Origin of the sequence: Hippea jasoniae (assembly GCF_000744435.1) — a bacterium.
In the GTDB taxonomy this organism is placed as follows: Bacteria; Campylobacterota_A; Desulfurellia; order Desulfurellales; family Hippeaceae; genus Hippea; species Hippea jasoniae.
On sequence record NZ_JQLX01000011.1, the window covers coordinates 57,672 to 115,342 of the forward strand.

Annotated in this window: 58 protein-coding genes (2 of these 58 cut by a window edge); 22 read left to right on the forward strand and 36 right to left on the reverse strand. The window is 36.3% G+C overall.

The annotated features are described in order from the left end of the window. From EK17_RS02485 to pseB, 19 genes are all read right to left on the reverse strand, one after another. Nucleotides 1–241 carry the 5' portion of a glycosyltransferase family protein gene (locus EK17_RS02485; RefSeq protein ID WP_035587189.1) on the reverse strand. It extends 1,241 nt beyond the left edge of the window, so the window shows 241 of its 1,482 coding nt (coding positions 1–241); its start codon is at nt 239–241; its stop codon lies off the left edge, out of view. Between the two features lie 101 nt (nt 242–342). After that, a complete protein-coding gene (locus EK17_RS02490; RefSeq protein WP_035587190.1) occupies nt 343–759 on the reverse strand; it encodes an HI0074 family nucleotidyltransferase substrate-binding subunit in 417 nt (138 codons plus the stop codon). Then, complete coding sequence (locus EK17_RS02495) at nt 740–1,066, reverse strand: nucleotidyltransferase family protein (protein WP_035587191.1); 327 nt, start codon at nt 1,064–1,066, stop codon at nt 740–742. The genes EK17_RS02490 and EK17_RS02495 overlap by 20 nt, the downstream gene beginning before the upstream one ends. 6 nt (nt 1,067–1,072) lie before the next feature. Next, nucleotides 1,073–1,357 (reverse strand): nucleotidyltransferase family protein, encoded by a 285-nt coding sequence (locus EK17_RS02500; protein ID WP_198018134.1) that lies wholly within the window; start codon nt 1,355–1,357, stop codon nt 1,073–1,075. Further along, nucleotides 1,326–1,787: a hypothetical protein gene (locus EK17_RS02505; RefSeq protein WP_035587192.1), complete on the reverse strand. Its 462-nt coding sequence runs from the start codon at nt 1,785–1,787 to the stop codon at nt 1,326–1,328. The genes EK17_RS02500 and EK17_RS02505 overlap by 32 nt, the downstream gene beginning before the upstream one ends. A gap of 82 nt (nt 1,788–1,869) precedes the next feature. Beyond that, on the reverse strand, nt 1,870–3,783 hold the full coding sequence (locus tag EK17_RS02510; protein ID WP_051904373.1) for a hypothetical protein: 1,914 nt from the start codon (nt 3,781–3,783) through the stop codon (nt 1,870–1,872). Next, nucleotides 3,784–5,004 carry an ATP-grasp domain-containing protein gene (locus EK17_RS02515; protein WP_035587193.1) on the reverse strand — a complete coding sequence of 407 codons (1,221 nt, stop codon included), beginning with the start codon at nt 5,002–5,004 and terminating at the stop codon, nt 3,784–3,786. It abuts the gene before it with no gap. Continuing rightward, the gene (locus EK17_RS02520) at nt 5,001–5,876 is read right to left on the reverse strand and encodes an N-acetylneuraminate synthase family protein (protein ID WP_035587194.1); all 876 of its coding nucleotides are present in this window, start codon (nt 5,874–5,876) and stop codon (nt 5,001–5,003) included. Before EK17_RS02520 ends, EK17_RS02515 begins: the two co-directional genes overlap by 4 nt. Nucleotides 5,877–5,956: 80 nt before the next feature. Continuing rightward, nucleotides 5,957–6,922: a sialidase family protein gene (locus EK17_RS02525; protein WP_156957506.1), complete on the reverse strand. Its 966-nt coding sequence runs from the start codon at nt 6,920–6,922 to the stop codon at nt 5,957–5,959. Nucleotides 6,923–6,946: 24 nt separating this feature from the next. Continuing rightward, nucleotides 6,947–8,170: a Gfo/Idh/MocA family protein gene (locus EK17_RS02530; protein ID WP_035587196.1), complete on the reverse strand. Its 1,224-nt coding sequence runs from the start codon at nt 8,168–8,170 to the stop codon at nt 6,947–6,949. Next, entirely contained in the window at nt 8,160–9,389 is a 1,230-nt protein-coding gene (locus EK17_RS02535) for an ATP-grasp domain-containing protein (RefSeq protein ID WP_035587197.1), read from the reverse strand. Before EK17_RS02535 ends, EK17_RS02530 begins: the two co-directional genes overlap by 11 nt. Nucleotides 9,390–9,392: 3 nt before the next feature. After that, nucleotides 9,393–9,956: a hypothetical protein gene (locus tag EK17_RS02540; RefSeq protein ID WP_156957507.1), complete on the reverse strand. Its 564-nt coding sequence runs from the start codon at nt 9,954–9,956 to the stop codon at nt 9,393–9,395. A gap of 61 nt (nt 9,957–10,017) precedes the next feature. Further along, nucleotides 10,018–10,227, reverse strand: a complete 210-nt coding sequence (locus EK17_RS02545; RefSeq protein WP_035587200.1) for a hypothetical protein — start codon at nt 10,225–10,227, stop codon at nt 10,018–10,020. Beyond that, nucleotides 10,227–10,907 carry a class I SAM-dependent methyltransferase gene (locus tag EK17_RS02550; protein WP_035587202.1) on the reverse strand — a complete coding sequence of 227 codons (681 nt, stop codon included), beginning with the start codon at nt 10,905–10,907 and terminating at the stop codon, nt 10,227–10,229. Before EK17_RS02550 ends, EK17_RS02545 begins: the two co-directional genes overlap by 1 nt. 147 nt (nt 10,908–11,054) lie before the next feature. Next, a complete protein-coding gene (locus EK17_RS02555) occupies nt 11,055–12,215 on the reverse strand; it encodes an ATP-grasp domain-containing protein (protein ID WP_035587203.1) in 1,161 nt (386 codons plus the stop codon). 63 nt (nt 12,216–12,278) lie between these two features. Continuing rightward, nucleotides 12,279–13,211: a class I SAM-dependent methyltransferase gene (locus EK17_RS02560; RefSeq protein WP_035587206.1), complete on the reverse strand. Its 933-nt coding sequence runs from the start codon at nt 13,209–13,211 to the stop codon at nt 12,279–12,281. A gap of 25 nt (nt 13,212–13,236) precedes the next feature. Then, entirely contained in the window at nt 13,237–14,772 is a 1,536-nt protein-coding gene (locus EK17_RS02565; protein ID WP_035587207.1) for a cytidylyltransferase domain-containing protein, read from the reverse strand. A 106-nt stretch (nt 14,773–14,878) separates the two neighbouring features. Then, nucleotides 14,879–16,054, reverse strand: coding sequence for a UDP-4-amino-4,6-dideoxy-N-acetyl-beta-L-altrosamine transaminase (gene pseC / locus EK17_RS02570; RefSeq protein ID WP_035587208.1), 1,176 nt, complete (start codon nt 16,052–16,054; stop codon nt 14,879–14,881). Continuing rightward, nucleotides 16,041–17,036 carry a UDP-N-acetylglucosamine 4,6-dehydratase (inverting) gene (gene pseB, locus EK17_RS02575; RefSeq protein ID WP_035587209.1) on the reverse strand — a complete coding sequence of 332 codons (996 nt, stop codon included), beginning with the start codon at nt 17,034–17,036 and terminating at the stop codon, nt 16,041–16,043. The genes pseC and pseB overlap by 14 nt, the downstream gene beginning before the upstream one ends. Before the next feature lie 127 nt (nt 17,037–17,163). On the opposite strand from pseB, the gene EK17_RS02580 reads away from it, so the two are divergent. After that, the gene (locus EK17_RS02580; RefSeq protein ID WP_035587211.1) at nt 17,164–19,959 is read left to right on the forward strand and encodes a 6-hydroxymethylpterin diphosphokinase MptE-like protein; all 2,796 of its coding nucleotides are present in this window, start codon (nt 17,164–17,166) and stop codon (nt 19,957–19,959) included. A gap of 23 nt (nt 19,960–19,982) precedes the next feature. Here EK17_RS02580 and EK17_RS02585 read toward each other — a convergent pair whose 3' ends face one another. Then, a complete protein-coding gene (locus tag EK17_RS02585) occupies nt 19,983–21,773 on the reverse strand; it encodes a flagellin N-terminal helical domain-containing protein (RefSeq protein ID WP_035587212.1) in 1,791 nt (596 codons plus the stop codon). Nucleotides 21,774–22,081: 308 nt separating this feature from the next. Here EK17_RS02585 and EK17_RS02590 point away from each other — a divergent pair, with 308 nt between their 5' ends. Next, complete coding sequence (locus EK17_RS02590; RefSeq protein WP_035587213.1) at nt 22,082–23,332, forward strand: aromatic amino acid transport family protein; 1,251 nt, start codon at nt 22,082–22,084, stop codon at nt 23,330–23,332. An 18-nt stretch (nt 23,333–23,350) separates the two neighbouring features. On the opposite strand, the gene EK17_RS02595 is transcribed toward EK17_RS02590, so the two are convergent. The 11 genes from EK17_RS02595 to nadB all read right to left on the reverse strand — a co-directional run bounded on the left by EK17_RS02595 (nt 23,351) and on the right by nadB (nt 35,555). Beyond that, nucleotides 23,351–23,968, reverse strand: a complete 618-nt coding sequence (locus EK17_RS02595; protein ID WP_035587214.1) for a MarC family protein — start codon at nt 23,966–23,968, stop codon at nt 23,351–23,353. A 27-nt stretch (nt 23,969–23,995) separates the two neighbouring features. Next, nucleotides 23,996–25,402, reverse strand: a complete 1,407-nt coding sequence (locus EK17_RS02600; RefSeq protein ID WP_035587215.1) for a glutamate decarboxylase — start codon at nt 25,400–25,402, stop codon at nt 23,996–23,998. 19 nt (nt 25,403–25,421) lie between these two features. Then, complete coding sequence (locus tag EK17_RS02605) at nt 25,422–26,618, reverse strand: L-serine ammonia-lyase (RefSeq protein ID WP_035587217.1); 1,197 nt, start codon at nt 26,616–26,618, stop codon at nt 25,422–25,424. Between the two features lie 169 nt (nt 26,619–26,787). Beyond that, nucleotides 26,788–28,377 (reverse strand): phosphoglycerate dehydrogenase, encoded by a 1,590-nt coding sequence (gene serA / locus EK17_RS02610; protein ID WP_035587218.1) that lies wholly within the window; start codon nt 28,375–28,377, stop codon nt 26,788–26,790. After that, a complete protein-coding gene (locus tag EK17_RS02615; protein WP_035587220.1) occupies nt 28,378–28,863 on the reverse strand; it encodes a TlpA family protein disulfide reductase in 486 nt (161 codons plus the stop codon). It lies immediately after the preceding gene. Nucleotides 28,864–28,865: 2 nt separating this feature from the next. After that, on the reverse strand, nt 28,866–30,218 hold the full coding sequence (gene glmM, locus EK17_RS02620) for a phosphoglucosamine mutase (RefSeq protein WP_035587222.1): 1,353 nt from the start codon (nt 30,216–30,218) through the stop codon (nt 28,866–28,868). Then, nucleotides 30,215–31,594: a magnesium transporter gene (mgtE, locus tag EK17_RS02625; protein ID WP_035587224.1), complete on the reverse strand. Its 1,380-nt coding sequence runs from the start codon at nt 31,592–31,594 to the stop codon at nt 30,215–30,217. The genes glmM and mgtE overlap by 4 nt, the downstream gene beginning before the upstream one ends. Beyond that, a complete protein-coding gene (gene era / locus EK17_RS02630) occupies nt 31,594–32,487 on the reverse strand; it encodes a GTPase Era (protein WP_035587225.1) in 894 nt (297 codons plus the stop codon). The genes mgtE and era overlap by 1 nt, the downstream gene beginning before the upstream one ends. After that, entirely contained in the window at nt 32,480–33,151 is a 672-nt protein-coding gene (gene rnc, locus EK17_RS02635; RefSeq protein WP_035587227.1) for a ribonuclease III, read from the reverse strand. Before rnc ends, era begins: the two co-directional genes overlap by 8 nt. Then, nucleotides 33,148–34,005, reverse strand: coding sequence for a PLP-dependent cysteine synthase family protein (locus EK17_RS02640; RefSeq protein WP_035587229.1), 858 nt, complete (start codon nt 34,003–34,005; stop codon nt 33,148–33,150). Before EK17_RS02640 ends, rnc begins: the two co-directional genes overlap by 4 nt. Beyond that, nucleotides 34,002–35,555: an L-aspartate oxidase gene (nadB, locus tag EK17_RS02645; protein ID WP_035587231.1), complete on the reverse strand. Its 1,554-nt coding sequence runs from the start codon at nt 35,553–35,555 to the stop codon at nt 34,002–34,004. Before nadB ends, EK17_RS02640 begins: the two co-directional genes overlap by 4 nt. A gap of 231 nt (nt 35,556–35,786) precedes the next feature. On the opposite strand from nadB, the gene EK17_RS02655 reads away from it, so the two are divergent. From EK17_RS02655 to uvrA, 8 genes are all read left to right on the forward strand, one after another. Continuing rightward, on the forward strand, nt 35,787–36,131 hold the full coding sequence (locus EK17_RS02655; protein ID WP_035587236.1) for a TraR/DksA family transcriptional regulator: 345 nt from the start codon (nt 35,787–35,789) through the stop codon (nt 36,129–36,131). After that, the gene (locus tag EK17_RS02660; RefSeq protein WP_156957508.1) at nt 36,115–36,807 is read left to right on the forward strand and encodes a ComF family protein; all 693 of its coding nucleotides are present in this window, start codon (nt 36,115–36,117) and stop codon (nt 36,805–36,807) included. The genes EK17_RS02655 and EK17_RS02660 overlap by 17 nt, the downstream gene beginning before the upstream one ends. A gap of 101 nt (nt 36,808–36,908) precedes the next feature. Then, nucleotides 36,909–37,259: a 30S ribosomal protein S6 gene (rpsF, locus tag EK17_RS02665; RefSeq protein WP_035587238.1), complete on the forward strand. Its 351-nt coding sequence runs from the start codon at nt 36,909–36,911 to the stop codon at nt 37,257–37,259. Next, nucleotides 37,243–37,635 carry a single-stranded DNA-binding protein gene (locus EK17_RS02670; RefSeq protein WP_035587239.1) on the forward strand — a complete coding sequence of 131 codons (393 nt, stop codon included), beginning with the start codon at nt 37,243–37,245 and terminating at the stop codon, nt 37,633–37,635. The genes rpsF and EK17_RS02670 overlap by 17 nt, the downstream gene beginning before the upstream one ends. Nucleotides 37,636–37,646: 11 nt before the next feature. Then, nucleotides 37,647–37,910 carry a 30S ribosomal protein S18 gene (gene rpsR, locus EK17_RS02675; protein ID WP_035587240.1) on the forward strand — a complete coding sequence of 88 codons (264 nt, stop codon included), beginning with the start codon at nt 37,647–37,649 and terminating at the stop codon, nt 37,908–37,910. A 10-nt stretch (nt 37,911–37,920) separates the two neighbouring features. After that, on the forward strand, nt 37,921–38,373 hold the full coding sequence (rplI, locus tag EK17_RS02680; protein WP_035587242.1) for a 50S ribosomal protein L9: 453 nt from the start codon (nt 37,921–37,923) through the stop codon (nt 38,371–38,373). Further along, on the forward strand, nt 38,363–39,775 hold the full coding sequence (gene dnaB, locus EK17_RS02685; RefSeq protein WP_051904374.1) for a replicative DNA helicase: 1,413 nt from the start codon (nt 38,363–38,365) through the stop codon (nt 39,773–39,775). The genes rplI and dnaB overlap by 11 nt, the downstream gene beginning before the upstream one ends. Next, nucleotides 39,776–42,574 carry an excinuclease ABC subunit UvrA gene (uvrA, locus tag EK17_RS02690; RefSeq protein WP_035587244.1) on the forward strand — a complete coding sequence of 933 codons (2,799 nt, stop codon included), beginning with the start codon at nt 39,776–39,778 and terminating at the stop codon, nt 42,572–42,574. It begins immediately after the preceding gene. Here uvrA and EK17_RS02695 read toward each other — a convergent pair. After that, complete coding sequence (locus EK17_RS02695; protein ID WP_035587245.1) at nt 42,563–42,982, reverse strand: Fur family transcriptional regulator; 420 nt, start codon at nt 42,980–42,982, stop codon at nt 42,563–42,565. The two genes, uvrA and EK17_RS02695, sit on opposite strands and share 12 nt — an antisense overlap. Before the next feature lie 218 nt (nt 42,983–43,200). On the opposite strand from EK17_RS02695, the gene EK17_RS02700 reads away from it, so the two are divergent. The 5 genes from EK17_RS02700 to EK17_RS02720 are packed head-to-tail and all read left to right on the forward strand — an operon-like array spanning nt 43,201 to nt 48,025. Next, the gene (locus EK17_RS02700) at nt 43,201–43,644 is read left to right on the forward strand and encodes a MarR family winged helix-turn-helix transcriptional regulator (protein WP_198018135.1); all 444 of its coding nucleotides are present in this window, start codon (nt 43,201–43,203) and stop codon (nt 43,642–43,644) included. Continuing rightward, the gene (locus EK17_RS02705) at nt 43,641–44,633 is read left to right on the forward strand and encodes an HlyD family secretion protein (protein WP_051904375.1); all 993 of its coding nucleotides are present in this window, start codon (nt 43,641–43,643) and stop codon (nt 44,631–44,633) included. The genes EK17_RS02700 and EK17_RS02705 overlap by 4 nt, the downstream gene beginning before the upstream one ends. Continuing rightward, nucleotides 44,608–46,131, forward strand: coding sequence for a DHA2 family efflux MFS transporter permease subunit (locus tag EK17_RS02710; protein WP_035587248.1), 1,524 nt, complete (start codon nt 44,608–44,610; stop codon nt 46,129–46,131). Before EK17_RS02705 ends, EK17_RS02710 begins: the two co-directional genes overlap by 26 nt. 56 nt (nt 46,132–46,187) lie before the next feature. Then, nucleotides 46,188–47,276, forward strand: a complete 1,089-nt coding sequence (locus EK17_RS02715; protein ID WP_035587249.1) for a branched-chain amino acid aminotransferase — start codon at nt 46,188–46,190, stop codon at nt 47,274–47,276. After that, nucleotides 47,273–48,025 (forward strand): menaquinone biosynthetic enzyme MqnA/MqnD family protein, encoded by a 753-nt coding sequence (locus EK17_RS02720; protein ID WP_035587251.1) that lies wholly within the window; start codon nt 47,273–47,275, stop codon nt 48,023–48,025. The genes EK17_RS02715 and EK17_RS02720 overlap by 4 nt, the downstream gene beginning before the upstream one ends. Here the strand turns inward: EK17_RS02720 and EK17_RS02725 are convergent. Genes EK17_RS02725 through alr form a run of 4 tightly spaced genes read right to left on the reverse strand, consistent with a single transcriptional unit; the run spans nt 48,018 to nt 52,060 of the window. Continuing rightward, nucleotides 48,018–49,439 carry an MlaD family protein gene (locus EK17_RS02725; protein ID WP_035587252.1) on the reverse strand — a complete coding sequence of 474 codons (1,422 nt, stop codon included), beginning with the start codon at nt 49,437–49,439 and terminating at the stop codon, nt 48,018–48,020. The genes EK17_RS02720 and EK17_RS02725 overlap by 8 nt on opposite strands. Further along, nucleotides 49,429–50,175: an ABC transporter ATP-binding protein gene (locus EK17_RS02730; RefSeq protein WP_035587253.1), complete on the reverse strand. Its 747-nt coding sequence runs from the start codon at nt 50,173–50,175 to the stop codon at nt 49,429–49,431. The genes EK17_RS02725 and EK17_RS02730 overlap by 11 nt, the downstream gene beginning before the upstream one ends. A 2-nt stretch (nt 50,176–50,177) precedes the next feature. Further along, a complete protein-coding gene (locus EK17_RS02735; RefSeq protein ID WP_035587254.1) occupies nt 50,178–50,942 on the reverse strand; it encodes an MlaE family ABC transporter permease in 765 nt (254 codons plus the stop codon). Further along, a complete protein-coding gene (gene alr, locus EK17_RS02740; protein WP_035587255.1) occupies nt 50,942–52,060 on the reverse strand; it encodes an alanine racemase in 1,119 nt (372 codons plus the stop codon). The genes EK17_RS02735 and alr overlap by 1 nt, the downstream gene beginning before the upstream one ends. Nucleotides 52,061–52,144: 84 nt before the next feature. On the opposite strand from alr, the gene EK17_RS02745 reads away from it, so the two are divergent. The 7 genes from EK17_RS02745 to EK17_RS02775 all read left to right on the forward strand — a co-directional run. Further along, on the forward strand, nt 52,145–52,774 hold the full coding sequence (locus tag EK17_RS02745; protein ID WP_198018136.1) for an endonuclease III domain-containing protein: 630 nt from the start codon (nt 52,145–52,147) through the stop codon (nt 52,772–52,774). Further along, nucleotides 52,771–53,388, forward strand: a complete 618-nt coding sequence (gene coaE / locus EK17_RS02750) for a dephospho-CoA kinase (protein WP_035587256.1) — start codon at nt 52,771–52,773, stop codon at nt 53,386–53,388. The genes EK17_RS02745 and coaE overlap by 4 nt, the downstream gene beginning before the upstream one ends. A 36-nt stretch (nt 53,389–53,424) precedes the next feature. Beyond that, nucleotides 53,425–54,711, forward strand: coding sequence for a TolC family protein (locus EK17_RS02755; RefSeq protein WP_035587258.1), 1,287 nt, complete (start codon nt 53,425–53,427; stop codon nt 54,709–54,711). Next, nucleotides 54,711–55,592 (forward strand): DMT family transporter, encoded by an 882-nt coding sequence (locus EK17_RS02760; RefSeq protein ID WP_035587259.1) that lies wholly within the window; start codon nt 54,711–54,713, stop codon nt 55,590–55,592. Before EK17_RS02755 ends, EK17_RS02760 begins: the two co-directional genes overlap by 1 nt. Nucleotides 55,593–55,661: 69 nt before the next feature. Next, nucleotides 55,662–56,108, forward strand: coding sequence for an amino acid-binding protein (locus EK17_RS02765; RefSeq protein ID WP_035587261.1), 447 nt, complete (start codon nt 55,662–55,664; stop codon nt 56,106–56,108). Between the two features lie 8 nt (nt 56,109–56,116). Next, complete coding sequence (locus EK17_RS02770) at nt 56,117–57,418, forward strand: phenylacetate--CoA ligase family protein (RefSeq protein WP_035587263.1); 1,302 nt, start codon at nt 56,117–56,119, stop codon at nt 57,416–57,418. Between the two features lie 9 nt (nt 57,419–57,427). Continuing rightward, nucleotides 57,428–57,671: the 5' portion of an HIT family protein gene (locus EK17_RS02775; RefSeq protein WP_035587265.1), read on the forward strand. Its footprint extends 233 nt past the window's final position; only the first 244 of its 477 coding nucleotides appear in the window; the start codon lies at nt 57,428–57,430; its stop codon lies beyond the right edge, outside the window.

The window sequence follows — 57,671 nt, forward strand, 5'->3', positions numbered from 1 at the left end:
CTATATATTCGCTATTTGTTTCAAATAGAACCTTGAATAACTGTCGATTGGTTACAATTTCGGCATTATCCATTTCAAAATACTTCTGCCTAAATAATTCCTTATTTTTAGTTATGAGATAATAAATAATCAAATCATCTGCTTTGCTTAAATCAAGGTTTTCCAGAAGATACTCTTTATCGCTTTGGCTTAATTCTATACTGTTTTCTTTTAATGACTTAATAAGCTCGCTTTTTTTCATTAACCTGTTAAATACCGCCAATCCCTAAATCACGCTCTATTTTATACAACTCTAAATCATGAATATCAATATTTAAAAACGGCCAACATACAACTGTTATATTATTCTTTCTCACATTCCCTTTCTATTTCAGAAAACCTAACTCTCAACGCTTTATACAACAACTCAAATTCATTTAAATAGACTTTCTTGATTCGATTGTATATCATCTTAGCGGTATCTTCATCATATATATGCAATATCAGGTTTCTATCATTAAGTATTTCTACCCACTCTTTTTCATGATTGATATAGCCATTCTGGTAAGCCTTTTTTATACAATCCCTTGGTGAGGTGCATTTTATTCCCTCATACAGTAAAAATTTCTTCACTGTTTTCCATCCCATCTCAAATGTAAACTCAAACCTTTTTATAGTGCCATCAACGGCAAGCTCGCTTTCTTTCTCATTTAAAGCTTCCTTTAGCCTTGATAAAGCAGAGTAAAAATAATTCAACTTATCATTTAGAATTTCTCTCATAAACCACAACACCCTCTTTTAAAATCTTGCTTTTTAAAGCATCGTTTTTTAGTTCTTCAAACACAACAAGATCAACATCCCTTAATGTATTTAATTTTTCATTTAATCTATCTCTTACAAGCATAACATTGCCTCTGTCTACACCAAATAAAGCAACATCTATATCGCTGCTTTGTGTAAAATCACCTCTTGCCATGGAACCAAAAATAGCTATTTTTTCAACATCAACTTCAGAGATAATAATATCAACAAGTTGATTGATAAGCTCTATAGATAAATTCAATTTAGCCTCTTTAATATTCTTCATCTAAAACTAAATCCTTATACCCTTTAATGCTTCTTTTTCGATAACTCTCTCTTTATCTTTGCTTACCACAACATCAACCGGCTTTCCAAGCAAATTTTCAAGTTTCGCAGCTAATTTTATCTTTTTTCTAAACCAGCCGCTTTTGTCGTTTGCAATTATAAAAATATCAATGTCACCACCTTTTTTGTCTTTTAGTCTGCTTCCAAAAATATATACTTCGCATTCACCAAAAACTTCACGAGCAGTCTTATTTATTATTTCAAGTTCTTCTTGAGTTAACCTTATCTTCAATTTTATCAACCACCTTTAAAAGAATTGGAGAATTTTCGATTAAGTAGTTTATCGCCTCAAGCTTTTCCTCCATATTATCCGGGTAATCATGTGCCAAAATATTTCTAACCTTCCTAAACTCACTCCATGTATCAATATCCACAATATTCTCATTCTCAACTTCTTTCAATATATCAAAAAAGGTTTTATCCTCAGCAACAAAGCCCATCTCTATCAAATACTCCCTGAATATCTTGGAACCCAACAAATCCTGAAGCTTCATAAATCTAAAAGCCAAAGCATCTAACATATCTTTCTGAATCGATGTCAGTTTATCAAATTTATCAACATTTAACGGGTAAAATATTTTAATTCTCTCTAAAACATCCATCAATCTCTCCATATGTAAATGAGCCTCGGCTAAATATTTAGCCATACGCTTAAATGCCATAGCGCCTCCTGATTTTCAACGAATATCACATATTCCTCTTTTCAAAACAATTATCACGATAGCAGCTGTTTTTCAATAATTTTTAAGACAACCAGAATAATGTTTTTATAGTGTAAGGAGCACTATTCTCTCTAAAAGTATCATCTATTTCCTGAGCAGAAAACTCAACTCTTAAAAAGAAACTTTCATCTATCGGTTTAAAAAATAGGTAAGGAATCACAGCTCCTATATCCTTTCGAGCAAAAATTCTAATGCTTTTTTCCTTATCACCAATAATTAAAATTCCCTCACTAAATCCCATACCGTATTTTGCAGAAATCAAAGCTGATAGAGTTTCTGCGTGATTAACTGACTCATTACCAATCTCAAATGTTTCAATATCACCTCCATTATTTGTAGAATAATACAAACTTTTTTTATCAAAAGCTTCTGGCAGAAAAGTTATATTAAAAGGATGAATAATGGCAACTTCACGCCTGGGCATTTTAATTGTTGTCTTTACACCTATTCTTGATTGATCACTAAAAATAATATAATCCCTTATAAACTCAACATCGCCATCTATTTGCAAATTTTTTAGAATCAAAATATTTCCCTTTTTCCTTATATGAAACCTGCCATTTCCTAAATTTGTAAGCTTTCTTTTGCCGGGACGCTCTATTACGGCATGAAAAGAAAAAAAGTCTGCACCAAGTGTTATATCATCGTAATACCCATGAGGTATAGTACCTATAACAGGGATATCCGACTTCTCCTTAAAAATCAACCACTTAAGGGCACCCCCCCTTCTTTTATTAAACGCCATTTTCAAAAAAGGAGTCTCTATAAAAAATTCGAACTTTGACTGCTTAATTTTAAAACTATTATTTCTATTGTCATCCTTAATATCAAATTTAACTAAAGAAGCCGATGCAGAGAGTTTTTTTTCAAACTTCTTAAGTCTAACAATAAAATCATCCCACCGTTTTCTTGTTATATGCGTTCTAAAATCACTTGATGATAAAAAGCATATCTCTTTTTTATCCTCTATAGAGCTATTAGCTTCGGAAAAATTTTTGTATATTCTATATAGTTTAGTATTAATAAAAAAATCATCTCTGCCTGTCAACGCCCATCGATTAATATTGTATTTTTGCTGTTTTTTTACTGGAATTGGCTGATTGACAGACTCAAGGGTAAGAAGATTGTTTTGTATTCCTTCAAGAGATTGTGATGGAAAAATGAATTCAAAATGCTTCTTAACGCATAACAAAAGTTTCTCTATTCTTCTCCACTCGTTAAATTCTATCTTGTTTTCTGTGTCGTATCTACCAGGCCTGAAATTAAAAATCTCACCATCTGATGCATAAATTGGAAAATAACGAGTTTCTTTTAATGAATTGTTAGAGTTTAAATATTCCCAATATTCTTTAAATGTAATTTCTCCTTGAGCATATCTCTGGAATTTTTGAAAAGCTATTGAGTCAGCCCAAATGATGGGTAATTTATCATGCAAACCTTTTGCTAATTGAGGATAATATCTTAGTTTTTTATCTAAATCCCTATGAAACAGATACTGGTTATTCCACTCCATACTAATGGCTTCATATCCGGCATTCTTATACAAATCAACAAGTCCTGCTGAATAAGCCATTTCATTTACCAAAGCAACTTTAGGTTTTATACCCAATATTTCTCTGTAAACAATATTGCCAACCTCCAAATTAATTTCATTTAACCTTTTGGGCATTAACGGTCCAATGATTTGTGAATATCCACTACCAACAAATTCAACTTTACCGACAAAAATTAATTCTTTTAACTTTTCTATCCATTTTTTATCTAATCTATTTATAATCTCTAATGTTAAACCTGTTGCTTCAATGGAGATTGGTATACCTTCAACAGCTAATTCCAGCAAGGGATAATAGCATTTTCTTATTACCTCTAACCTTTGTTCTTCCTCTATGGAAGAGTACATTAAATTAAGATGAAATAAACAGTAAACTTTAAGCATTTAATTAACCGTAATTCTAATGCTTTCAAGGCACTTTAAGGCATTATTTTGAGCATCTTCTCTGTTTTCACCTGTAGCAATAGCACAAGCCAGACGGTCTGAGTGACTTGTAGTTTTTTCAGGCAAAGAATCTCCACTTAAAACATACGATACAGCTCTAATAATATTCTCTGATGAGCAAGAAAGCTCTACTTTTTTCACAATTCCTTTATATTTTATATCCTCTACAAATAAATATCTCAAACAAACAGGTTTATTATAAATTGGTCTCAATTCTTCTTTGTTAATCCTTATGCCTAAATGCAATTTTATGGCTACTTTTAGGAAATCAACACCAGTAGAGAAGGGTATTTCATAAGTAGAAAAGTTTCCGCCAGATAACCTTAAGGCAAACTCTATGACATAAAGCTTATCATTGTTTATTACAAGATCGCCCTTAAATATCCCGTTTTTTATATCTAAAAAATATGCGATTTTTTTGATATAATGATCAAGTTGCTTACGATGATGCTGTGTAAAATAAATAGAGGGCAAATCTCCACCATCTTCAATAATATTAGGCAAAAAGTCTCTCATACGGGAATAATTTCTATCCGATATTCCAATCGTATACACTTCCCCATCCACCACAAGAGATTCTGAACTAATTTGTGGTCCTTCAATATATTTTTCTACTATCAATTTTTTATCGGGAGAGTTACTTAAAGCATAAATATAATACTTTTCTAAACTATTAAAATTATCTACAAAATACACACCCCTGCCACCTGAATTATCAACAGGTTTAATTACTACAGGAAATCCTACTTTTCTAACAAACTCATTAATATCATTAATACAACCAACTGACCTATAATAAGGTATACTTACACCCAATTTTTCAAGCAACCTTTTAAACTTAAATTTGTTCTGGCTTAATTTTGCAGCATTTTTGTTGATTGTGTAATTAACGCCAAAGAAATCAGCTACATAGGCAATTATATATGGTATATCAACACCAAAAGCTATCACACCATCAACATTTTTTTTATAGACTTGAAGAAACTTTGCTATTTGATCGATATGTTTTACACTTACATTATAAAATTCATCCGCATACCTTCTACCCAAGGCATCTGGGTTTCCGTCAAGAGCAATAACTTCCAATCCCATTTCTTTTGCTTTTAAAATACCCTCAACCTGATCTATACCGCAACCCAACACCAACAATCTATCTTTCATTTAATAGTCCAGTTAACCCTTAACTCTTTTAAAGGTCTCAATCCATCTTCTGGATCTGCTCTCCACATTCTATCATCCATCTCACTTGCCTGAGGAACTTTTTCTCCATTACCATCAGCTTCAAATCCATCTCTCACCATTTTAATCATTCTTTCAACCCTATCTGGCAACCAGCAATGACCAAAACCAAACTCTTCTCCTTCTCCATCTATATCAAAATGAAACTCCACCATCTGTGCTCCCCATTTATGAATAGCTCTTAAAATTACTCCTTCATTTACTGAGTGATCAGACCATCCAAATTTTACAGTTACATTTCGATCGACTTTTATTTCTCGTCTCATAGTTTCTATTGCTGAAAGGTTACAATCTTTTATGGGGGCGGGATATGCAGAAACACATTGCAAAATAGTTACATCTTTACACCCATTAAAAGTTAAAGTGTCAACCGCATTTTGTATTTCGTTCAAAGTAGCCATACCAGTAGAAACAATTACAGGTTTTGATGTTTCGGCACATTTTTTAAACAAATCAAGCCACAAAAGTTCATAAGAAGCTATTTTGTAAGCATCGACATAAGGCTCTAACTCATCAACTGCTTCAAGATAAAAAGGTGTACAGATGAATTTTATCCCGATATTTCTGCATTTCTCTGCTATATGAGGCAAAAAATCGACAGGTAACTCCCACCTAATTCTATCTCTATGCTTATGACTTTTTTCAAGTATTTCTTTTGCAAATAGCTTTTTTACTTTAAATAATTGGAATTTTACTGCATCGCAACCACATTCTTTAGCAACTTCTATAAATTTTAGGCATCTTGACAAATCCCTATTATGATTACTTGAAACCTCAGCTACAAACTCTACCATTTTTATTTCCTCTATTTAATTTCCTCTATTTAATTTAAGCCAAAAAAGCCCAATACATATTCATTTTTATAAACCAGCCCTCATTTTCCAAAACTTGCTTTAGTTTCTACCAACCTCATCTCCACTGTAGGATTAGCAAATTCATTTCCTAAATAAAAACTAACAAATAAATTTTCATTTACCTCTCCTAAATCACAATAACCTCCATCATACGGATTACCTTTATAGATTTCCACGATATGTATAGAAAAATCTTTTTCTAAAGGATAAATAAAACCAATAGCAGAAACATTTTTAGCATATAAATATCTAAAAAATAAAACAAGTCTTGATTTAAAAACATAAGCCACAGGTGTATGAGCTTTTGAAAATAGTTTGACCGGGTTAGACCAGTTAAGCAAATCATCCGATTCGCTCATCCATATTCCAAAAGGTGGCTCATCCTCTCTCATAAAAATAAACCATCGATTGTTAAAACTAACAACGGAGCTTTCGTTTAACCTGTTTCCATTAAGCTTGGTAGGTAGATAAGAAAGCAATTCCCATTTTTGTGTATCCGTAACAAAAATAAGAGGTCTTTGCAATCCGTCTTTTTTTATAACACCATAGGCAGGAAAAATATACCCATACTTAGATTTAAAGGCTTTGCCATAAAAAGCAGATATGTCTATGCCATCAACTATGACTGGTTGTCTTTCGTAAAACTCGGGTGTTTCACTAAACGAAACATAGCAATCATTTTTTTGATTAGGAATCCATATTCTTGTACACAAACTAAACAAATTATTATCAAGCTTAGAAACAATCGCATCCATCTCATTTTCACCATCAAACACAATTTTGCTATTTCCTCTATCTGCCAAGCAATCAGGAAAAGCAAGCAAATCCGAAACAGAAACCTTTACTCTCAATATTTTGCCATCAAATCCATGCACACAATTGTTTTGACTAATCCCTTCTCTAAAATATATATACAAATGTCTATTGTCTTCAACAAATGTAGGAAAACTGTGATAATAACCTTTCTTGGATGGATAGATAAGCATTTTATTAAAATTAATTTTTCAAAATTAATTTTTCAAAATTAATTCATCTACTTTTACAATCGAAGAATCATTTTTGAGGCTTTTATCTGCAGCCTCCAAAACTGCAGTTACATTCCTGGATTCTCTGATTGTAGGTAATGTTTTTTCGAAAACCTGTATATTAGCGCCATTTTCTACAGCTAAAGCAGATTCCACAAATACCTTAATGCTTTTAAACCCATATTTTACATCCAAACTTACTTCCCCGTTTAAATACTTGTTAAGATAAAAGAAATAAGGGTTCACAATACTTTGTCCTTTACCAACTAAAACAGTTTCAAACCCTCTATATCTCTGATCAGACACTATATAACCTTCAGTAGATATAATGTGAATCTCTTGATATGTCATCGATGAAGTTTCCGAAGGGTCCGACCAGCCAGCAATATGATATGAAACAAATTCGTTTCTATCCATATCTCTCCAGGTTACCTGAGTTTCTATAAGATCCGGTGTATCTATACCAAATTCATTCTTAGCTACACCATACTGGCAAGTAGCTCTAACATTAATTGGAATAGCCTTTGTTATAAATCCTACAAGATGAATATAATGACATCCCAAATAATGGTTTATATTATTATCTTTTACAATCCAATCTTTAAATATCGACAACATATCTCTTCTTTGCGTCATCCTGGTAAAAATGTGCTGGATTTTTCCATATTTACCTTTTTCATAATCATCCTTTAATATCAAATTAGCTTCATCATAAACCTTATGATAGTCTACCAATCCTAATACATTTGCCTCATATTGAGCTTCTATTATTTCTTCTAAATCTTTTAGAGTTGTAACTGCAGGCTTTACAACCAAAAAATGGCATTTGTGCTTTATAGACTCTAAAATCATTTCTTTATGTAAATGATCGGGTGTCGCTATTATAACTCCTTTCGGTGCCGGTAAACGCTCTAAAGCCTCTTTATAAGCATTGCTATCTAATTTACTATCTTTTGGAAACAATCTAATATCAGTATCCCAGCCAAAAGTTTCATTCATCAGCTTAAGTTTTTCTCGTAATTTAGGAAATTTTTTGCCATTACGAGCAGCTAAATAAACCCTTCCAACCAAGCCTTGCTTTTTGAGCTCAAGAATAGATGGAAGAATAACACCAAAATCTTTATCGGTTTCCTTTTTTCCCTCCAAAACCGTAGAACCAGTAGCATAATGACCGTTTCCTATTATTAAAATGTTCAATTTATCTTTCATCTTCGACCTCAATTGATATAAGTTTTACTGCATTTTCACACCTTCTAACAGCTTGCTCTAATGTATCTCCCTCTGCTATTAAATGACCTATTCTTTCAGAATGATTAGTAGCCTTTCTTATTTTCTGACCTATTTTAGGAAGATTAAATAAACCAAGCATTCTAACCCCTGGCATTTGAGCCGCTTTGTTCACACCATGAATGCCCTTAAAAATACCGTCTTTTGTTGGAATTATATATCTCTGGCAAGCCGCCTTTTCAAACTTTGGATGAAAACATTCTTCATTTATTGGTAAGTTCACACTCATTTTAATTAAGGGTTTTAAGATATTAATACCGGTTGCTATAGGAACAGTACCTGAACAAAACCAACCACCACTTGTTCGTGCTGCCATCTCTATTATATACACTTTACCATCTTTAATTAATATATCCCCTTTTGCAACCCCCCAGTTAATACCCAAAGATTTTATAGCCAGCTCTACCACTTCTGCAACCTTACTTTTCTCCTCTTTAGATATCGTCGAAGGAACACTATGACCATCTTCCACAAAATATGGTTCAAACTCCTTTAACCTTGAATAATTTCTATCAGCAAAACCGGTTGTAATTATCCTTCCATTATAAATTACTGATTCCGTACTTATCTGCTTGCCATCTAAAAATTCTTCAATCAAAACTTTTCTTTCTTGCTTTGCATAACTCAAAACCTCTTCAAAAGAACTTTCAAGCTCTACTACATGAGAGATTTTTTTAACACCACGAGCTCCTGCATTATCGATAGGCTTAACCACGCAAGGAAAACCTATTTTTTTAACTTTCCTTTTAGCTTCTGCAAGATCTCTCGCATATTCAAATTTAGGCACATTAATTCCATATTCTTTCAAACATTGAATTCTTTTAAGTTTATTTGTGGCTCTTTCTGCAGCCTGAGGATCCAAACCAGGTAAACCCAAAACTTTAGCAACCTTAGCAACTACCTGAGGTATCTCAACGGCGTGTGTAAATACACCATTAATATTGTATTTTTTGCCTATTTCTATCATCTTTTCACTATCTTTAATGTCTGCAACTATTCCAACATCAGATAGCCTCAAACCAATCGCATTGGGGTTACCATCAACAGCAATTACCCTTAATCCTATATCTCTTGCTATTTTTATTGCCGCAGCCTGCTCAATACCAGCACCAAGAATTAGAATTGTTTTTATTTTATTCATGCACTAAAACTTCCTTCTGCGACAATGTCTTCCGGGTGGTTGTTTATAATACTTGATGTTTTTATTAGCATTAGTTCTATAAACTATAGATATATAAAAGAATACTATCGTTAGCACTAAAAATGATAATAGCAAAACACCATTTACGCTTGACAACTGTAAACCATTTTGCTCTCCAAAAAACACAACAATGACAACAATTACTGCGTTAAGCAACGAAAATGACAAAAGAAACAATATATTTTCTAACTTCTTGATATTTTCTAATCCAAAGATTGCTTTATTGCATAAAAAAAACAAAGCACTCACAGGACCATGATATAACAACCACAAAATAATCATACAAATAAACAAATAGCAAAAACACATAAATAATAATGCAAGAAATCCAAGAGTTTCTACAAAATTAATCTTAAGAATAATTACAGATACAACTGCTGCACTCATAGCTGCAAGTAATCCTAATCCAGCAAATACCCTGCTCAACACAAAGTTTACTTCCGAAAAATCCATTGAGTATTGTGTTAATTTACCAAAATCACTTCTCCTTAAAAAATTATTACTCAACAGTGAAACCCTTTCAATTTCATCGCTATCATCAAATATTTTCCAAGAAAAAACAGCTTACCTAATAATAATTCACCAAAAAGCACAAAACCTCACCCAAAACAAATGTTATAACAAAATAAAGTGCACACCAATTTTTTAAATCAAATATACCTATATTTCCATTACCAAATAACAACAAAGAAAACATTTTAACAGCCAAAACACCGATAACAAATACAGAAATTACCCTATAAAGGGCTGTTTTAAGAAAAACAGATAAGCCGTCCATTATTTAAATCCTACCTTTTTAGCTACAATAAACCAATGTGCAATAACTCTTTTCTTATCTTCAAAAGTTGTGCGAGTTTTATGTCCATAATTTATTATCTTAAAATTTCCCAAGATTGAAGGCAAATCCGATTCTGAAAAATACTTAAACAACATTCCTTTACTTTCAAAAGCTTGTGATTCCTGAAGTTTATCCCCGTGCTCTCTTTTATATTCTGAATCTTCAGTAGATCTAAGGGTCAAAGCTAAAAGTCCTCCCTCCTTAAGTATTCTATGCATTTCTTTTATGGCTTTTTTTAACTCTTCAGTATCTAAATAATGCAATACCCCCCAGCATAAAATTGCATCGAAACTATTATTATTAAAAGGCATATTCTTTATATCACCCTGCATAATTTTTAATTTATCATTTATGTTTTCTTTAAAATTATTTACCAAAGATTTTAATATACCCAATGCTGTTTCTGATGTATCAACAGCAGTTACGCTAAATCCTTCCCTCAACAATGCCAAAGTATGCCTTCCACTTCCACACCCAACATCTAAAACACTTTTTACATTCCTCGGCAAAAAAAATTTCTTTATAATTCTCACAACCTCTTCATCGGGGTATACCAAATAATTTCTCTCTTTTTTATTCCACTTATATACTTCTTCCCACAGTTCGATATTATGTTTCATTTTGCACTCCTCTAAATAATTTATTACTTAAACTCATACTTTTCAAAAATACTCACAAGCAGTGATAAGCTTTGAGGTAACATTGCAATATTATACATTACACTAATAGAATAAAAAGGCTTTAAGATAACTAATTTTTTAATATGCTTAACCAACCCTAATCCACCTTTCAAATTCTGAAACCTTCAAATCTAATTCATCGATAGTTGAAGCTTGAAAAACTACAGCACCTATGCGATGTTCATCATTCATTTCAGCAACCAAACCATTAAAATTAACCTCAACTCCACCAAAATATTCTCTTATATATTTAAAATCTATAGGCTTATTTTTTACTTCCGATTCCAATAAAAAGCGTAGATATGTAGGAATTACCAAAGATTTAGGAGCCTTAGGTGACTCTCCGACTGCTAAATTTATCGCATTTTCAATTATATCATAATTTAAACTGTAAGGTATTAATACATCCGGTACACCATCCCCGCCCAAATCTAAATGAACTTCTATAATATAGGCTTTATTACCATCAAATTTCATAGAAGTCTGAACTAATGAATTATTAATCCCCATTTTACTAATAAAATCATACTGCACTCTTTTTATCTCTTCCTCGCAATTACAAGAGACTGGAATTCTCCAACCCAATCCATAAAAGAATGGCTCTCCAGAGTTAATTTCTTCGATAGTCGCAACATGAATTATTTTATTCTCAAATACCCAATCAATAGAAATTACATCGATCCCTTTAATAAACTGCTCAATTGAAACACATCTATTTTCACTTACACTCATGGCTGCCTCTACAGCACACAAAAGAGAATCATACCCCTCAACCTTACTCATGCCAGTATGTGTTTTGAAACATATAGACGGCTTCACGAAAAATGGTGGAGAAAAATCTATGTTTAACTCTGTTTCCTTTGAAACTACTTTAACTTTTGGGGCAGGAACACCTATTTTATTTAATTTAGAAATTAATTTACCTTTATCAACTACAGTTTCTGCAATATCTTGCGACACATATCTCAATTCAAAATATTCTGCAATTTTTGCTGTTGTAATGACCGGAATGCCAGAACTCTTAGTTATTATACCGCAAAAATTCCACCCATTCTTTATTCTTTCTAATTTTTCAATGACAGCATTAGCATTATGCGTACTTTCAATTATACACTCATCACAAAATTTAAACCCTTCGGCCTTCGGATTTCTATCAACACATATCACGGAAAATCCTTTATTTCTTATTTTCCTTATAAGTGATATCTGCGATTTGCCTGCCGCTATAGTAATAATTGCGTTTTTCATACACTAATTATTTAACATTTTGTCGATGTTGCATAACTTATTTATTACAACAAATTTTTCCATCTAATTTTTTAACACTCCCAGTACCACAAATTGCCTTCCTATGCCAATTTTAGCAAACATCCTATAAATATCAGTTATATATTCTCTTCCGTATTTATACATATTTATTTCAAAAATTTTTCTTTTAAAATGGCATTCTCTTCCCTTTTTGTTATCTCCAACATAATTTATTCCACTCATCAAAAAAAATTCCATTGGAAATGTTGACAGAACTTCTACCACATTAAAACCTAATCTTTCCAGTAGTAATCTAATAGAATCAAAATCAAAATAATTTATATGATGTTTTGGCGCAACCCACCACGGCTCAAAACCAAAGTTTCTTCTTAAAATCTCTTGTAATGGATTATAATCATTTGGAGCAACAACTAAAATAACTCCTTCTTTGTTTAACAATACTTTAACGCTTTCAAGCAATCCTATTGGGTCTGCCACATGCTCTAAAACATTAATCATACATACAACATCAAATTTTTCATGTTTGCCTAAATATTTCTGATCAAAAGCTTTATTTATAACATTAACACCAAGACTCGTTGCATAATTGTAAGCAGCTACAGATGGTTCAAATCCAATAGTTTTCCAACCAAATTGATTACCGCATTTTAGAAAATATCCTGGCCCTGATCCTATCTCAAGAAGCTTTCGACTTTTAGTAGAAATATATTTTTCTATAAGATAATAATAATTTTTGTAAGTTTCATATATCCACTCTAAATCCTCTTCAACATTCTTAAAATACACGGGCTTCTCTTTTGTATAAAACTCTTCTTTATAAAACTGCTCAATTTCTCTACTTGTGGGAATAGGTATAATATGTTTAAAGCCACATTGCTCACATTCAATAACATCATAACCTTCTTTTGAATCAATCACTACTCCTTTATGAAATTTGCCTCTTTCCTCATCAAGAAAATCTTTTATTATCTCCATCCAAGATTTCTCCATAAAACAAGTTTTAATTAATTAACTTTACGATCTGCTCAACGATTTTCTCTGCCCCATTTCCAAGTTTTTTTCTGCTATCAGAAATACAAAAGAGATTAAACTTCTCAATTTCCATAACTTCATCTTTTCTTCTTGGAATAACAACTATAGGTGTATTCAAATATACTGCCTCATAACAAGAAATACCAAGGTGTAAAATAACAGTTGCAGCATTATTAACTTTTTCTACAAAATTTTCATCAAAGTCTTCTATAAACTCTACATTCTTCCAAAGATTTTTTATAATTTCCATTTTATCTTTATCAATCCTTGCGATAACACCTTTTTTTTCATCTATTGGCTTAGGTCTTGAGTCAAGCACTTTTTTTCTTAAAACAACATGCTCTTCTCCCCACACAAGATTTTTAAGTTTCTCTCCTATATAATGAGCAGTAGGAATAATAATTAAATCGGAAATTTTAGCGCCTTCTGACAAATTATCTATAAACACTACAACTTTACTTTGCTGTTTTAGCGATAAAACCAAAGACTTATTAACAAATATCTGAGAATTTAAATCAAATATAACCGCATCAAATTCTTTAGATATATTTTTTACATTATCTAAATTATTTATAACAAAACATCCAAAAAGATTTTTTTTACACAAATTTAAAGCTTCCTCGTCAAATACCGCAAATCTAACACCAAATCCCTTCTGTGTTAATACTCTACCTATTTCAAGCGATCTCATTAAATTGCCATACCCGTAATTTGAAACAGCACTAACTACCATTAATATATTATATGATTTATCATTCAAATCCTTTTGTTTGACATTTTTGTTTATTTCCATTAATTGCGGTTTTTTTTCGAGCAACTCTATAGTATTTATCAAATTAAATTCCTTACCTATACTTTTCAGCTCCTGATAAACTGCATTCATAAATTCAAGATCCATAGGAGTATCAACAGAAATTCTATGATTCAATCTATAAAATATTTCATCATCTTCTATACAAATAGTTTTAAATCTTTTAAACCTGTCTTTTTTAGTCTTTAAAACAGGAAAGTGATTTTCCCTTAATTGGGGTGTATCTGATAATTTATCTGCGAGTTCCCAAACCTCTCTTTTTACCACACCAATTCCTTCATGAATAAGAGGTTTTTTTGATTGCTTCAGGCATGCTATGGAGTAGTCGGGGTTTGATTTCAACAAAGAAACAAGCTTATCTATTGTTTTGGAGCACAACAACGGACAATCACCACTTCCAAGAACACATATATCAGCCCCAAACTGCCTTGCAGCCGATGCCAATCTACCAACAACATCATTTACCGAGCCATTATAAATATAAAGTCTTACATCTTCTTCTTTGCAAAACGAAATTAACTTATCATTTTCCTTTTCTTCTGGGGTACAAATAACTATTTCATCTATTTCTTTGCAGCTTTTAAGTCTTTTTACAACCCATGAAAGCAAAGTTCTATCCCCTATGAGTTTAAGGTGTTTCTCTGGCAATCTTGATGAAGTTAATCTAACCGGCACAAAAGCTATTGTCTTCACTTTGATAATTCCTTAAGAGTTTATGTTAAGCTTTCCTCTTTATAAATCCTACCTTCATAAAAATATTCATTTCATAAATATAAGCAAACAAACAATTCATTATTAATCATCCACACATCCTCTCAAACACATCAAATACAGCACTAATAACAAACTCTACATCTTTCTCATCCATCAAAGGAAAAATCGGCAGGGATAATTCCTGCCTGTAGAATGCTTCTGCTTCAGGGCACAAACCCTGTTTATATCCAAGCTTTTTATAAAAAGGCTGCAGATATATGGGAATATAGTGCACTTGAACACCGAGACCACTCTTTCTCAACGCTTTAAAAATCTCCTGCTTTTTCTCTGTGCAATTCCCTTTTAATCTAATCGGATAAAGATGATAACTATTTAGCGCAAAATCTTTATTTTTTAAAACATTAAACCACTTATTTCCTTCAAATTTTGTATCATAAAAATTAGCTATCTCTCTCCTTTTTTTAACAAACCTTTCTAATTTTTTTAGCTGAGATAAACCCAATGCTGCCTGAAAATCCGTCATCTTGTAATTGAAACCCAAAATCTGCATCTCATAATACCAATCACCATCACTTTTATTTTCAAAAAATCTTTTATCTTTTGTAATGCCACTATTTCTAAACATCTTAAGTTTATTATATACATCTTCATAATTAGTCAGAACGGCACCACCCTCACCGGTTGTTATATGCTTTAAAGGATGAAAACTAAAAATCACAGCTGAAGACCTTTTGCAATCACCAATCATTTTTCCTTTATATTTGCTGCCCAATGCATGGCATGCATCTTCAACAACAAACAAACCATATCTGTCTGCAATATTCCAAACAACATCCATATCAACAGGATGACCACCGTAATGAACAACACTAATAAGTTTTGTTTTTGGATTTATATGCTTTTCTATTAAAGAAGCATCGATGCATCCTGTATCACTATCTATATCAACAAAAACGGGTTTTGCCCCAAGATATAAACCCGCATTGGATGTAGCAACAAAACTTATCGGTGTCGTTATAAATTCATCGTTTTTGCCCAATGATAGGGCAAAATAGGCTCCATGTAAAGCAGATGTTCCACTATTGAAAACAACAGCATATTTTGCTCCAAATATTTCAGCAAGTGCTTTTTCAAATTGTTCAATTTTCTCACCTTGCGTTATAATGTTTTCTTTAAGCACTTCAACAACATTTTTTATATCTTCTTCATCAATCCACTGCCTACTGTAAGGCAAAAACCTATCCACCTTAATACACCACATCAATCTGTTTTAGCTGAGCTTTCAGATCTTCAATACTCAACCAGCATAAATTAGTATCAGATGAATACCTAAAACCCTCTTTTACCTTTTTTCCGCCTTTTTTTAATCTCTTGGCAACGCTAAACCAGCTCATTGAAGGATAAATTATATAATGATCATCGTATTCAAATGTATTAACATCTCCCTCTGTAATCATAACCTCATGTAGCTTTTCTCCAGGTCTTATACCAACCTCTTTAAGTTTGCATTCAGGACATATAGCTTTTGCAAGATCAACAATCTTAAATGATGGAATTTTTGAAACATAAATCTCTCCACCTTTAGCTTCATCAATGGCTCTCAAAACCATATCAACACCTTGCTTTAATGTTATCCAGAAGCGCGTCATTCTAAAATCTGTGATAGGTAAACTTTTTGATCCATTTTTAACAAGATTTAGAAAATATGGAATTACAGAGCCCCTGCTTCCAGCAACATTGCCATATCTAACAACACAAAAACATGTATCTTTTTTACCTACATAGGAATTTGCAGCAATAAACAATTTATCTGAAACAAGCTTGGTAGCTCCATAAAGGTTTATCGGGTTTACTGCTTTATCTGTTGAAAGTGCTATAACCTTTTTTACACCTTTATCGATAGCTGCATTTATAATGTTTTCAGCTCCACCGATGTTTGTTTTTACAGCCTCAATAGGATTATACTCCATCAAAGGCACATGTTTTAGTGCTGCTGCATGAACAACAATATCAACACCTTCAAAAGCCCTGTAAAGTCGTTCTTTATCTCTCACATCACCTATAAAAAATCTGAGTCTTTTTTGAAACTTTTCAAACTCCTTTTGCATTAAATATTGTTTATACTCATCACGAGAATAGATAATTATCTTTTGCGGATTGTATTGCTCCAACAATATCTTAGTAAACTTTCTACCAAACGAACCGGTTCCTCCTGTAATTAGTATAACCCTACCATCAACCATCACCAAATCCTCACTTAATTTTTTAAGATTATACTATACTCATAATCTTTAATACAAACAAAATTTATGATACCATTAAAGGAATAATGTTTGCTACAACTTCAAAAGAACAAAAACGGAGGCAAAAATGGCTGAAAAACTATCCCCAAAAGAGCTCCTTGATTTCTTATATTCAGAGGATAAAGCAATAGAAGATTCTAATTGGTTCGAAAGGGTAAAAGATTGCAAGGATGACCCTGATATCGAGCTTAAAGATTCAAAACTATTCTACAAAGGCGTAATGTTAGACAAAGAAAATATTGAAATCCCAGAAAACATCAAACCCTATGATACAGTATTCTTGTTTGGCTTTGGTAATGGCGATTTTATAGAAAAGTTTAGAGAAAAATTCAAAAAAACCGTTCTTGTGATCTTCGAAACAAATCCATGCATAGTAAAAGCCACCCTATTACACAAGAATCTTTCAAAAATCGAGCAGGATAAAAAAACACTCCTTGCTCTTATAGATGAAGAAAATATGGAAAACCAGATAGAGGCAACAATAAGCATACTCCGCCAGAGGCTAAACTGGGGCAATGCAGCTTACTTTACATGCCCTGGATATAATGAAGCCAAACTTAACTGGACTCAAAAAGCAGTTGATTTTCTTAAAAAACATATATCTGTCATTATCACAAACAGAAATACACTAATGCAACACTCAAAAGATATTCAGGAAAATAACATAAAAAACCTCTCCAAATTTGCAACGGGCGGATTTGTAGAAAAATTGGATGGCATTTACAAAAACAAACCAGCAGTTATCGTTGCAAGCGGACCATCACTATCAAAAAACATCCACTTACTTAAAGAGATAGAAAACAAAGTGATAATTATAGCAGCAGATAGTGCTATATCAATTTTAAAAAGGTATGATATAGTACCTGATTTTGTATGTGGCGTTGATCATAAGTATGTCAACGAGATGAAATACACTGAAATCTTAAAAGAAAAAAAAGCAAGCGAAATTGTTTTTGCAGGTCAATCAGCCATATTCCATTCGATACCAAAACTATTCAAAACAACATATCTTGATTACGACAGCGATTCTTTTGTTGGTTTTTATGATAATATCATTGGAAAACATTCAAAAAAACAGCTTCCCGTCAACGCAGTTACCCATTTTGCTATAAAGGTTGCATATATCATCGGTTCAAATCCCATTATTTTTATAGGCCAGGATTGGGCATACTCAGGCGGAGCAGATCATGCCGCAGGCACCTCTGTGGAAGGAATAATACAGGATGATATTATATGGATAAAAGGAAATTATGAAAAGAAAGTGCCGACATCTTTTACGCTGCTTTCCGGTTTAAAAATAACAGAATCCATTGTAAGAGAGTTATCAAAAGAGGGATTTGAGTTTATCAACGCCACAGAAGGTGGTGCCTACATAAACGGTTGCAAACTAATGAGTTTAAAAGAGGCAACAGAACTCTATGCTAAAGAACCTATAGAAAAACTAAATCTAAATAGCACTCATAACACAACTATGCTCCTTGAGATGTCAAAACAAACCCAGCAAATAATCAAAACATTAGAAAAAATCTACAAAGACTCAAAAAAAGCACTAACTATGGCTGAAGATGTATTAAAAAGGTGGCTAAAAACAAAAAATACCTCTTTAATCAGTAAAGATGTAGAAAAGATTAATAAAATAAACGACGAAATTACCTATGACAAAACATTCCTATCGGCTGTTTTTCATTTTTATTTTAAAGAATTTTACGAGTTCAACTTAGAAGAAATCGACATAGAAGGCCAGGACAACACAAAAAGAATCAAACAGGCTATAAAATACTTCAAACTCATAAGTTCAAAAACCACAGAAGTAAAAAAGCATCTCACAAAACTCTACAGACAACTAAAATTAGAAAAGGAATACAGACAAAACCCCAATCGCTTTTTAAAAAAAATCGACAACATTATAGAGTTGCTTGAGATTTATTACGACTTTAAAAATATTTACGACGGCATAGATCTTGCAGATGAAGCTATAAAACTCTATCCAGAAAAAGCAGAGCTATACTACCTAAAAGGTAAGCTGTTAAGCCTCAATAGGTTTATGCATAAAGAGACTCTTGAAAACTTTCAAAAAGCTTTAGAGCTTAAACCTGATCTCAAAAAAGCTCTTTTTGATTACAATGTTGAAAAAAACATGGTTCTATCCCATCTTGTGCTTGCTAAAAAAGCAGCAGATGCTCAAAACTTTACAGAGGCAAAGATGCTTCTAAATAGAGCCCTTGATTACGAGCCAGACAACAAAGATCTTAAAAAATGGCTCAATGTTATTGAACAGATGAGCACAACCACAAAAAATATCAAAAAACAAAATATTCTGTTTGAACAACTTAAGCTAAACAATGAACTATTTGAACAATATTCAGAAGCAATAGAGTATGTTAAAAAGGAAGAGTTTGACAAAGCCTACGATATTTTGCTTTCTTTATATGAAAAAGCTGGAGCTTTCGGAGATATACCGTTTTTGCTTGGAAGCATCAGTATGGACAAAAACAAGCTTGATGATGCAGAAAAATACCTAAACGAAGCAGTAGAGCTTATACCGTATCAGGCACTTGTCTATATGGCTTTGGGCAAACTATACCTTTTAAAAGAGGAATATATAAAGGCAAAAGAAAACCTTGAAAAAGCCATTCAGCTTAATCCAAATCTAAAACCCTCCATTCTTGACCATCTTGGCAATCTATATTATGAGTTTGAAGAGTATGAAAAGGCGTTTAGGGCATTTGAAGAATACCTGCAATACTCAGATGACAAAATAAAAACACTTACAAAATTGGCTTTATGTTATAAAGAGATGGGAATGATAAAAGAGTATAACCAGCTAATGGAAAAACTCTCTCAAATTACAAAATCAAATTAAGGGGGCTTTAAGCCCCCTGTTTTTTACTGAAGCAGTCTTAGAACATTCTGCTGAACCGCATTTGCCTGAGCAAGTGCATAAGTACCAGACTGAGCAAGAATCTGAAGCTTGGAGAAGTTTGAAGATTCTTGAGCGAAGTTTACATCTCTGATTGTGGATTCAGCGCCGTTAATGTTTATCTGCGTGATTGATATGTTTTCAACTGTTGCCTGAATCTGGTTCTGGATAGCACCCAAATTAGACCTTACCTTATCAAGGTCACTCAAGGCAGATTGAGCTATCTTAATTGCAAGCTCAGCTCCCTTAGTGGTTGTAACATCAACATCCTGAAGTCTCTTTGTTGGTGCAATAACACCACTGCCAAGACCAGCAACTCCTGTATCATTTCCACCGATAGTGATATTATCCGTATTGGTTAGAGTTATCGTTCCATGATGCGAATTATTGGCAAGATAGTAGGTGTCATGATTCTTGGTAACAGAAGCCAAACCTATGAAAGTTAGATGACTTGCTTTAGCCTGTCCGCTTGCTACATAGATATTTAAATCTTCGCCATCTCTTACAACTAATTTTACATAGCCATGACTTCCGCCTGGGGCTTTAACAGCAAAAATCTTGTCTGTATCAACACCTGCTGCAGCAAGTTGCTGGTTGATGGATTGAACAGCACTGGTGGCTTTTACATTAGCATCTAACGTTATTTGTATGCCGTTTAAGTAGAAGTTAAAGTTAGTAGAAATAGTTGATACAGTACCTTGCACTGTTGTCTCTTGCGTTGAAAGACCTGTTATATTACCAGCATTACCATTAACCTCAACAGCAATATTTCTACCATCCTCTGCTGTCAATACAAGTTTACCCTGATTGTCAACACTTGCAACAACACCTGTTTGATCGGTGTATTTATTAATAGCCTCAACAAGTGCACCGTTTGCATCATTGGCGCCTACATTGACCTGGCCTATATTGACACCGTTTATCCACAGATCACCAGCATTAATTACACCAGCTGTAATAGCTGCATTACCTGTGACTGTAGTTTTAGCCTCTGCCTCTACTCCACCTGTCTGCAGTTGAACTGCATTAATTGCTGCTGCAAATGTTTTTGCATCAATCTGCTGATTCCTATTAATACCCGCTGCATCCTGACCTACAGCAACACCGTTTATTGTAAGATCATTATCAACAAGCTCAACAAGGTGAGTGTTAGCATTATAAGTCAAGGTATTATTAGAAGTATTAGAAGCCTTCTGCTCAGAATTAAACCAGCCGTTACTGTTAGTTATTGTACCATTTGCCACCCATCCAATGGAGTCTGCAGCCGTTCTTTGAGCACCTATAGACAAAGTTTGATTCATATAAGCGCCGATGTGAACTATTCTGTTTGTAAATGTACCATCAAGCAGCTTTGTATCCTTGTAGGATGTTGTTTCAGCAATGTTGTTAACCTCCTGGATGAGCTTATTGATTTCTGCCTGAATCGCCTTTCTTGATGCTGGATCCTCTGTGGCGTTTGCAGCCTGCGTTGCTTTTTGAGCGATTGTCTGAACGATGTCGATAGATTTCTGAAGCGCCATATCTGCAATCTGGATGAGTTTGATAGCGTTATTACCGTTTGAAATTGCCTGACCTAAGTTTTTGGACTGAAATTGCAAACCGTCTGCAATTGTCATGCCTGCTGCATCATCTGCAGCCTTTGTAATCCTCAAACCTGTGGACAGTCTGTTTAAAGACTGAGAAAGCTTGTTGTTTGTGTTTACAAGGTTGTAAACTGAGTATTGAGCCGCTACATTTGTATTAATTCTTAATCCCATCGCTTACCTCCTTACAGTTTTAATCAGTGAAACATGCAACCCCAACCCGAACTTTAAAACCCAAAAGATGCTCTCTAAAGGGCATCACCTCCTTTTCTTTCAATCTTCTGTATAGTTAATCGGATGTATAAACAGAAAGTTTAATTTTTTTGAGATTTTTAATCGACCAGTCTCAAAACCTATTCTTATCGAATGCTTTTGTATTGTCTCTTACCAACAGTATTAATTGTTGAGCCTTATATAATTATTTTCTTGATTTCTCTTAATTATATCCTTAAAATCCGGGTAAAATTGTTAGGGGTGGTTTTATGAGAAAGATAAGTTTCAGGGATATAGAGTGGATTTTTGTTATATTCGGTACGGCAATCGGTGCTGGAATACTGTTTTTGCCCATTCAGGCTGCAATAAGCGGCGTTATTTCTCTAACAATCGCTTCTGTGTTCATCATCCCCGTAATGTATTTTTCAGGTTTCAATATCGCAAGGATAGTGCTACAGGAAAAATCCGATTACAACATAACGCAGATTTTTAATCTAAAGTTTAATACTTCATTAGCTCTTACATCCAATATTATATATTTTCTCACATGCTTTACTGCTATTGTAGCCTATGCCATCAGCCTGCCAAAGGAGGTCTCCGATGCCCTTGTGATGTTTGGCTTAACAAAAACAGCCCTATCAAATAAAATGTGGTTTTCGTTTCTTGTTCTGGCAATCCCTATAGTTATTATGATGACAAATAAAAAGATTATGCTAAAAATAATGTCTTTTGTTGTTTATCCTCTTGTTGTAGCTTTGTTTGCCGTATCTGTTCACTTAATCCCACACTGGAGTATAAAAAACTTAGATTTTGGTGGCTCGTTATTCGATATAGTGCGTGGTCTTTTGATGATTTTCCCTATTTTAGTTTTTTCGATGAACTTCTCTCAGATAATATCGCCGTTTACCATGTATTACAAAAAAAGCTGCAACGATAATTCTAAAGCTTACGAAAAGGTTAAAAACAACATATTCTTAAGCACGCTCCTTATCACATTTTTTACAATCTTTTTTATCTTCTCATCCCTATTGTCTGTTAACAACCACATCGTTGCAGAGGCTGCAAAACAAAACCTATCCATTATGGATATACTCTCTGAGCATTTCAAAAGCGGCATATGGCACTATATCGTGCCCATAATACCTATAACAGCGATTTTAAGTTCCTTTTTAGGGGCGTTTCTTGGAACATTAGAAACATTCAACGAAGGCACAAAGTGGTTGTTGGTCAAGCTTGAGCCATCAAAAGCCAATAACTTAAGCCAAAAAACACTGAGCGCCATTTCATCTGTAATAATTTTCTTTATCCTGTGGCTTATAGCGATATCAAATATCGAGATTATGTCTATTTTGGGCTTTTTAAGTGCGCCGTCAATTGCAGCCTTCATATTTGTAGTGCCGTTTTTATACACCATTTACACCCAAAAAGGCTTCAATCTAAAAAGGGATTTATCCCTGCTTGTTCTTCTTATAATCGGCATTATTGTCATATTTAGCTATGCTATGGGTCTGATGATGTAATTTTAGCCCATTAAGGGTTTATTTTAGATGAAAAGTTAACTTAATACCCTCTGTCACAACCTCTGTGCCCAATATCGCAAGAATCAAACCCATCAATTTTGTTATAACTGCCATGAGGTTTCTACCCAATTTTTTCATTATCACATCACTCAAAAGGAAACAGTAGTAAGTTATAACTATCATTATGGTGAATATAACAACGACAATTGTAAGATGCAGATAATCGGTTTTAGTAACAAAATTCATGGCCGTTACAATTGTGCCAGGACCAGACAGTATCGGTATTGCAAGGGGTGAGATAGCAACATTTGAATTTTCCCCTTTAACCGGGGTATTATGCACAGAGGATTTATTAGATGTTAGCATCTCAAAACCTACATAAAACACCAAAATGCCACCGGCGATTTTGAATGCAGGAATCGTTATATCAAACATATCAAAGATATATTTACCGCCAACAACAAACACAACGACTATAAGCCATGCAGCAATAGATGCTGTTTTTGCTATCTGTTTTTTCTCTTTATAGGTTTTATCCTCTGTTAAATCCAAAAAGGCAGATATACTCAAAATCGGGTTCATAATGGCAACAAACCCCATAAACACAGTTATGATATAGCCTGTTAAACCACTCATTTTTTACCTACAAACTAAAATTCCATTTCAACAAATAGGATTATGTTTTTGCTTCTTGTCCCCTTGAGGATGTTTCTTTATTCTGCATTTTGCCGTTGCTTTAAGCTCCTTCAGTGTATTTTTAATATCTTTTATAAGCATCTCTGCCATATCCCTGCTAAAATTTTCTCTAACTACAATCCTCAATACAGCAATATGTTGTGCATCTGGCGGCAAGGTGTAGGCTGGCACTATCCAACCATATTTTCTTAAGTGCTCTGAAATATCAAAAACAGTATATTCACTTGTATCCTTCAGTCTAAGTACCACAACGGGCAGATATTTTGTGTCTGTTAAAATTTCAAACACGCCTAATTGTAGTAGCTCATCCTCAAGATAGTGAGCGTTTTGCATAATATTATTCATGATCTTTTTGTAGCCTTCTTTTCCAAGTCTTAAAAAATTGTAGTATTGCAAGATTACCTGAGAGCTGGGCTTTGAAAAATTCAAACTGTAATTTGCCATCGTGCCGCCAAGGTAGTTTATATTAAAAATAAGCTCCTCAGGTATTACATCTCTGCTTCTAAAGATCAATGTGCCCATCCCAGGATAGACAAGCCCAAACTTGTGATTAGATGTATTAATAGACTTTACCCTCTCAAGCCTAAAATCTATCTTCAGGTCAGGATAAACAAACGGCGCAATAAAACCACCGCTTGCAGCATCCACATGAATAGGTATATCCCACCCCTTTTTTTCTTTAACTTCAATAAGATAATCATTGATGCCTTCGATATCATCTATCTGGCCCGTAAAAGTTGTGCCCACAACAGCTCCTACAGCAATTGTGTTCTCATCTATAAGGCCTTTTACATCCTCTTTAGTTAGAGTATAGTGCCCCTCTCTCATAGGTGAAACCCTCATTTCAACATCAAAGTACAACGCAAATTTTTCCCAGCATGAGTGCACATCTGCACCAAAAACGATATTGGGGTTTGAATAATCTTTGCCTAATGCTTTTCTTCTCTTTCTCCATGACCATTTGTGAGCTAAAAGCCCGAGCATAATAGCCTCAGATGAGCCAACAGTTGCCGTTCCAACAGCCTCCTCTTGCGCATTAAACATATTGGCTATCATGTTAACTACTCTGTCATGTATTATTTTTGTCTGGGGATATTCATCTTGATCAACATAGTTTTTATTTGCGACTTCCTTCATAAGCATATCAGCCTCTGGCTCCATCCATGTTGTTACAAAGCTTGCAAGGTTCAGTGAAGGGTTGCCATCCAAATTTAGTTCATCTTTAATTATCTGATAAACCACCCTTGAATCGCTGGAAGACTCAGGTATTTCAAATTTTGGTATGGGTTTTGTCTCCCACCTTTTTGCATAGGTAAAAGTTGTATATCTACTCTTTTCATCCAATTCAGATTTGTTTATCTTTTTTGTAAGCATAATCCCTCCAGATACAATTTTATTTAATCTCTACAGCTAAACCGCCTTTTGAAGTTTCCTTATAAGCTGTTTTTAAATCCTTACCTGTTTTCATCATGGCATCCACCACCTTATCAAAGCTAATCCTGTGTGTGCCATCTGAAAAAAAGGCATAATTGGCAGAATCTATTGCCCTTGACGCTGCCACAACATTTCTTTCTATGCATGGAATCTGAACATATCCACCCACTGGATCGCATGTTAAACCCAGATGGTGTTCCATAGCAATCTCTGCTGCATACTCTATCTTTTGTGGGCTTGCGCCTCTGAGTTTTGCCGCAGCTGCTGCTGCCATTGAGCAAGCTGCACCAACCTCGCCCTGACAACCAACCTCAGCGCCTGCTATAGAGGCATTATGCTTTATTAAATTACCTATCAGTCCCGCTATAGCCAATGCTTTTAAAATATACTCATCGGGAAGTTGATATTTCTCCTGCATAAATCTAAGCACTGCTGGCAATACACCCGATGAGCCACATGTGGGGGCTGTTACAACCTTGCCGCCTGCCGCATTCTCCTCAGATGTTGCAAGGGCGTATGCACTAAGCAGGCATTTATCCGCCAAATCATCGTTAAGTTGCTTACTTTTTAAATAAAATGACGATGCCTTTCGTGGCAACTTCAAACTTCCGGGCAATACACCCTCTGCAACAAGCCCCCTTTCTATTGTATCCTTCATCTTCTCCCAGATATCGGCAAGGAAATCCCATATTCCATCACCTTCACACTTTTCAACATACTCCCACAACTCTTTGCCTTCTGTTTTACACCATTTAAGAATATCGGTGAGTTTATTTAAATCATACACCCTTTCTTTGGCGTCATCTTTTTCTGTAAAATCCTTAATTGTGCCACCACCTACGCTGTAAACCCTCCAGGTTTCTCCTATTTTCTTGCCATCCACATAAGCCTCAAAATCCATTCCGTTTGGATGCTTTTCTAAAAAAATCTCCGGTTTAAAGATAATATCGGCTTTGGCTGGTTTAAGTGTCTTTGCGATTATAACATCGGTTAGATGACCCTTTCCTGTTGCCGCTAATGATCCATAAAGTATAACTTTAAAATAATTTGCCTGTGGATATCGTTTCTTAAATTCCTCAGCAGCCCTTTGAGGACCCATCGTGTGGCTACTTGATGGTCCATGTCCATATTTGAATAACTCCCTGATACTTTCCATATTAATCCCCCTTAAAGTGTTTTTTTAATCTTTAACATATAATTTATTATTGTTCAACAAAAAAGAACTTTTTTATATAGAAGAGAATTGATAAAAGACTGTAGCAAAAAAGCAAAAATCTCTATTCTATTACTTTTTTAACGCAGTATTTCAAATAGCAGAATAATAACTATAGTTTTACTTTTGCTATACTGATTGCACCATCTATCTGCATTATCTCTTTTAAAATATTCTCATCAACTTCCTGGTCGGTTTTGATAAACGACAAAGCCTCCCCTAAATCCTTTCTTCTGCCAAGCCTGAAATCTGCAATGTTGATGTTATGTCTGCCTAAAATCTCTCCAACTTTACCAATAATGCCCGGTTTGTCATGGTTTTTAAACACAATTATATTGCCCGAAAGCTCTATCTCCATATCAAATCCATCCATAAACACAATTCGAGCTTTGTTTGGCTCAAACACCGCACCGCCTATTTCGATATGTTTATCATCGTCGTATTCAATATCTATAACAAGAAGATTTTTAAACTCAGTGGATCTCTCAAACGGCTTAATTTGTGTTTTAATGCCTCTTTCTTCTATCAAATATGGTGCATTGACATAATTGACATGCTCATCAACAATATTTTTTAAAACACCAACCGTTGTAAAAAGCATCAGGGAGTTTGCGTTTTTTTCTATCTCACCGTGGGGGTATATTGCTATGCATTTAATAAAGCTCTTGGTGTACTGGCTCAAAAAAGAACCCATCCTTTCGGCAAGCCCCAAAAACTGCCTGCCGATTTCTGAGATCTCTTCATCCTCCATTTTTATATTAACGGCATTTTCATAACCTCTACCCTTCAAAGCATCAATGACAGAGCGGGCAATGCCCTCTGCAACCCTGATTTGAGATTCAAAAGTATTTGCACCAAGATGCGGCGTAACAAAAACATTATCAAATTCAAATAAAGGATGGTTGGGCTGCGGCTCATTCTCAAAAACATCTATACCTAAAGCCCTGATTTTGCCACTTTTTAAACCATCATAAAGTGCATCTTCGTTGTACAGCCCGCCCCTTGCACAGTTTATCAAAATCACACCGTTTTTCATCTTTTTAATCTCATCATAAGAGATCATATTGTATGTTTCATCGGTTTTTGGTGTATGAATTGTGATTATATCGGCATTTTCAATCAATTCATCAAGTTTATCAACAATCTTTGCACCTATGCGGGTTGCCTTTTCTTTGGGAATATACGGGTCATAAACAATCACCTTTGCACCAAAACTCATAGCCCTTATTGCCACCTGCGTACCAATCCTGCCCATTCCTATAATACCCACGGTTTTTCCAAAAAGCTCAATACCCATCCACTTTTTTCTATCCCAGATATGCTTATATTTAAGCTCATAATTAGCATTGGGCATAAATCTTAAACAGTTGAGCATATGGGTCATGGTATGCTCTGTAGCGGCAAGTGTATTACCCGTGGGCATATTTAATACCACGATTCCCTTTTTTGATGCCTCATCCAAATCAATATTGTCCACACCTACACCAGCTCTGCCTATAACCTTAAGGTTCTTACAGTAGGATAAAAACTCCTTATCAACGGTGGTTGAGCTGCGTGTAATAATTGCATCGGCATCGCCAAGCTGCTTTGGAAGCTCTTTTTTGTCCAGATCGCTTTTTATTTCAACAACAATATCCTTTTCATTTTTTAAAATATCAATACCCTTTTCAGATATGTTATCGCACACCACAACCTTATACATCTACCTCACCCCTTCCACAAGATTTGTAAGAATCTGTTTTAGGCAAGAAAAGCTTCTTTTGCCTATAAATTTTGCAACAATCTTACCCTGCTTATTTATTATAACAACCGTTGGTGTGGCAAGTATGCCTCCTATACTTTTTAGATCGCTTCTTGAGTGAATTCGCCATACAGGATACTTAACATGGTGTTCTTTGATAAAATCGCCAATGTCATATCTATCCCTGCTTAAACTTATACCCACTATCTGGACTTTGTCTCTAAAATAGCTATAGACTCTATCGATTACATAAGCCTCTTTCTGACAGGGATCGCAATCGGGATAGAAAAACATCACAAGCGTTGGTTTTTTTCCTATATAGTTTGATAGGTTCGTTGTAGTTGAGTTATCAAAGTAAACAGAATCAAGCCTGATATCAATAGAATAGGCTTCAGCCAAAGCAGAAAATAAAAAAACCGCCGCAAATACAATAAAAATTTTTTTCATTCCTATCCTCCAAGTTGTTTTTTTGCCACTTTAACAAGCTCACCCAATACATCATTCATTAAATCTTCGCTGAAAGCCTCAACGGTAATTCTCAACAGCGGTTCTGTGCCTGAATATCTTACCACAATCCTTCCGTTGCCTGATAGTTTGGATTTTGCTGCATCTATTGCATCCTGAAGCTCATCAACCTCCTCAAGCGGAATTTTTTCTTTAACAAACACATTTTCCGTCTTTTGGGGTACCCTTTCAAAACCTTTTTTAAGTTCAGATAGTTTTGCCTTTTTTTCTTGCATAACAGAAAGCACGCTCAAAGCTGTAACTATGCCATCGCCAGTTGTATTGTAATCCCATAATACAATATGACCTGACTGCTCACCGCCAAGATTCAGATCATCTTCAATAATCTTTTGCACAATATATTTATCACCCACACCAACCCTTTTTAGCTCAACGCCCATTTCATTTAAATATTTCTCAAGTCCGTAATTGGTCATAACTGTGCCAACAACAGCGTTTCCCTTCAACCTGCCCTTTTCTTTCATATCCTTTGCAAGAATGGCAAGCAAAATATCGCCATCGAGTAGCTCATATTTTTCATCCACCATAACAACCCTGTCACCATCACCATCAAAGGCAATACCCACATCAGCCCTGTATAGCTTTGTTGCATCGATAATCGCCTGTGGATAGGTTGAGCCACACTTTTCATTAATATTTGTGCCGTTTGGCTGATTGTTTATTGCTATCACTTCAGCCCCAAGCTCTTCAAAAATCATCGGCGCTACCCTGTATGTTGCACCGTTTGCACAATCAAGCACAATCCTTAAACCCTCAAGCGAAACGCTATAGGGAAGCGTATCCTTTGCAAAAACGATATATCTACCCAGCGTATCCCTGATTCTGTAGGCCCTTCCTATCCTGCTTCCCACAGCACCCTTTGTATCAAGCGCATCTGATAAGATAAACTCCTCTATCTTTTCCTCAAGCTCATCTGTAAGCTTCAAACCTTTATTTGAAAAAATCTTAATACCGTTATCCTCATAAGGATTGTGGCTTGCAGATATTACAACGCCTGCATCTGCCCTCATACTTCTAACCAAAAAGGCAATTGCAGGGGTTGGCATGGGACCAACAAGATAAGCATCTGCCCCCATTGATACAACGCCACTTGTTATGGCACTCTCAAGCATATATCCAGAAAGCCTTGTGTCCTTTCCTATGATTATTTTTCTTTTTTTGTTTGTAGAACCATCCAGTGCAAAAACAAGCGCCTTACCAAGCCTGTAGGCAACATCACCCACAAGTGGATAAACATTTGCTTTTCCTCTTATACCATCTGTACCAAACAGCCTCATAACTTAACCTCAAAATACTTTATCGTTAATGTTGCTATAGTCAAATATATCAGAAGTCCCATAATATCGTTCATTGCCGATATAAACGGACTTGCCGCAACAGCCGGGTCTATGTTGAGTTTTTTCAATCCCACCGGTAGCATGGCACCTATCATGGTTGACAGAAACATCGACAGAAACATAGAGCTACCCACAACAACGGCCAAAGCGGGATTTCTTTGAAAAACAAGCGCCATTAAAAAACCCAGCACAGCAAACAACAAACCGATCGATAAAGCTGTTTTAATCTGCCGTTTTATGATTATCCAGATGCCTGTTTCGTCAAATTTTCCCAATGCTAAAGCCCTGACAACTATCGTTTGCGACTGTTGCCCTGTGTTGCCGCCAAGTGCCATAATCATCGGCATAAAAAACGACAGTGATATAGCCGTTTTTAATGTGCCATCAAAAAATTTAAGTACGCTTCCAGAAATAGATTCACCAATCAAGCTCATAATCAACCATGGCGCCCTGTATTTTATGATATTAAAGATACTTGTCTCTTCAAACTCCTCCTCAGATGTACCGATTAACTTGTAGATATCCTCTGTCGTCTCTTCCCTGATAACATCGATAATATCATCAACTGTAATTATACCCACAAGCCTGTTTTTATTATCAACAACAGGCACACACAACAGGTCGTATTTTTCAACAAGACGCGCAACCTCTTCCTGATCCATATCGGTTCTTACAGAAATTATGTTAGTATTTGTGATGTTCTCAATCTTTTCGTTTTTATCAGCTGTAATCAAAGCCCTGAGCGTAACAACGCCTATTAAGTGGCCAAATTTATCTATTACATACACATAAATGATCTTTTTTTCTTTGCTTGCCTGTCTGATCTTTTCCAGTGCCTCTTCAACGGTTAAATCCTTATCTATAGCAAAAAAATCGGGGTTCATTATGCCGCCAGCGGTATCCTCAGGATACCTTGAAAGGCTTGAGATCTCCTCCTTAAAGGCGGCATCAAAATGCTGTTGAACCTTGTCGGCAAACTCCTCATCCAACTCTTCAAAAATATCAACGGCCTTATCAATAGAGATGCTTTGCAGAATCCTCGCTGCCTCTTTATCATCAAAAGCAGCTAAAATATCTGCAGCCATTCTGTAGTCATCAAGATACTCAATAGCCTCTGCTCTGAGCTCTAAATCATCTATAGCCTTAATTGCCACAATTCTTTCATCTGGGGTCAGGTTTTGTATAACCTTTGCTATATCGGCAGGATGCAGTTTGTTAAAAATGTTTCTTACATTATCAATAGCCTCTTTTCTTATAAATTTTCTTACACTTTGCACTATAATACGGGTATCTGCATGCTCTTTTGTTTTATCCATCAAAACCTCGGATCTATGTATTCTTCGATGAGCGGCTGCTTCTTTGTCCAGTGCTCTTTAATCTTCACCCACAAATCAAGATAAACCTTGCTGTTTAAGAAAGCCTCTATCTCTTCTCTTGCCTGCCTGCCAATTTCCTTTATCATTTTTCCGCCTGCACCAATAATAATCATTTTATGGGTGCGCTTCTCAACAATAATATTTGCTTTTATGTAATAAAGATTTTTCTCCTCTCTAAATTTCATCTCATCAACAACTACTGCAACCTGATACGGTATCTCATCGCCTATGTTATTCATAATCTTTTCTCTTATAATCTCGGCTACAATGAAACGCTCCGTTTCGGTGCTTATTATGTCATCATCGTAATATTTTGGTCCCTCTGGCAGTAGCTTTAAAATAGCCTCAAGGATCTTTTGTTTTGCATCTGGCAAGTTAAGCAAAGACACCTCAAGCACCTCATCAAATTTCACACGCTCCAAAAACGGCTTTTTCACTTTCTCTATAGTCTCTTTATCCATCAAATCTATCTTATTAACAATCAAAATAGACTTTTTATTTTTCTTTTTAATCTGCCTAAGATATTCTTCCAAAACCTCGTCAAACTCACCCTTGTTATCGGTCATCACAATTGCAACATCAAAATCCTCAAGCGCTTCATCTATATACTTTTTCATCACCTGATTGAGTTTCTTTGAACTTTCATGCACACCGGGTGTGTCCACAAATATAATCTGATACTCCTCACCTGTTAAAATGCCCTTAACAGACTTTCTTGTAGCCTGCGGTTTTGGTGAAACTATAGCTATTTTTTCGCCTATTAAAACATTTAACAGGGTAGATTTTCCCACATTCGGCTTGCCTATGATGGCAACAAATCCAGACTTAAACATCTCTTTTCTCCAATTTTTTCACAGCTTCCCTTGCTGCGTTTTTCTCGGCTTCCTTTTTGCTTTTTCCACAGCCAGAACCATATTTTACCGAATTTATATACACATCACAATAAAAAGTTTTATTATGCTCCTCACCCTCTTCTTTAACAATGACATACTCAGGAAGACAGGAAAACGCCTTCTGCGTAATCTCCTGCAGATAGGTTTTATAGTCAAAAATAATACCGTTTGCCACGATCTTTTTAACCGTTTCACCAAGCATATTTTCGACGAAACGTTTCGCCTTTTCAAATCCACCATCAAGATAGATAGCACCAACAATCGCCTCAAATGTGTTTTCTATAATGTGGTCGTTGTTTACAATGCCTTCTTTTTGTTCGCTTCTGCCAACCAGAATATACTCAGGAAGTTTTAGTTTTCTGCCGATGGCGGCAAGTGTTTTTGTATTGACGCTTGCTGCCCTTATTTTTGATAGTTTCCCTTCATCTATATCGGGAAAATTGCTAATCAAAAACTCTGTTATGGCAAGCTCAAGCACAGCATCGCCTAAAAACTCAAGCTGTTCATTTGATAGCTTTCTATCCTTAACAAAAGAGCGATGTGTTAAAGCCCTTTTTAAAAGCTCTCTGTTTTTAAATGAATAACCGATTCTTTCTTCAATCATAACTCCATATACCTATCTTTAGAGTCGGGGAAAATTATCAGGATATTTTTATCTGAATAGCGTTTTTTGAATTCTTTTGCCACACCATAAACAGCACCACTTGAAATACCCGCAAAAATCCCCTCATCTTTTGATAACTCATCAAAGTTGGCCAACGCCTCATCATCCCCCACAGCCACAATCTCATCAATCAAAGACTCATCAAGCACATCGGGCTTAAAACCCGCACCAAGCCCCTGAATCTTATGTAAACCCTTAACACCCCTGCTAAGATAAGCGCTGCCTTCAGGCTCAACAGCCACGCACATACAGGATGGGTTTATTTCTTTCAGTCTCTTTGCAACACCGCTAAATGTTCCACCTGTGCCAATGCCGCAGATAAAAATATCCACCTCTATTGCAGAGATGATTTCATCTGCCGTGGTTTCATAATGAATTGCAGGATTTGCTGGATTGGAAAATTGGTTGAGAAATAAAAAACCCTCTTTTTGCAACTGCTCTGCCACCTCTATGCTGCCACTCATACCCTTTTTTGCATCTGTTAAGATCACTTCAGCACCAAATGATTCCATCATCCTTATGCGCATCCTTGACATGTTTTCTGGCATAACGATCTTGACAGGGATGTTAAAATACGCTCCAAGAAAAGCAAGTGAAATACCTGTGTTGCCACTTGTGGGCTCAACAATACCTTTTGCTCTATTGAGGCTACCTTTTTTCATTGCATCAGAAAGCATCCCCCAGGCTGTTCTATCCTTTATCGAACCTGTGGGATTAAAATACTCAAGCTTTGCAAAAATTCCATTTTTTAGCTTTATAAGTGGCGTATTACCGATTGTATCCACAACATTCATAACTCTTCCTCTAAATCTGAAATTCTAAAAGGTATATGCTGTTTGTTGTCGTAGGCATGTGGAGTGTCAACACAGTAGTGGGCACCAACGCTACCCTTTCTTTTCAAAGCAGCAAAAGCAATAATGGAGGCAAGCAAAGCCATATTGCGCAATGTTATACCCTCACTACAGTTATAATCAACATTATGCTTACTAAACAACGCCCAGCTGCACTGCAGGATTTCTTCCATCTGCTTTATGCGTCTTATCACACCCAATTTATTCCATATTGTTTCCTTCAAATCCTCTATTCTATTCCTCAAAGCAGCTCTATCACACTCAACACAATCAGGCTTTTGTATAGCAACAGCACCCGTTGGGTTGTTTTTTGCAAACTTAAGAGCACTATCTGCTGCAATCTTACCAAAAACAAGTCCCTCTAAAATCGAATTGCTTGCAAGCCTGTTTGCACCATGAACCCCGCTACAGGCTGCCTCTCCTGCCACAAACAAACCCTTAATCGATGTTGATGCATCAAGAAAGCTCTGGATTCCCCCCATTGTGTAGTGTGCAGCCGGTGCAACAGGAATTGCCTCCTTTGAAATATCTATGCCGTAGTTTAAACACTCGTTGTATATGGTGGGAAATCTCTTTTTTAAAAAATCCTCACCCATTTTAGTTGCATCTAAATAAACCTTATCGATGCCGCGTTTTTCCATTTCAAAAATAATTGAGCGAGCAACAACATCCCGCGGTGCAAGCTCAGCCAATCTGTGATATTTTTCCATAAAACGCTCGCCTTTATCGTTCAATAGAATAGCACCCTCACCCCTCATCGACTCAGAAATCAAAAATTGCGGAGTGTTGTATCTTTTCAGCGCTGTTGGATGAAACTGGACAAACTCCATATCCTCAACCACAGCCCCACTCATAAAAGCCGCCGCTATACCATCACCTGTTGTGATGGGTGGGTTTGTTGTGTTTTTATAAATTGCTGCATAGCCTCCTGTTGCAACAACAATAGCATCGGCATAATAAACTTCATACTCATTTGTTTTTGTATTTAAAAACAGCGCTCCAAAAATCCTGCCATCTTCAACATAAAATCTGCTTAGCTGTCTGTGTGTAAAAATCTCAATTGAGTTAAACTTTTTTAAATTATCTATCAATGTCTGCTCAACAGCATGACCTGTTGCATCACCCAATGCATGAACTATCCTGTTTGTTGAATGCGCTGCCTCTTTTGTAAAATCCAGGCTCCCATCCTCTTTTTTATCAAAATTTATGCCCATAGATATGAGTTCTTTTATCCTTTTGGGGCCTTCTTTTACAAGAAGCTCTACAGCCTCTTTCTTGCACAAACCAGCCCCGGCTTTAAGCGTATCCTCTATGTGTGACTCATAGGAATCATCCTCTTTTAAAACAACGGCGATTCCACCCTGGGCTTTATCTGTATTGCAGTAATTAAGCTCATCTTTTGCAAACAGCAACACATCGCAGCCGTTTTCTAAAAGCTCAATTGCAGCTCTAAGACCAGCTACACCACTTCCAATAACAATTATGGGTTTCATAAAATGCTCCTTTTAGTGGCTAAAAGTTATATGGCTTTGTGGGGGCACGATATTGGTTTTATGCCCACAGCTGTAAAGCCCAAAAAGCATAGCAAGAAGCAGGATTGTGATAACTTTTTTCATAGCACCATCCTAATACAACATTTTTTTAAAATCAACACCATTATAAAAACTCTTGACAAAAAATCAAAAATAAGGATTATTGCATAAGCTAACTTAGTGGAGGAAGATATGGATGCCGCCACACTAAACGAACTGAAAGAAAGATTGATTAGCTTAAAAAAAGAGATTACAGCAAGGATGAAAGAAAACCTTGAAAAGGTTAATACCATTAAGGTAAAGGGTGATGAGGGTGATTTTTCAAGTGCCATGTATTCAAGGCAGATTCTTTATGACCTGATTGAGCGTGATAGATTTCATCTGCAGGAGATTGAAGAATCGCTTTTTGATATAGAAAAAGGCACATACGGCATCTGCAAACGATGCGGCAAAGAAATAGAAATGGAGCGAATGAAGGCAAAGCCAACGGCTAAGTATTGCATAGCCTGTAGAAAGGTTGTTGAATCCGGCAAGTGAGATACTTTTCACCATATTCCCATCCCGATGTGTTTTATGCAACAGACCAACGGATGGTCTGGTCTGCAATGACTGTTTAAGCAAACTACCTTCAAGGTTTTTCAGATGCAGGATTTGTGGCCGTCCAGTGCCTGTAAAAAATTCTATCTGCTCAAATTGCCTTGAAGAAAAAAGCCGTTTTTTCAGGCGCGGTTTTACGATTTTCAATTACAACAACGAAAATGTAAAAAAGCTTATCGAGTTTATAAAGTTTTATGAGATGCCTCAGCTTATAAATATCATGGACAAATACTCTAAACTTTTAAAAACCATTCCACTAAAATCAGCCTGCATTATACCGGTACCGATGCACAAAAAAGATATCAGAATGCGTGGCTACAATCAGGCCGTTTTAATAGCAAAAAAACTAAAACAGATTATCGGCTTTAATATCTGCTTTGACTGTGTAGAAAAAATTAAACAAACAAAGCATCAGGTGGGGTTGACTGCTAAAGAGAGAAAAACAAACCTAAAAGGGGCTTTTAGGCTTTTAAAGCTACCCAGACAGCAGACAATACTGATTGTTGATGATGTTTTTACAACTGGCTCAACCGTTAACGAGATAGCAAAGTTGTTTTACAAGGAAAATATGGAGTGCTATTTTTTTAGCCTTGCTGCAACACCTATGGCTAACTAAAATTTAGCGTTGATTTTTGGTGATTTTTATATATCATTGTAAGGCTATAACCTTGCTTTCTGCATTTAGCAGAAGGCCAAAAGTCCAGAAGGAGGGTTTGTATGAGGTATTATGAGTTGCTTTATGTGTTGCAGCCGCAGTTAACCGAAGAACAGATTAAGGAGTTTATGGAGGATGTGGCTGCAAGAATCAAAAACGGCGGCGGCGAAGTTTTAAAAAACGAGGTGTGGCAGAAGCGCAATCTTGCCTATCCGATTAAAAAATTCAAACAGGGCTATTACATTCTGGTTCATTACAGAAGTGCCCCAGAGCTACCCAAAAAGATTGAGGAGTATTTGAGAATTAAGGAAAATGTATTGAGATTTTTAACAACCTACATGTTAAAGAAAGACATAAGTAAATACACAGAAGAAAAGCAAAAAGAAGAGAATTCAGATGGCCAATCTCAATAAAATTCTGCTCATAGGCAACCTAACAAGAGATCCAGAGCTTAGATACACGCCTGCTGGGTTAGGTGTTGCAACATTTGGAATAGCTGTAAACACGCCTCTTGGAAAAGACGAGCAGGGTAATAGAAAGACGGAAACACTGTTCGTTGATGTTATAGCCTTTGGCAGGCAGGCTGAGATTGTTGCCGAGTATCTAAAAAAAGGGTCTCTTATATATCTTGAAGGCAGGCTGAGATACAGAACCTGGGAGGATGCATCGGGCAACAGGCGCTCAAAACATGAGATAATTCTAAACAATTTTCAATTTCTCTCAGCAAGAGAAAGGGTGGATAATCTTGAGCCACCACCCACAGAAGATGATGAAGATATACCATTTTAGGGAGGTTTTAAATGACAGATAACAACAAAAAGAAAAAGAGATACTTCAGATATCCAAAAAAGAAGGTTTGCTATTTCTGTTCAAATAAAATAGATGAAATCGATTATAAAAATGTTGAGCTTCTCTCAAGATATGTTACAGAGAGATATAAAATAGTGGGGAGAAAAACCACTTCCACCTGTGCAAAACACCAAAGAATGCTCACAAAGGCAATCAAAAGGGCAAGGGTTATGGCTTTAATGCCGTTCACCATCAGCAGGAAACTCAAGGGTTAAGGGGGCTGGTATGAAAATCGTTTTACTTGAAGATGTGGAAAAGTTGGGATATGCAGGCGATATAAAAGAAGTAAAAGATGGATATGCCGTAAACTATCTAATCCCCAAAGGCTACGCACTTGCTGCAACAAAATCCAATCTTAAGTTGGTTGAGGAAAAAAGAAGAGCAATTTTAAGAAAGATAGAAAAGAAGATAAAACAGGCAGAAGCTATAAAAGCAGCATTGGACGGTACTCAGATAACAATCAAGGCAAGGGCTGGCGAAAAGGGCAAGCTTTTTGGATCGATAACAGCAGCTGATATATACGAACAGCTTAAAGATAAAACCGAATTTGACAAAAAAAGCATCAGACTTCCAGAAGGTGGCATAAAAAATGTTGGCAGTTATGAGATCGAAATAGCAATCTTCAGAGACATTAAAGCTACAGTTACAGTAAATGTTGAACCGTTAGATGAAAAGTAGTGGAATTAGAGCCTACCCACAAGCAATAGAAGCCGAGAGAGCGCTTTTGTGCTCTCTCTTTCTTGACAATTCAAAAATATCCGAGTGCATGGAAATCATAGATGAAAATGACTTTTTTGATGAGAAAAACGGTGAAATCTTTTCTATTTTAAAACAGCTCTATGCAGAAGGCATACCGTTTGATTTTGTTACCGTATCAAACGCAATCAAAGAAAAAGGCCTATCTGATAAAATCTCACCTGCATATTTGACGGGTCTAATAGAGTTTTTGCCGGCGCCTGCAAATATCATCCATTATGCAACGATCATAAAGAAAAAATCCACCCTAAGGCAACTTATCTCCATGTCAACAGAGGTTGCATCGATCTGCTACGATGAGCCTGAGGACTTAGAAGAGGTTTTCAATATTGCAGAAAAAAGGTTGTTTGAAATAGTTAGCAACAGATCTACTCGCTATAGAACATCGGAGGATTTAGTTGAGGAAACCTTAGACTACTTAGCAAAACTTAAAAATAGAAAAAGCGTCATAACAGGTGTGGCAAGTGGATATCCCGACCTTGATAGATTTACAAACGGTTTTCAAGAAGGCGATCTAATAATCGTCGCAGGCAGACCGGGAATGGGCAAAACGGCTTTTGCTTTGAATATTGCAGTAAATGCAGCATTGGATCACAACAAAAATATCGGCATATTCTCTTTAGAGATGTCAGCCAGACAGCTTGTTTTAAGAATGATCTCAACATTGTCTAAAGTGGATATGTATAACCTAAGAACAGGGTTTCTCACTGATGCAGAATGGGCAGCTGTTGTAAAGGCAATAGATAAACTCAAAAAGGCAAAAATATTCATCGACGATACATCTCTTTTAACTTCCATAGATATACGCACAAAGGCTCGAAAACTCAAAATGGAACAAAACATCGATATGTTGATTATAGATTACCTGCAGCTTGTTGAAGGCAAAAATTCATCTGTAAACAGAACCCAGCAGATTTCAGAAATTTCCCGCTCACTTAAAATCTTGGCCAAGGAGCTAAACATTCCTGTAATGGCTTTATCGCAGCTAAACAGAGCCGTTGAAACAAGAGAGGATAAGCGTCCAACGCCTGCCGATTTAAGGGAATCAGGTTCGATTGAGCAGGATGCGGATGTGATCATGTTTATATACAGAGACGAGGTTTACCGCAGGGAAAAAGCCGAAAAAGGCGTTGCAGAAATCATTATAGCAAAACAGAGAAACGGACCTCAGGGCACTGTAAAGTTGCAATTTGACGGCAAAACCACATCCTTCAGAAGCCTTGCAAAGGATGCTGATACGCAGAATATCTACAATGCCAAGGAAGAGATAGAATTCAGCGAAAAAGAAGAGTTTGCTGAAGATGAGGAATACGATAGCTTTTAGATGAAATCGATCAGGATCATAGGTGCAAGGGTTCACAATCTAAAAAACATAAATGTTGAAATTCCTAAATCATCAATTACGGTTATCACAGGCCCATCGGGCAGCGGCAAATCTACATTGGCTTTCGATGTTTTATACGCAGAATCACAAAGAAGATACCTTGAATCTCTAAGCTCCTATGCACGCCAGTTTTTAGAAAAGATAGAAAAACCCGATGTAGATGCGATAGAAGGACTCACTCCAGCAATCAGCATAGACCAGAAAAGCATCTGGGCAAACCCTCGATCAACTGTGGGAACTGTTACAGAAATCTACGATTATATGAGACTTCTGTTTGCCCATGTTGGCGAGGCATATTGCTACAACTGCGGCAGAAAAATCTCAAAACAGGACCCTCAAACCATCGTAAACACAATAGCCTCAATGGAGGGTAAAAAGCTTTTGATCCTTGCACCGATAGCAGTTCACAAAAAAGGCACATTTAAAAATGAGCTGGAGAAATTCAAAAAAGAGGGTTTTGTCAGGGTTATTATAGACGGCACAGAAAGGCTGCTTGAGGAAGATATAGAGCTTGATAAAAATAAATGGCACGATATCTACCTTGTAGTTGATAGGCTAAAGGTAAAGCAGCAGGCAAAAAACAGAATCGCCGAGGCTGTTGAGCTTGCTTTAAAAATCGGCGGCGGAATGGTTAATATATTTGATATAGACACACAAAAGATGGAGCTTTTCAGCAAGCATTTTTCATGTCCCTATTGCGGTATAAACTACAAACCAATTACACCACAAAGTTTTTCATTTAACTCACCCTTGGGAGCATGCCCAGACTGCTCTGGTCTTGGCATAAAACATGAATTGGATATAGACAAGCTAATGCCAGACAAAAGCCTATCTGTAAGAGAAGGCGTTGTTAAACTGTGGCGCAGACCGCGTTACTATTTTTACAGAAGGTTTCTTATAAAGGCATGCTTAAAGTTTGGCATAGATATCTATACGCCCTTTGAGGAGCTACCCGAAAGGCACAAAGATATAATACTGTTTGGAATGCCGGGTGAAATTGTTGAGTATAAAATAGGCGAAAATACTATCAGAAAGCCATGGAAAGGTGTTATAAATGCCGTTCTGGAGCAGTTTTCCACAACAGACAGCTCAACGGTTAAACGAGAAATTCTATCGCTTATGAAAGAAATCGTTTGTCCAACCTGCAAAGGAGATAGACTCAACAAAGAGAGTTTATCTGTAAAAATTCTTTCAAAAAATATTATGGAAGTCACAAAGCTAAATGCCAAAGATGCATTGGAATACTTCATCGAGGTTGAAAAAACATTAAATGAGACACAAAGGAAAATAGCAAACCGCATTTTGAGCGAAATCAAAAACAGATTGGGTTTTTTGATAGAGGTAGGGCTGGATTATTTAACGCTCAACAGAAGCGTATCAACTCTCTCAGGGGGTGAGGCTCAGCGTATAAGACTTGCCACACAGGCTGGCTCAAGCTTAAGCGGCATAACCTATGTACTGGATGAGCCTTCGATAGGATTACACCCCAAAGACACCCAGCAACTAATAGATACATTAAAAAAATTAAAGGAAAACGATAACACAGTTGTTGTTGTGGAGCATGATTTTAACATCATAGAATCGGCTGACTACATCATCGATATGGGACCTCAAAGCGGCAGAGGCGGCGGCTTTATAGTCGCAGCTGGTAGTCTTGAAGAAATCAAGCAAAATCCCAAATCTTTAACTGGAAAATACTTAAGCGGCAGACTATCAATCCCCACACCATCAAAAAGATCAAAGCCTAAGGATTTTGTTAGAATAAAAAACGCCTCAGTTCACAATCTTAAAAACATCGATGTCGATATCCCCCTTGGTGTTTTTGTATGTATAAGCGGTGTTTCAGGAAGCGGCAAAAGCAGCCTTCTATTTGATTGTTTTTACAACGATGCAATAAGATTAAAATCGGGTTTATCTCCAAAAAACTGCTCATCAATCCAAAACATAGAAAAAATCAACAAAATTATAAAGATCGACCAATCGCCCATCGGCAGAACACCCCGCTCCAATCCAGCCACATACACCTCTGTTTTTACAGATATCAGAGAACTGTTTGCCTCGACCGAGGATGCAAAAATCAAAGGCTTTACACCATCACGATTTAGCTTCAATGTCAGGGGTGGTAGATGTGAAAAATGTAAGGGTGAAGGCTACATAAAGGTAGAGATGCAATTCTTGGCTGATGTTTATGTAAAATGCGATGTATGCAACGGCAAACGATACAACGAATCCACGCTCTCTGTTTATTACAAGGGCAAAAATATCTACGATGTGTTGCAGATGACGGTTAATCAGGCCTATGAATTCTTTGAAAACATTCCAAAAATTAAAAAGAAACTTGAAGTTCTAAGGGATGTGGGATTGGGATATATTCAATTGGGTCAACCTGCCACAACGCTTTCAGGCGGTGAGGCTCAAAGGGTTAAGATAGCCAAATATCTTATCACGCCGCCGGGTGGACATACCGTATATCTTCTTGATGAGCCATCTATAGGTTTGCATGCCGACGATGTAAAAAAATTAATTGCCGTTTTAAAAAGGCTTGTTGAAAAATCAAATAGCGTCATAGTTATTGAGCACAACTTAGACATCTTAAAAAACGCAGACTACATTATCGATATTGGGCCAGAAAGCGGCGATAACGGTGGCAGAGTAGTTGCCTATGGAAGCCCAGAGGATGTGGCTTTAAACTTTAAAACCTACACCTCTTATTATCTAAAAAGGGCTTTAGCTATCTGATTTATTTCTGCATTTGCTGCATACACCGTAGCAGTAGATATCGCAATTGGATACCTCAAAATCCTTAAGCTCTTTAAGCTGCTGATTAAGAAAACTCGTATCCACTTCAATATCTATCACATCCCCGCACACCTTACAGATAAGATGGTGATGGGGTTTCTGCTCGGCGATTTCGTATTTATTTTTTGCACCGCTTATGGCAAGCTCTTTAATAATACCATGCTCTTTTAATGTGTGGATGTTTTTATACACCGTGGCAAGCGACATCGATGGAAAACTCTTTGAAATATTTTTATAGATGGTGTCAAGGTCGATATGCCCGGCTCTAATAATCTCGTTGAGTATAGCCAATCTTTGCGGTGTTGCCTTAAGATTTCTTGAGTATAACATCTCTTTAATATTCATCATCTTAAACCTCCAATTTTAAAATTTAAGTTCCTTAAATATATACACCATCTCTTCAATTGTCAAGTAATATTTTTTTTTAATAAAAATGACAATTCAAACAATACATCTTTTCACTTAAAAATTCAATTTTTTATAAAATACCCACTATAGCGTGCTGAAATAATACAAAAAATTTAAATTAGTTGCAAATGAAACTTTTTTTTGCTATAAACTGTCGGATGGCAAATGAACCTTTAGCTAAATGGATTTCTATTCTTTATAGGTTTTCGCTTATGTATGCCAATTCATTTCTAAAACTACATAATCTTAATGCAGGGCAACTACCCTTTTTAATAAACATTGTTGACAATCCTGCAATAACACAGGAAGAGTTATCAAACCTATTAAAAATGGACAAAAGCACAACTGCACGAGCCGTAAAAACACTTCAACTTAAGGGATTTATAAAAAAGGAAAAGGATTCAAAAGACAGGCGTAACCACAGACTCTATCCAACAAACAAGGCATTAACAATCAGGGATGCTTTATGGCAAAAAGGTTTTATGTGGGATGAAATTTTACTTAAAGGTTTTGATGAACAGCAAAAAAAGGAGATTCGCACTATCCTTCAAAAACTTGCCAATAACGCCATAGAATACTTTGATAAGGAGAAAAAAAGATGAAGCACAAAAAACTCATTGCCCTCGGAGTTTTTATTTTATTTGCCATAGGTGTAATAGTATTTTTGAGATACAAAAGCACACATATATCAACCGATGATGCATACATAACAAACGATATTTACTGGGTAAATCCAAAGGTTTCTGGCAGCATTACAAAGGTTCTAATAGACAACAATAAGTATGTTAAAAAAGGGCAACTACTTGCGGTAATTAACCAAAAACCCTACAAAATAGCCCTTGAGGCAGCAGAGGCCGAAGTTAGCCTATATAAAGCAAAACTCAAAGAAGCAGAGGCATTATTAAAACAATCACAAGCCCAGACCCAGCTAACCCAGGCACGCATCAAAAAGGCTCAATGGGATTTTAACAGGGCAAAACGATTATTCACAAAAAAGGTAATCTCAAAAGACGCATACGAAAAATATTTAACGGCCCTAAATGTTTTAAAAGCTCAACTCAAAGCCAATAAAGCAGCCATTGATCAAGCAAAAGCCTCATTAGGCAGCCTAAAAAAAGCACTGGATGCAGCTAAAGCAAAACTCAATAGCGCAAAACTCAATCTAAGCTATACACTCATAAAAGCCCCTCATAATGGATACATTACAAAAAAAAGCATAGAAGTGGGCAAATTTGTCTCACCCGCACTGCCAATATGTGCAATTGTGCCAAAAAACGGCGCTTGGATTGTGGCTAACTACAAGGAAACCCAGCTAAACAAAATTAAAATTGGCGATAGGGTAAAGATTTCCATAGATGCTTACCCATCAAAAACCTTCTACGGTCATGTCAAAAGTATTCAATACGGAACAGGCGAGGTATTTTCCCTTTTCCCACCGCAAAATGCATCCGGCAACTGGATAAAGGTAGTCCAGAGGGTGCCTGTCAAGATTGTGTTTGACAAAGCCCCAGAAGTGCCTATGAGAGTTGGCATGTCTGCAACAACCGTTGTATTAGTTGGAACCCATGGAAAACAGGCAGCAAACAAATAAGTGGATTATCGCTTTATCTGTCATACTTCCCACATTGATGGAGATCGTTGATACAACAATTGTTAATGTCAGTTTGCCACATATCAGAGGCGGTCTTAGCGTCAGTCTTGATGAATCCACCTGGGTTTTGACCTCATACATGGTTTCAAACGCAATAATTATACCGATGACAGGCTGGCTTGCTATAAAGTTTGGCAGGAAACGTTTTTTGCTCTTCTCTATAGCTTTATTTACAATCTTTTCCTTTATTTGCGGCTATACTCCGTCGTTTTTACTGTTAGTTATAGCAAGATTCCTGCAGGGTATAGCTGGTGGCGGCCTTCAGCCTCTGTCGCAGGCTATTCTTCTTGAATCTTTCCCAAAAGAGCAACGAGGAATGGCAATGGCCGTTTTTGGCATGGGTGTTGTTGTTGGACCAATACTTGGACCTGTGCTGGGTGGCTGGATAACGGATAACTGGGGCTGGCGGTGGATATTCTTTATAAACATTCCTGTAGGTTTACTATCACTGCTTTTGATAGAGTTATTTGTAGAGGATCCCGACTATATAAAAAATCAGAAAATTGGTAAAATCGACTATCCCGGCATGGCTTTTTTAGCTATTGCAGTAGGCTCTCTGCAGATATTGCTTGATAACGGTCAAAGAAAAGATTGGTTTGAATCGTCGTTTATCAGTTATCTGGCGGTTATATCATTTATAGGTTTTGTGTTTTTAATATACAGGGAGCTGACAACCGATGAACCTTTGATAAATCTAAGAATTTTTAAAGACAGAAGCTACTCTATCGGCAATATAGTTATGTTTTTGGGTTTTTTTGGTTTCTTTGGAACGATAGTGCTTTTGCCACTTTATCTGCAAAACCTTATGGGCTATACGGCTTTTTTGGCAGGCCTTGTGCTTGGGCCGGGTGCTCTAACAACACTAATTGGCATGCCCTTAACAGGCAAACTCCTTGAAAGAGGATTTGACCCAAGAAAGCTTCTTTTAGGCAGTCTTTTAATAAATGCCTTTGCCGTTGATATAATGGCTCACTTTAACCTTCAGGCTGATTTTATAAGCGTTATCATGCCAAGGGCGCTTCAGGGCTTTGCAATATCGTTATTCTTTGTACCTCTTGCTGCTGCTACATTTGCCAATATAGAAAACAAAGATATGGGTGTGGCAAGCGGTTTGTTTAATTTTATCAGAAATATTGGTGGCAGTTTCGGCACGGCAATTGTTATGACGATTTTAACAAGAAGAGCCCAATTCCACCAGGAAAGACTTGTTGAGAATCTAACGGATTTAAACGAACCGTTCAGGCAGGCTGTGGATATACTCAACACACATATTCACTCATTGATGGGCAGCTATACTGTAATATACAAAGAACTTCTAAGGCAGGCATATATGCTTGCCTTCAACGATGCTTTCTATTTCTGTTCAATTCTGTTTATTTTGCTTATACCAACAGTTTTCCTAATAAAAAAGGCAACAAAAAAACTTACGGCTTTTTAATTCTTGACAATTGCCTGCTTTAATCTATTATTGGGGAAAATTTATGGAGGTTTAAAATGGAGATAAAATACCAACTAAAACCTGCATCGCAAAGGCGCTCAGAGCAGTTTAAACCGGACAAACCCCTTCCCTTTGGACTTTTGCGCACAGACCACATGTTTATCATGGATTATGAGGATGGCCAGTGGACTAATCCGCGCATAGTTCCTTACGATAATGTCGCAATATCACCAGGTGCTATAGTTTTGCACTACGGACAGGCAATCTTTGAAGGCGCAAAGGCATTTATGCATGATGATGGAGAAATCTATACATTCAGAATTGACAAGAATGCAAAAAGGATGAACCACTCTGCTGAAATTTTGTGTATCCCGCATATACCAGAGGAAATTCAAATTGAGGCAATACATGCCTTAATCGATGTTGACAGGCTGTGGTTTCCTCATCAGGAGGGAGCATCGCTCTACATAAGGCCGTTTATCTTTGCAACACAGGATTCATTAGGGGTTCATCCCAGTGCAACATATAAATTTATGGTAATACTATCACCCAGCGGCCCATACTACCCTGCTGGATTTACAAAACCGATAAAACTGTTAATTACAAAAAGATTTCACAGGGCAACGCCAGGTGGCACAGGATCAGCCAAGGCAGCTGGCAACTATGCCGCAAGCCTAAGGGCTGGAGAATTTGCAAAAAAATTCGGCGCAGCTCAGGTGCTTTACCTTGATGTAACAAAAACCTACATAGAAGAAGCAGGCGCCATGAATCACTATCATGTAACAAAAGACGGCACGGTTGTTATACCGGAATTTACCGACACAATCCTGCGCTCCATCACATCAGAAAGCGTTATGGAGCTATCCGATAGAATGGGCATCAACACCAAACAGGATAGAATAAAAATAGACGATTTTATAAAAGGTGTCAAAAGCGGGGAGATTGTAGAGGCTGGTGGTTTTGGCACAGCAGCCGTTGTATCGCCTGTGGGTGAGTATGTATTTGAAGATGGAAGCTCAATTGTTGTAAACAACAACGAAATAGGGGAGATAACAAGAAAAATCTATAACTACTACACATCCATTCAAACAGGAAAGATAGAAGCACCCGAAGGCTGGCTAAAAAAGGTTGAAAGAAGGATATGAAGGTTGCCTTAGTAGAATTCTTAAACGCTGTAGTTCTCTATGAAGCACTAAAAAAAAGAATTATACCAAACGATTTTGAGTTCACATCGGCTGTGCCGAGCCGATGTGCCGCTCTTTTAAGAAACGGTGAGGTTGACATAAGTAATGTCTCGATTGTTGAATATGTAAACAATCCATCCTATAAAATTCTACATGATGGCTGCATTGCATCAAACAAACATGTAAAAAGCGTTGTTTTGTTTTTAAAAAAACCGATAGAAAAGGTTAAAAGCGTTAAATTGGATCCAAACTCAAAAACATCTGTAGCCCTTGTTAGAGTGCTTTTTAGATTTCACTTTCAAAAAACTGTTGATTATGTCAATACAGATAATGCCGATTGTGAGCTTGTTATTGGTGATAAGGCCTTAAAGATGTTAAAAAACTCACACCTACCTCACTTAGACCTTGCCTTTGAATGGTATAAAATGACCGCCCTTCCATTTGTTTTTGCCGCATGGATAACGCCCAAAAAACTACCCGAAGAGGTGGTTGAAAAATTTATTAAAGCAAAAGAGCTTGGCAAAACCATGATCGATGAGATATGTAAACAGTTTGACTCTTTAATAGATATCAACGAATGCAGATTGTATATAACAAAAAACATTAATTACGATCTAACAGAGGATAAAGTTGAATCCATCAAAACTTTTCTAAACCTTGCATGTAAAGCAGGTGCAATAAACACCACAAGGCATCTTGAGTTTATTTAGGCGATATTGAAGGTGCCTTTGTCATAAGATACTTCATATCGTCGCTTGAAAACTCAACACCCATACCTGCAAAAACATTTCTCGTTCTTGGATTTAAGATCTCATCAACACCGCCCATCAAATCAAAATGCCTCAAGAATCTATAAGTAAGGGTAAACTTCATATGGGCATGCTTATCACGAATATCGTTGTTATGGTTAAAATCGTAGGCATCTAAAGAGGCTTTAAGCTTATCGTTGAAGGCATAGTAATCCAGCCCACCGCCAAATGTAGACTCAATAATGCCAGCCCTTATAACGAAGTTATAGTATCGTTTGCCCATCAATGCGGTAAACCTGATCTTGTCGTTATCATCCCTTGATGGATGGGCTGAGTGTTCGTAATTCTTCTCATCAACAACACCTATCCTATAAAACTTATCCGGCATCGTATAAATATCGGCATACAGATAACCCTTGGAATACTTATCCCTGAAATTTTCCTGACTCGCCGCATAGATATTTAAGGCTATCTGATCACCCCTTGTTAAATAGTTTTTTATGCTTCTGAGCGTGTCGTTTAAGTTTTCATACACCTCATCATCGTTGACAAGCTTACCTAAAGTGCCATGACCGGTATCGATCTTTTTTGTAATATCCTCTATATATGCCGATGCGTTATCGACATGGTTGTATAGAGAATCATTGACAAGCAGTTTACCCAAAGTGCCTTTTCCCTCTTTTAAATTACTGCTTAAAAAGTAAAGATTTTCCAAGGTATTATTCAACTGCTGCATAGCTTTTCTTGCATTCTCCACAGCAACCCTGACATCCTTTTTATTCTCCTTTAAAATCTCAGCTAAAGTCGACATTGATTTATTGAAATTTTCTATAGCCATATGGATACTCTTTCTGTTTTCATCAACAACATCGTTGAGTTTGGCACTTAATTGTGCAATCTTTTCCAGTGCTTTTGCAACATTCTGTCTGTTTTGATTATTAAAAACACGGTTTATGTTGGTTATCAGCGTTCCAAGGTCTGTTGGCGAGAATGTTTTTGCTATATAATCGCCATTTTTTAAAAAGATATTTGAGTTTCCGTATTTTATCTCAAGCGATTTTTCACCCAACAGACTCTTGCTTTTTATGATGGCAATTGAATCTTTGGGAATTTTGAAGCGTGTGTAGATATCAAGGGCAACAACAGCCCTACCATCTTTAAGAGTAATGCCCGCAACCCTACCAACAACAACACCTGCAACGGTTACCTTTGTATTAACATCAAGGCCTGAAACATCATTAAATACAGCATAGATTCTGTATGTTGGCGTTTTTTTAAGTTGAAGTTTACCCATCTGTGTTGTAAGCCAGCCAAGCACAACAAGTATAACCAAAACAAACAATCCTACTACTATCTCAGCCTTCTTAGAGCTCATTTTTTTCCTCCGCAAAATAGCTTTTTATAAAATCCACCACCACAGGATTCCTGCTGTTTTTAATCGTTTCGGTGCTTCCAAACTCAACAATTTTACCACCATCTAAAAAGCCTATCTTGTCAGCTATCCTAAAGGTCAAAGCAAGGTCATGGCTTATGATAAAGCATGTTGTAGCAAACCTTCTTTGCATATCCTTTATTAAATCTGCAATAGACAAAGCCGTGATCGGATCCAAACCCGTTGTTGGCTCATCAAAAAAGATTATCTTTGGGTTGGTAACAATAGCCCTTGCAAGACCCACCCTTTTTTTCATGCCACCGGATAACTCATCCGGCATTTTGTACAAAGCATTTTCAAGCCCAACAAGTGAAAGCACCTCTTCTACCTTCTCTTTAATATGTTTTTTTGGCACAAGTTTCTTTTCAATCAATGGAAACGCCACATTCTCAAAAACGCTTAATGAATCAAATAAAGCTGCTTCCTGAAACAAAACACCAAAATGCTCTCTGATTTTATTTAGTTCCTTTTTATCCATTTTAACAATATCTTTACCCTCAACAAGTATGCTACCGCTGTCTGGTTTAAGTAAACCTATAAGATGCTTTAGCAAAACGCTTTTGCCTGCACCACTTTTACCTATTATAACGGTAATCTCACCTTTGGGTATCTTTAAAGACAACCCGTTTAATACCTGCTGGTTATAGAATTTTTTATTAAGCTTTACTACTTCAATCATAGCTAAAACAAAAACGCCGTTAAGAAATAGTCAGCTACAAGCACAGCTATACTTGATGCCACAACAGCTTTTGTTGTTGAAATACCCACTCCTTTTGAGCCGCCTTTTGTTGTTAAACCCATATAGCAGCCGATTAGAGAAATAATCAAACCAAACACGGCAGCCTTTATAAGGCCGTAGGTTAAATCGCTTAGATCGATATATGTTTGAATGTTTCTGATATAAGCCGTGGGGTTGAGGTTTAACACGCCAATACTAACAAAATAGCCACCAAGATTGCCCACTGCGTTGGATAAAACAACCAATGCTGGAAGCATTATCACTGTTGCAACAACTCTGGGTGCAACAAGAAAATTAACAGGATTAACAGCCATAACCTCTAAGGCATCGATCTGCTGGGTGACACGCATTGTGCCAAGTTCAGCAGCCATGGCAGAAACATTACGCGCAACAATCATCAACGCCGTTAAAACGGGGCTTAGCTCCCTTCCCAGTGATACAGCAACCGTATAACCAATCATATCTTCTGCGCCAAATTTATGAAAACCGTGATAGATCTGCAACGCTTCAACCATACCCACAAACATTGAAGTTAGAAATACAATTAAAGTTGATTTAACCCCCACAGCCTGCATCTGCTCAAATGTAAGATGTAATCGCGGTTTTTCAAAAAGAGCCTTTAAAAAGGAAAACAGCAGTAAACCTACACCGCCTAAATCCTTTATAAAATTTATCGTTGAACGACCAACAGCAGCCAAAAACTCCATCACCTATACACCCTTTTAACCCTTATGCTTTTTCCAATATTTGTCAATATCTCGTATGTGATTGTGCCACTTCTGTCTGCAAGCTCTTCTGCGGTTACTGTTTCATCTCCATAACCACCGATAATAACAACTCTATCTGAAACCTTTGCATCAATGCCTGTCAGATCACACATAAACATATCCATGCAGATGGTGCCTATGCTACGCGCTCGTTTTGCATTGATAAGGCAGTCAAATCTATTGGATAAACTTCTAAAAAGCCCATCAGCATAACCAAACGCCACAACGCCAACAACCATATCGCTTTGGGCAATAAATGTCCTGCCGTAACTTATGCCTTCTCCTTTCTTTAATCTGTGTATGTTAATCAACTGGGATTGTATCTCCAATACTGGCTTTAAGTCAATAATATTTTTCAATGCCTTGCCCGGGGCATATCCATACATCAACAACCCCGGTCTAACGCAATTTAGATGCGACTCCTTCAAAGACAGTATAGCCCCTGAGTTTGCAATATGTTTTAGCTTTAAATCTATACCGCTATCCAAAAACGCTTTTTCAATCTTTCTAAACCTTTCAAGCTGTTTTTTTGTATATTCAAGATCCGATTCTGAATCTGAAAAATGGGACATAATGCCTTCAACATAAACCTGATCTTTAAAATTCTTTGAAAGCTCTATTGCTTTTTCTACTTCTTCTAACCTTATACCAAGTCTTGCCATACCTGTATCAAATTTTAAATGAACCTTTATCCTTTTGCCTATCTTTTTTGCATATTCCACAACCCTTTCAAATAGATAAACATTATGCACAACAGGTGTAATATCGTATTGCACCATCAAATCCAGATCGAAAGAATCCACGCAACTCATGGCAAGAATCGGGCTTTTTATACCTTTTTTTCTTAGTATTACACCTTCCTTTATGTGAGCTATACCTAAATAGGCTATGTTTTTGTAAACAGATAATTCTTTTGCAATTCTATATATCCCATGACCATAGGCATCGGCTTTTATAACGGGGATGATTTTTACACCCCCACCAACAAACTCGCTAATCTTCTCAAAATTATGGTGTAGATTTTTAAGATGTACAATCGCCCTGTTGTGAAAATTCACCCAATCCTCCTTTTTATGAGTATATAAAAAACACAACCAAACTCAACTTGAAAAAGTTTTTAGTCTTAAGTAGATTATACAACAATGAAAGAGATGTTGCTTAAGATTTTTAACCTGCTTTTAGATAGATACGGCCCGCAGCACTGGTGGCCTGCAAAAACCAAAGATGAGGTTGTAATAGGTGCTATTCTAACGCAAAATACAGCATGGACAAATGTTGAGAAAGCCATAAAAAATCTTACTCAAAAAAATCTACTAAGCTTGAATGCCATAGCAGCAAGCAATCTACAGAGTATAAAGGAAGCCATAAAACCCGCGGGTTTTTTCAATCAAAAAAGCGTATATCTTAAAAATATAGCCGAATTCTTTATGCAAAACGGCGGCTTTGAACAATTATCACAATTAGATACAGAAACCTTAAGAAAACAACTTCTAACCATAAAGGGCATTGGAAAGGAAACAGCCGATTCTATCCTGCTTTATGCCTTTGATAGGGCTGTATTTGTTGTGGATACATACACAAAAAGGCTAATTTTAAGACACAAACTATCAGGTCAATCAGATTATGAAAACTTAAGGTTATTTTTTGAGAATAATTTACCCAAAGATTACAGGTTGTTTAACGAATTTCATGCTTTAATTGTCAAAAACGCCAAGGAGTTTTGCAGAAAAAAACCGCTCTGTGATAACTGCCCTTTAAAGGAGATTTTATGAAGCTTGTAGGTTTAACCGGATGTATCGCAACAGGCAAATCAACAGCTGCCTCGATATTTAGGCAACTTGGATTTATTGTTATCGATGCAGATAAGTTAGCACATAAGGCCTACGAAAAAGGCAGTGATGCTTATTTTAAAATCATAAAAGCCTTTGGTTATGATATACTTGATGAAAATGGCAATATAAACAGAAAAAAACTGGCAAAAAAGGTAATAAATGACAGAGAAAAATTAGCCCTGCTTGAGTCCATAGTTCATCCTGAGATAGAAAAAATCAGGCAGCAGATCTTTAAAGAGATAGAAAAAAGCAATCCTGATGCCGTTGTCATCTACGATGTGCCGCTGTTGTTTGAAAAAAACCTTCAGGATATGTTTGACTGTATAATAGTTGTGCATACCTCTGAAGAAATTCAGCTTAAACGCCTTATGAACAGAGAAAAAATATCAAAGCAGGAGGCTATATCACGCATTAAACTACAAATACCATGCAGCGAAAAAGCAAAGCAGGCCAACTTTGTCATAGATAACTCCAAAGATTTAAATAATCTAACAAGGCAGGTAAAAGACATCGCAAAACAGCTATTAAATGGCAACCTAAATAGTTGCAAATGAAACTGTTTTTTTGTATAAAGGCTTTAGGAGGAGATTATGCGATGGATAATAGCTTTTTTGATAGTAATTTTTACTTCAACCATATCTTTTGCAGGGGAGCTTTCGCTTAATGATGTTGTAAATCTATCTTTTAAAAACAACCATCTAATAAAGGCATACAGATACACCATTGAATCTGCTGTATTAAACAAAAAAGCAGCCACATCTGCCATGCTTCCATCATTAAAATTTACCTACAACTACACTCATTTAAAAGATAAACCGTTCTCCTATGTTATGGGTATGAAAATGATTATGGGAGATAAGGATATGGCAAAATGGCAGATAGAGTTAATACAGCCTATTTTTACGGGTTTTGCACTATCAACACAAAGAGAAATTGCCAAACTTGGCATAAATCTAAGCAAAATCTACTTACTACAGGCAAAACTGGATATAGCAGAAAAAGCCAAGGTGGCATATTTCAATATTCTACTTGCAGAAAAGTTTGTAAACATCTCTAAAGAGAGGGTAAAACAGCTAAAAGCTCACCTAAAAGATGCTGAAAACTTTTACAAAGAAGGCTTAATCCCTTTAAATGACCTGTTAAAATCCAAAGTAGCTTTTGCCCATGCAAAGATTGAATATGAGAAGGCAAAAAATAATTTAAAAATTGCAAAATCCTATCTCAATATGATTATGGGCAAAAATATCAATCAAAATATAAAAATTAAACCAATCGATAGCCTTAAAAACTACCACTTCGATTTAGACCAACTATTCAGGATAGCCTTAAACAACAATCCTTCAATTAAGGCATTCAGGTTGATGATTAAACAGAGTAAATTGAAAATTAAACTCATAGAAAGTGATTACTATCCGCATATCACTGCATTTGCGGCATATCAACAAAGCGGAAGAGATATCCTTGCAAGTGACAATAACTTCTCCAATCAACACAATACAATGGTAGGCGTTCAAATCAACTGGGATGTATTTGATAGCTTCAAAACCACTTTTGAGAAAGAAGCGCAGCAGCATAAGGTCTTTGAGTTGCTTGAGAAATTTAATAATCTAAAAGACCAGATAAAACTCAATGTCAAAGAAGCCTATTTAAACTTGCAAACTGCCAAAAACAACATAAATGTGGCAAAAGCTGCCCTAAAACAGGCTATAGAAAACTATCGCGTTACAAACCTACGATACAAGCAACAGCTGACCACCTCAACAGAGGTTTTAGATGCCCAAACCTATCTAACAAAGGCAAAAACCGATTATTACTCGGCTTTGTATGGCTACTATATAGCGGTTGCCAAGCTAAAAAGAGCCATCGGTAGCTTTTAATGTGCCCAAAGGCGCTTGTTTTTGTAATCTTTAGCGCTTTAATGCATGCTTCATACAACTTCACATTCAAAAAAAGCTTAAACAAAACGATTTATCTGTGGAGTATGTTTGCTTTTTCGATATTTTTGATGGTAGGATTTACAATATTCACGGGAAAAATCCAACTCCTGCTTCCACCTATTAAAATATTAATCCTTGCCTCACTTGCAGCCATATTTTTTACACTCTACCAGCTCTTTACAGGCAAGGCATACGCTTTATCTGAAGGTGATTTATCGATCGTATATCCATTAAGCATCACTGCACCGCTTTATATTCCATTTTTAGCCTATATTTTAATAGGAGAAAAAACATCGCCTGTAGCCTTTTTGGGTATAGTGATTGTCCTTGTAGGAACATATATGATTCAGCTAAATACATCGATTAAATCTATAAAACTCAAAAAAATAGATTTTTCAAAAAAACATATTCAGTATGCACTTTTTGCCGGTTTCATCTACTCCTTCGGCGCAATTGTGGATAAGATCGGCGTAGGCAGGCATGAGTTTTTCACATACACATTCTGGGTTGTTATTTTTATGTTTACCTATATGACATTAAACATTCTTTTTAATAGAAGACTTAAACCTGCAATGTTCAGCTGTTTTAAGAATCCTCTTTTTGTAGCCACAGGGGGTATTTTGCTTACACTTTCATTTTTAAGCTATAGATACGCCATGCAGCTTGCGCCCGTCAGTCTTACCGCAGGCATAAGACAGATCAGCTCGCTTTTTGGAGTTTTGCTTGGTGTGTTTATTTTAAAAGAGCCATACGGTGCAATAAGGTTTGTCTCAAGCATATTAATCTTTATTGGCATTCTTATTATTTACCTTTCAAAATAATTATTAAAAGTTGAATAAAGACAGCTTTATGAATATACTTCTTAAGGATAAATTTTTTGGAGGTTTGATATGGATCTGCAAAAATACAAAATCACTCAAATAAGCGTTTTCATAGAAAATAAAAAGGGGCGTTTTTACAATACAACAAAGGTTTTAAAAGAGGCAGGCGTAAACATAAGGGCGATGAGTCTTGCCGACACAATGGATTTTGGTATTTTGAGATTTGTGGTTGATAAACCGGATGTTGCATTTGAATCTTTAGTGGAGGCAAATTTTATAGTAAAGAAAAATTATGTTATAGCTACAGCTGTAAAGGATGAAAGCGGCGGCCTGTGTGAGTTGCTTGAAACAATCAACAATCTAAACCTCAATATCGAATATATGTACACATTCGTCAATGCTTTACAAAACAAAGCTGTGATGCTGTTTAAGTTTGAAGATATAGATGAAGCAATCGAAAAGCTATTGCAAAACGATGCAGAACTGTTAGAGGAAAAGTTTTTTACAGAGTATTAGGGGGAGGCATGTTTTTTGAAAAAGAATTAGAAACAATGGATAGAAAATCGTTAGAAAATTTGCAGGTTGAACGATTAAAAGAAAAAATCGAATATGCTTACAACAATGTTGAATTTTATAGAAAAAAGTTTCAGGAAAGCGGTATAACAAAAGAATCGATTAACAGTATTGAGGATATAAGAAAGCTACCCTTTACAACAAAAAACGACTTCAGGGATAACTATCCCTTTGGTTTACTTGCAAAACCGATGAAAGAAATTATAAGGATTCACTCATCAAGCGGCACAACAGGTAAACCAACGGTTGTTGCCTACACAAAAAACGACATAGAAACATGGAGCAGGCTTGTTGCAAGAATCGCAAAAGCAGCAGGTGTTACAGACGAAGATATAGTACAGATCGCCTTTGGGTATGGTTTATTCACCGGTGGATTTGGTCTTCACTATGGACTTGAAAAGGTAGGTGCAGCCATTATACCTGCATCAAGCGGCAACACCAAAAGACAGGTTATGATAATGAAAGACTATGGTGCTACAGTTCTTGTCTGCACACCAAGCTATGCTCTATACATAGGAGAGGTAGCACGCCAGATGAATCTAAACCCCCAAGAAGATTTAAAACTGCGTATAGGTATGTTCGGTGCAGAACCCTGGAGTGAGCAGATGAGAAAGAAAATAGAGGAGAGTCTTGCCATAAAAGCCTACGACAACTACGGCTTAAGCGAAATCATTGGACCGGGTGTGGCAGGTGAGTGTGTAGAACAAAACGGTATGCATATAGCAGAAGACCATTTTATAGTAGAAATTATAAACCCCGATACTTTAGAGCCAGCAAAAGAAGGCGAATACGGAGAACTTGTTGTAACAACCCTAACAAAAGAGGCCCTACCTGTTTTTAGATATAGAACCAGAGATATAACGCGTCTTATAAAAACACCCTGCAGCTGCGGCAGAACCTCATACAGAATGGAAAAACCGATCGGCAGAACAGACGATATGCTCATAATAAGGGGTGTTAATGTGTTCCCAAGCCAGATAGAAGAGGTTTTATTCAATATAGAGGGCATATCTCCACACTATCAGATTATTGTGGACAGAATGGGAGCACTTGATACAATGACAATAATGGTTGAGGCAAACGCTAATCTATTCTTTGATGAAATGAAAAAGCAAAAGCAGCTATTGGATAAAATAAATGCTGAACTAAAAACAACTCTGGGGATAGATGTTGAGGTTAAGCTGGTAGAACCAAACTCCATCCAGCGCAGCGAAGGAAAGGCAAAAAGAATAATAGACAAAAGAAAATTTTAGGGTGAGAAAATGGAAAGACTGTGGGCTCCCTGGCGCATAGGCTATATACTCTCTGACAAAAAAGAGGATGGCTGCATCTTCTGTAATGCCTATAGATTAAATGAAGACGAAGAAAGTCTTGTGCTTTACAGGGGAAAATTCTCGTTTATTATTATGAATTTATATCCCTACAACGCAGGGCATTTAATGGTTGTTCCAAACAGGCATATCAACTCACCGCTTAAACTTGAAAAAGATGAGCAGTTAGAGCTGT

What these genes read in the sequence shown, in the direction of transcription:
- EK17_RS02735 (WP_035587254.1), bottom strand. Translation starts at nt 50,942, where the DNA reads ATGGAGTTTTTGGCTGCTGTTGGTCGTTCAACGATAAATTTTATAAAG.
- EK17_RS02530 (WP_035587196.1), bottom strand. Translation starts at nt 8,170, where the DNA reads ATGAAAGATAAATTGAACATTTTAATAATAGGAAACGGTCATTATGCT.
- pseB (WP_035587209.1), bottom strand. Translation starts at nt 17,036, where the DNA reads ATGGTTGATGGTAGGGTTATACTAATTACAGGAGGAACCGGTTCGTTT.
- EK17_RS02545 (WP_035587200.1), bottom strand. Translation starts at nt 10,227, where the DNA reads ATGGACGGCTTATCTGTTTTTCTTAAAACAGCCCTTTATAGGGTAATT.
- rplI (WP_035587242.1), top strand. Translation starts at nt 37,921, where the DNA reads ATGAAAATCGTTTTACTTGAAGATGTGGAAAAGTTGGGATATGCAGGC.
- EK17_RS02505 (WP_035587192.1), bottom strand. Translation starts at nt 1,787, where the DNA reads ATGGCATTTAAGCGTATGGCTAAATATTTAGCCGAGGCTCATTTACAT.
- EK17_RS02730 (WP_035587253.1), bottom strand. Translation starts at nt 50,175, where the DNA reads ATGATTGAAGTAGTAAAGCTTAATAAAAAATTCTATAACCAGCAGGTA.
- uvrA (WP_035587244.1), top strand. Translation starts at nt 39,776, where the DNA reads ATGAAATCGATCAGGATCATAGGTGCAAGGGTTCACAATCTAAAAAAC.
- EK17_RS02725 (WP_035587252.1), bottom strand. Translation starts at nt 49,439, where the DNA reads ATGAGCTCTAAGAAGGCTGAGATAGTAGTAGGATTGTTTGTTTTGGTT.
- EK17_RS02555 (WP_035587203.1), bottom strand. Translation starts at nt 12,215, where the DNA reads ATGAAAAACGCAATTATTACTATAGCGGCAGGCAAATCGCAGATATCA.
- EK17_RS02550 (WP_035587202.1), bottom strand. Translation starts at nt 10,907, where the DNA reads ATGAAACATAATATCGAACTGTGGGAAGAAGTATATAAGTGGAATAAA.
- EK17_RS02580 (WP_035587211.1), top strand. Translation starts at nt 17,164, where the DNA reads ATGGCTGAAAAACTATCCCCAAAAGAGCTCCTTGATTTCTTATATTCA.
- coaE (WP_035587256.1), top strand. Translation starts at nt 52,771, where the DNA reads ATGAAGCTTGTAGGTTTAACCGGATGTATCGCAACAGGCAAATCAACA.
- EK17_RS02695 (WP_035587245.1), bottom strand. Translation starts at nt 42,982, where the DNA reads ATGATGAATATTAAAGAGATGTTATACTCAAGAAATCTTAAGGCAACA.
- EK17_RS02745 (WP_198018136.1), top strand. Translation starts at nt 52,145, where the DNA reads ATGAAAGAGATGTTGCTTAAGATTTTTAACCTGCTTTTAGATAGATAC.
- EK17_RS02535 (WP_035587197.1), bottom strand. Translation starts at nt 9,389, where the DNA reads ATGAATAAAATAAAAACAATTCTAATTCTTGGTGCTGGTATTGAGCAG.
- EK17_RS02715 (WP_035587249.1), top strand. Translation starts at nt 46,188, where the DNA reads ATGGAGATAAAATACCAACTAAAACCTGCATCGCAAAGGCGCTCAGAG.
- EK17_RS02590 (WP_035587213.1), top strand. Translation starts at nt 22,082, where the DNA reads ATGAGAAAGATAAGTTTCAGGGATATAGAGTGGATTTTTGTTATATTC.
- EK17_RS02760 (WP_035587259.1), top strand. Translation starts at nt 54,711, where the DNA reads ATGTGCCCAAAGGCGCTTGTTTTTGTAATCTTTAGCGCTTTAATGCAT.
- serA (WP_035587218.1), bottom strand. Translation starts at nt 28,377, where the DNA reads ATGTATAAGGTTGTGGTGTGCGATAACATATCTGAAAAGGGTATTGAT.
- EK17_RS02655 (WP_035587236.1), top strand. Translation starts at nt 35,787, where the DNA reads ATGGATGCCGCCACACTAAACGAACTGAAAGAAAGATTGATTAGCTTA.
- EK17_RS02515 (WP_035587193.1), bottom strand. Translation starts at nt 5,004, where the DNA reads ATGAAAGATAGATTGTTGGTGTTGGGTTGCGGTATAGATCAGGTTGAG.
- EK17_RS02560 (WP_035587206.1), bottom strand. Translation starts at nt 13,211, where the DNA reads ATGGAGATAATAAAAGATTTTCTTGATGAGGAAAGAGGCAAATTTCAT.
- EK17_RS02765 (WP_035587261.1), top strand. Translation starts at nt 55,662, where the DNA reads ATGGATCTGCAAAAATACAAAATCACTCAAATAAGCGTTTTCATAGAA.
- EK17_RS02525 (WP_156957506.1), bottom strand. Translation starts at nt 6,922, where the DNA reads ATGCTTATCTATCCATCCAAGAAAGGTTATTATCACAGTTTTCCTACA.
- EK17_RS02770 (WP_035587263.1), top strand. Translation starts at nt 56,117, where the DNA reads ATGTTTTTTGAAAAAGAATTAGAAACAATGGATAGAAAATCGTTAGAA.
- EK17_RS02520 (WP_035587194.1), bottom strand. Translation starts at nt 5,876, where the DNA reads ATGGTAGAGTTTGTAGCTGAGGTTTCAAGTAATCATAATAGGGATTTG.
- EK17_RS02585 (WP_035587212.1), bottom strand. Translation starts at nt 21,773, where the DNA reads ATGGGATTAAGAATTAATACAAATGTAGCGGCTCAATACTCAGTTTAC.
- EK17_RS02495 (WP_035587191.1), bottom strand. Translation starts at nt 1,066, where the DNA reads ATGAAGAATATTAAAGAGGCTAAATTGAATTTATCTATAGAGCTTATC.
- EK17_RS02605 (WP_035587217.1), bottom strand. Translation starts at nt 26,618, where the DNA reads ATGGAAAGTATCAGGGAGTTATTCAAATATGGACATGGACCATCAAGT.
- EK17_RS02710 (WP_035587248.1), top strand. Translation starts at nt 44,608, where the DNA reads ATGGAAAACAGGCAGCAAACAAATAAGTGGATTATCGCTTTATCTGTC.
- EK17_RS02595 (WP_035587214.1), bottom strand. Translation starts at nt 23,968, where the DNA reads ATGAGTGGTTTAACAGGCTATATCATAACTGTGTTTATGGGGTTTGTT.
- rpsR (WP_035587240.1), top strand. Translation starts at nt 37,647, where the DNA reads ATGACAGATAACAACAAAAAGAAAAAGAGATACTTCAGATATCCAAAA.
- mgtE (WP_035587224.1), bottom strand. Translation starts at nt 31,594, where the DNA reads ATGGATAAAACAAAAGAGCATGCAGATACCCGTATTATAGTGCAAAGT.
- rpsF (WP_035587238.1), top strand. Translation starts at nt 36,909, where the DNA reads ATGAGGTATTATGAGTTGCTTTATGTGTTGCAGCCGCAGTTAACCGAA.
- rnc (WP_035587227.1), bottom strand. Translation starts at nt 33,151, where the DNA reads ATGATTGAAGAAAGAATCGGTTATTCATTTAAAAACAGAGAGCTTTTA.
- EK17_RS02615 (WP_035587220.1), bottom strand. Translation starts at nt 28,863, where the DNA reads ATGAAAAAAATTTTTATTGTATTTGCGGCGGTTTTTTTATTTTCTGCT.
- glmM (WP_035587222.1), bottom strand. Translation starts at nt 30,218, where the DNA reads ATGAGGCTGTTTGGTACAGATGGTATAAGAGGAAAAGCAAATGTTTAT.
- EK17_RS02640 (WP_035587229.1), bottom strand. Translation starts at nt 34,005, where the DNA reads ATGAATGTTGTGGATACAATCGGTAATACGCCACTTATAAAGCTAAAA.
- EK17_RS02510 (WP_051904373.1), bottom strand. Translation starts at nt 3,783, where the DNA reads ATGCTTAAAGTTTACTGTTTATTTCATCTTAATTTAATGTACTCTTCC.
- EK17_RS02490 (WP_035587190.1), bottom strand. Translation starts at nt 759, where the DNA reads ATGAGAGAAATTCTAAATGATAAGTTGAATTATTTTTACTCTGCTTTA.
- EK17_RS02720 (WP_035587251.1), top strand. Translation starts at nt 47,273, where the DNA reads ATGAAGGTTGCCTTAGTAGAATTCTTAAACGCTGTAGTTCTCTATGAA.
- EK17_RS02705 (WP_051904375.1), top strand. Translation starts at nt 43,641, where the DNA reads ATGAAGCACAAAAAACTCATTGCCCTCGGAGTTTTTATTTTATTTGCC.
- pseC (WP_035587208.1), bottom strand. Translation starts at nt 16,054, where the DNA reads ATGTGGTGTATTAAGGTGGATAGGTTTTTGCCTTACAGTAGGCAGTGG.
- era (WP_035587225.1), bottom strand. Translation starts at nt 32,487, where the DNA reads ATGTTTAAGTCTGGATTTGTTGCCATCATAGGCAAGCCGAATGTGGGA.
- nadB (WP_035587231.1), bottom strand. Translation starts at nt 35,555, where the DNA reads ATGAAACCCATAATTGTTATTGGAAGTGGTGTAGCTGGTCTTAGAGCT.
- EK17_RS02755 (WP_035587258.1), top strand. Translation starts at nt 53,425, where the DNA reads ATGCGATGGATAATAGCTTTTTTGATAGTAATTTTTACTTCAACCATA.
- EK17_RS02670 (WP_035587239.1), top strand. Translation starts at nt 37,243, where the DNA reads ATGGCCAATCTCAATAAAATTCTGCTCATAGGCAACCTAACAAGAGAT.
- EK17_RS02700 (WP_198018135.1), top strand. Translation starts at nt 43,201, where the DNA reads ATGGCAAATGAACCTTTAGCTAAATGGATTTCTATTCTTTATAGGTTT.
- dnaB (WP_051904374.1), top strand. Translation starts at nt 38,363, where the DNA reads ATGAAAAGTAGTGGAATTAGAGCCTACCCACAAGCAATAGAAGCCGAG.
- EK17_RS02600 (WP_035587215.1), bottom strand. Translation starts at nt 25,402, where the DNA reads ATGCTTACAAAAAAGATAAACAAATCTGAATTGGATGAAAAGAGTAGA.